Annotated in this window: 45 protein-coding genes, 2 tRNA genes, 1 rRNA gene, 4 pseudogenes and 1 riboswitch (1 of these 53 running past the window's edge); of the genes and pseudogenes, 28 read left to right on the top strand and 24 right to left on the bottom strand. The window is 46.6% G+C overall.

What is annotated here, in order from left to right:
• From BR62_RS0108200 to BR62_RS0108180, 5 genes are all read right to left on the bottom strand, one after another.
• Positions 1–260, bottom strand: a 16S ribosomal RNA gene (locus BR62_RS0108200); the annotation flags it as partial.
• A 98-nt stretch (positions 261–358) separates the two neighbouring features.
• A tRNA-Gly gene (locus BR62_RS0108195) sits at positions 359–432 on the bottom strand.
• A gap of 8 nt (positions 433–440) precedes the next feature.
• Positions 441–517: transfer RNA gene (locus tag BR62_RS0108190), tRNA-Arg, on the bottom strand.
• A 301-nt stretch (positions 518–818) separates the two neighbouring features.
• Positions 819–2,237, bottom strand: a complete 1,419-nt coding sequence (locus tag BR62_RS0108185; protein WP_032870444.1) for a sugar porter family MFS transporter — start codon at positions 2,235–2,237, stop codon at positions 819–821.
• 427 nt (positions 2,238–2,664) lie between these two features.
• A complete protein-coding gene (locus tag BR62_RS0108180) occupies positions 2,665–3,666 on the bottom strand; it encodes an NADPH:quinone oxidoreductase family protein (RefSeq protein WP_020955415.1) in 1,002 nt (333 codons plus the stop codon).
• Positions 3,667–3,793: 127 nt separating this feature from the next.
• Between BR62_RS0108180 and BR62_RS0108175 the strand changes: the two genes are divergently transcribed.
• The 6 genes from BR62_RS0108175 (at position 3,794) to BR62_RS0108150 (ending at position 8,438) form a co-directional block, all read left to right on the top strand.
• On the top strand, positions 3,794–4,258 hold the full coding sequence (locus tag BR62_RS0108175; protein ID WP_003156017.1) for an SRPBCC family protein: 465 nt from the start codon (positions 3,794–3,796) through the stop codon (positions 4,256–4,258).
• Positions 4,259–4,369: 111 nt separating this feature from the next.
• Complete coding sequence (locus tag BR62_RS0108170; protein WP_020955413.1) at positions 4,370–5,224, top strand: manganese catalase family protein; 855 nt, start codon at positions 4,370–4,372, stop codon at positions 5,222–5,224.
• A gap of 237 nt (positions 5,225–5,461) precedes the next feature.
• Positions 5,462–7,024 carry an APC family permease gene (locus BR62_RS0108165; RefSeq protein ID WP_007409293.1) on the top strand — a complete coding sequence of 521 codons (1,563 nt, stop codon included), beginning with the start codon at positions 5,462–5,464 and terminating at the stop codon, positions 7,022–7,024.
• A gap of 116 nt (positions 7,025–7,140) precedes the next feature.
• On the top strand, positions 7,141–7,722 hold the full coding sequence (locus tag BR62_RS0108160) for a TetR/AcrR family transcriptional regulator (RefSeq protein ID WP_007409294.1): 582 nt from the start codon (positions 7,141–7,143) through the stop codon (positions 7,720–7,722).
• 72 nt (positions 7,723–7,794) lie between these two features.
• Complete coding sequence (locus BR62_RS0108155) at positions 7,795–8,124, top strand: DMT family transporter (protein WP_003156023.1); 330 nt, start codon at positions 7,795–7,797, stop codon at positions 8,122–8,124.
• Positions 8,124–8,438 carry a DMT family transporter gene (locus BR62_RS0108150; RefSeq protein WP_003156024.1) on the top strand — a complete coding sequence of 105 codons (315 nt, stop codon included), beginning with the start codon at positions 8,124–8,126 and terminating at the stop codon, positions 8,436–8,438. The genes BR62_RS0108155 and BR62_RS0108150 overlap by 1 nt, the downstream gene beginning before the upstream one ends.
• 59 nt (positions 8,439–8,497) lie before the next feature.
• Here BR62_RS0108150 and BR62_RS0108145 read toward each other — a convergent pair whose 3' ends face one another.
• The 3 genes from BR62_RS0108145 to BR62_RS0108135 all read right to left on the bottom strand — a co-directional run bounded on the left by BR62_RS0108145 (position 8,498) and on the right by BR62_RS0108135 (position 11,226).
• Positions 8,498–9,712 (bottom strand): CynX/NimT family MFS transporter, encoded by a 1,215-nt coding sequence (locus BR62_RS0108145; RefSeq protein ID WP_007409296.1) that lies wholly within the window; start codon positions 9,710–9,712, stop codon positions 8,498–8,500.
• Positions 9,702–10,388, bottom strand: coding sequence for a FadR/GntR family transcriptional regulator (locus tag BR62_RS0108140; RefSeq protein ID WP_007609773.1), 687 nt, complete (start codon positions 10,386–10,388; stop codon positions 9,702–9,704). Before BR62_RS0108140 ends, BR62_RS0108145 begins: the two co-directional genes overlap by 11 nt.
• Before the next feature lie 121 nt (positions 10,389–10,509).
• Complete coding sequence (locus tag BR62_RS0108135) at positions 10,510–11,226, bottom strand: GntR family transcriptional regulator (RefSeq protein WP_007409298.1); 717 nt, start codon at positions 11,224–11,226, stop codon at positions 10,510–10,512.
• A 177-nt stretch (positions 11,227–11,403) separates the two neighbouring features.
• Positions 11,404–11,503, top strand: a riboswitch (purine riboswitch).
• Between the two features lie 54 nt (positions 11,504–11,557).
• On the opposite strand from BR62_RS0108135, the gene BR62_RS0108130 reads away from it, so the two are divergent.
• A complete protein-coding gene (locus BR62_RS0108130) occupies positions 11,558–12,718 on the top strand; it encodes an MFS transporter (RefSeq protein ID WP_007409299.1) in 1,161 nt (386 codons plus the stop codon).
• A 51-nt stretch (positions 12,719–12,769) separates the two neighbouring features.
• On the opposite strand, the gene BR62_RS0108125 is transcribed toward BR62_RS0108130, so the two are convergent.
• A complete protein-coding gene (locus tag BR62_RS0108125) occupies positions 12,770–13,336 on the bottom strand; it encodes a YdhK family protein (protein WP_032870442.1) in 567 nt (188 codons plus the stop codon).
• Positions 13,337–13,532: 196 nt separating this feature from the next.
• Here BR62_RS0108125 and BR62_RS19695 point away from each other — a divergent pair, with 196 nt between their 5' ends.
• Positions 13,533–13,706 (top strand): hypothetical protein, encoded by a 174-nt coding sequence (locus BR62_RS19695; protein ID WP_007409301.1) that lies wholly within the window; start codon positions 13,533–13,535, stop codon positions 13,704–13,706.
• A 52-nt stretch (positions 13,707–13,758) separates the two neighbouring features.
• Here BR62_RS19695 and BR62_RS0108120 read toward each other — a convergent pair whose 3' ends face one another.
• Together BR62_RS0108120 and BR62_RS0108115 are read right to left on the bottom strand one after the other, a co-directional pair.
• On the bottom strand, positions 13,759–15,117 hold the full coding sequence (locus BR62_RS0108120) for a serine hydrolase (protein WP_032870440.1): 1,359 nt from the start codon (positions 15,115–15,117) through the stop codon (positions 13,759–13,761).
• 135 nt (positions 15,118–15,252) lie between these two features.
• On the bottom strand, positions 15,253–15,522 hold the full coding sequence (locus BR62_RS0108115) for a hypothetical protein (RefSeq protein WP_007409303.1): 270 nt from the start codon (positions 15,520–15,522) through the stop codon (positions 15,253–15,255).
• A 229-nt stretch (positions 15,523–15,751) separates the two neighbouring features.
• On the opposite strand from BR62_RS0108115, the gene BR62_RS0108110 reads away from it, so the two are divergent.
• The gene (locus BR62_RS0108110; RefSeq protein ID WP_007409304.1) at positions 15,752–16,006 is read left to right on the top strand and encodes a hypothetical protein; all 255 of its coding nucleotides are present in this window, start codon (positions 15,752–15,754) and stop codon (positions 16,004–16,006) included.
• 57 nt (positions 16,007–16,063) lie between these two features.
• On the opposite strand, the gene BR62_RS0108105 is transcribed toward BR62_RS0108110, so the two are convergent.
• Together BR62_RS0108105 and BR62_RS0108100 are read right to left on the bottom strand one after the other, a co-directional pair.
• Positions 16,064–17,257, bottom strand: coding sequence for a macrolide family glycosyltransferase (locus BR62_RS0108105; RefSeq protein WP_007409305.1), 1,194 nt, complete (start codon positions 17,255–17,257; stop codon positions 16,064–16,066).
• 141 nt (positions 17,258–17,398) lie between these two features.
• A complete protein-coding gene (locus BR62_RS0108100) occupies positions 17,399–18,085 on the bottom strand; it encodes a GntR family transcriptional regulator (protein ID WP_032870438.1) in 687 nt (228 codons plus the stop codon).
• Positions 18,086–18,267: 182 nt separating this feature from the next.
• Here BR62_RS0108100 and BR62_RS0108095 point away from each other — a divergent pair.
• From BR62_RS0108095 to BR62_RS0108085, 3 genes and pseudogenes are all read left to right on the top strand, one after another.
• Positions 18,268–18,768, top strand: a pseudogene (locus tag BR62_RS0108095) (isocitrate/isopropylmalate family dehydrogenase); the annotation flags it as partial.
• Positions 18,769–19,195: 427 nt separating this feature from the next.
• A complete protein-coding gene (locus tag BR62_RS0108090) occupies positions 19,196–19,621 on the top strand; it encodes a hypothetical protein (protein WP_020955408.1) in 426 nt (141 codons plus the stop codon).
• A 217-nt stretch (positions 19,622–19,838) separates the two neighbouring features.
• A pseudogene (locus BR62_RS0108085) lies at positions 19,839–20,366 on the top strand (isocitrate/isopropylmalate family dehydrogenase); the annotation flags it as partial.
• 48 nt (positions 20,367–20,414) lie between these two features.
• Here BR62_RS0108085 and BR62_RS0108080 read toward each other — a convergent pair.
• The 4 genes and pseudogenes from BR62_RS0108080 to BR62_RS0108065 form a co-directional block, all read right to left on the bottom strand.
• Entirely contained in the window at positions 20,415–21,197 is a 783-nt protein-coding gene (locus BR62_RS0108080) for a class I SAM-dependent methyltransferase (protein ID WP_032870435.1), read from the bottom strand.
• Positions 21,198–21,232: 35 nt separating this feature from the next.
• Positions 21,233–21,850 (bottom strand): NUDIX hydrolase, encoded by a 618-nt coding sequence (locus BR62_RS0108075; RefSeq protein ID WP_007409309.1) that lies wholly within the window; start codon positions 21,848–21,850, stop codon positions 21,233–21,235.
• Between the two features lie 175 nt (positions 21,851–22,025).
• Positions 22,026–22,898, bottom strand: coding sequence for a DMT family transporter (locus BR62_RS0108070; RefSeq protein WP_015239274.1), 873 nt, complete (start codon positions 22,896–22,898; stop codon positions 22,026–22,028).
• 215 nt (positions 22,899–23,113) lie between these two features.
• A pseudogene (locus BR62_RS0108065) lies at positions 23,114–23,935 on the bottom strand (MerR family transcriptional regulator).
• A gap of 131 nt (positions 23,936–24,066) precedes the next feature.
• Between BR62_RS0108065 and BR62_RS0108060 the strand changes: the two are divergent.
• Both BR62_RS0108060 and BR62_RS0108055 read left to right on the top strand, forming a co-directional pair.
• Positions 24,067–24,525 carry a GNAT family N-acetyltransferase gene (locus BR62_RS0108060; RefSeq protein WP_007409312.1) on the top strand — a complete coding sequence of 153 codons (459 nt, stop codon included), beginning with the start codon at positions 24,067–24,069 and terminating at the stop codon, positions 24,523–24,525.
• 157 nt (positions 24,526–24,682) lie between these two features.
• Positions 24,683–25,426, top strand: coding sequence for a sulfite exporter TauE/SafE family protein (locus tag BR62_RS0108055; protein ID WP_007409313.1), 744 nt, complete (start codon positions 24,683–24,685; stop codon positions 25,424–25,426).
• Positions 25,427–25,467: 41 nt separating this feature from the next.
• On the opposite strand, the gene BR62_RS0108050 is transcribed toward BR62_RS0108055, so the two are convergent.
• Complete coding sequence (locus BR62_RS0108050) at positions 25,468–26,307, bottom strand: helix-turn-helix transcriptional regulator (RefSeq protein WP_007409314.1); 840 nt, start codon at positions 26,305–26,307, stop codon at positions 25,468–25,470.
• A gap of 108 nt (positions 26,308–26,415) precedes the next feature.
• Here BR62_RS0108050 and fabF point away from each other — a divergent pair, with 108 nt between their 5' ends.
• Entirely contained in the window at positions 26,416–27,651 is a 1,236-nt protein-coding gene (gene fabF, locus BR62_RS0108045) for a beta-ketoacyl-ACP synthase II (protein ID WP_015239270.1), read from the top strand.
• Positions 27,652–27,679: 28 nt separating this feature from the next.
• Here fabF and BR62_RS0108040 read toward each other — a convergent pair whose 3' ends face one another.
• A complete protein-coding gene (locus BR62_RS0108040; RefSeq protein WP_015239269.1) occupies positions 27,680–28,891 on the bottom strand; it encodes a Bcr/CflA family efflux MFS transporter in 1,212 nt (403 codons plus the stop codon).
• A 145-nt stretch (positions 28,892–29,036) separates the two neighbouring features.
• Complete coding sequence (locus BR62_RS0108035; protein ID WP_014304447.1) at positions 29,037–30,170, bottom strand: glycerol dehydrogenase; 1,134 nt, start codon at positions 30,168–30,170, stop codon at positions 29,037–29,039.
• 282 nt (positions 30,171–30,452) lie between these two features.
• Between BR62_RS0108035 and BR62_RS0108030 the strand changes: the two genes are divergently transcribed.
• From BR62_RS0108030 to BR62_RS0108005, 7 genes and pseudogenes are all read left to right on the top strand, one after another.
• The gene (locus BR62_RS0108030; protein ID WP_003156057.1) at positions 30,453–31,310 is read left to right on the top strand and encodes a YitT family protein; all 858 of its coding nucleotides are present in this window, start codon (positions 30,453–30,455) and stop codon (positions 31,308–31,310) included.
• Positions 31,311–31,427: 117 nt separating this feature from the next.
• Positions 31,428–31,955: a GNAT family N-acetyltransferase gene (locus BR62_RS0108025; RefSeq protein WP_015239267.1), complete on the top strand. Its 528-nt coding sequence runs from the start codon at positions 31,428–31,430 to the stop codon at positions 31,953–31,955.
• A 277-nt stretch (positions 31,956–32,232) separates the two neighbouring features.
• A complete protein-coding gene (gene abc-f / locus BR62_RS0108020; protein WP_032870433.1) occupies positions 32,233–33,864 on the top strand; it encodes a ribosomal protection-like ABC-F family protein in 1,632 nt (543 codons plus the stop codon).
• A 222-nt stretch (positions 33,865–34,086) separates the two neighbouring features.
• Entirely contained in the window at positions 34,087–34,557 is a 471-nt protein-coding gene (locus BR62_RS0108015; RefSeq protein ID WP_032870431.1) for an Rrf2 family transcriptional regulator, read from the top strand.
• Positions 34,557–35,966 carry an MFS transporter gene (locus BR62_RS0108010; RefSeq protein ID WP_032870428.1) on the top strand — a complete coding sequence of 470 codons (1,410 nt, stop codon included), beginning with the start codon at positions 34,557–34,559 and terminating at the stop codon, positions 35,964–35,966. The genes BR62_RS0108015 and BR62_RS0108010 overlap by 1 nt, the downstream gene beginning before the upstream one ends.
• A gap of 47 nt (positions 35,967–36,013) precedes the next feature.
• A pseudogene (locus BR62_RS20045) lies at positions 36,014–36,087 on the top strand (hypothetical protein); the annotation flags it as partial.
• A 265-nt stretch (positions 36,088–36,352) separates the two neighbouring features.
• Positions 36,353–37,075 (top strand): gamma-glutamyl-gamma-aminobutyrate hydrolase family protein, encoded by a 723-nt coding sequence (locus BR62_RS0108005; RefSeq protein ID WP_032870425.1) that lies wholly within the window; start codon positions 36,353–36,355, stop codon positions 37,073–37,075.
• Positions 37,076–37,108: 33 nt separating this feature from the next.
• Here the strand turns inward: BR62_RS0108005 and BR62_RS0108000 are convergent, their stop codons facing one another.
• From BR62_RS0108000 to BR62_RS0107990, 3 genes are all read right to left on the bottom strand, one after another.
• Positions 37,109–39,262, bottom strand: coding sequence for an MMPL family transporter (locus BR62_RS0108000; RefSeq protein ID WP_032870423.1), 2,154 nt, complete (start codon positions 39,260–39,262; stop codon positions 37,109–37,111).
• A gap of 97 nt (positions 39,263–39,359) precedes the next feature.
• Positions 39,360–39,995, bottom strand: a complete 636-nt coding sequence (locus tag BR62_RS0107995) for a two-component system response regulator YdfI (RefSeq protein ID WP_032870419.1) — start codon at positions 39,993–39,995, stop codon at positions 39,360–39,362.
• The gene (locus BR62_RS0107990; RefSeq protein WP_050498178.1) at positions 39,988–41,148 is read right to left on the bottom strand and encodes a sensor histidine kinase; all 1,161 of its coding nucleotides are present in this window, start codon (positions 41,146–41,148) and stop codon (positions 39,988–39,990) included. Before BR62_RS0107990 ends, BR62_RS0107995 begins: the two co-directional genes overlap by 8 nt.
• Before the next feature lie 457 nt (positions 41,149–41,605).
• On the opposite strand from BR62_RS0107990, the gene BR62_RS0107985 reads away from it, so the two are divergent.
• Genes BR62_RS0107985 through BR62_RS0107965 form a run of 5 tightly spaced genes read left to right on the top strand, consistent with a single transcriptional unit; the run spans position 41,606 to position 43,923 of the window.
• On the top strand, positions 41,606–41,851 hold the full coding sequence (locus BR62_RS0107985) for a hypothetical protein (RefSeq protein ID WP_007409324.1): 246 nt from the start codon (positions 41,606–41,608) through the stop codon (positions 41,849–41,851).
• Between the two features lie 17 nt (positions 41,852–41,868).
• A complete protein-coding gene (locus tag BR62_RS0107980) occupies positions 41,869–42,237 on the top strand; it encodes a spore coat protein (protein WP_003156070.1) in 369 nt (122 codons plus the stop codon).
• A gap of 18 nt (positions 42,238–42,255) precedes the next feature.
• On the top strand, positions 42,256–43,392 hold the full coding sequence (locus BR62_RS0107975; protein ID WP_032870411.1) for a zinc-dependent alcohol dehydrogenase: 1,137 nt from the start codon (positions 42,256–42,258) through the stop codon (positions 43,390–43,392).
• A gap of 18 nt (positions 43,393–43,410) precedes the next feature.
• A complete protein-coding gene (locus BR62_RS0107970) occupies positions 43,411–43,608 on the top strand; it encodes a hypothetical protein (RefSeq protein ID WP_007409327.1) in 198 nt (65 codons plus the stop codon).
• 15 nt (positions 43,609–43,623) lie between these two features.
• Positions 43,624–43,923 carry a spore coat protein gene (locus tag BR62_RS0107965; protein ID WP_012116933.1) on the top strand — a complete coding sequence of 100 codons (300 nt, stop codon included), beginning with the start codon at positions 43,624–43,626 and terminating at the stop codon, positions 43,921–43,923.
• 65 nt (positions 43,924–43,988) lie between these two features.
• Here the strand turns inward: BR62_RS0107965 and pdxR are convergent, their stop codons facing one another.
• Complete coding sequence (pdxR, locus tag BR62_RS0107960; RefSeq protein WP_032870410.1) at positions 43,989–45,377, bottom strand: MocR-like pyridoxine biosynthesis transcription factor PdxR; 1,389 nt, start codon at positions 45,375–45,377, stop codon at positions 43,989–43,991.
• 126 nt (positions 45,378–45,503) lie between these two features.
• On the opposite strand from pdxR, the gene BR62_RS0107955 reads away from it, so the two are divergent.
• Positions 45,504–46,028, top strand: partial view of a DMT family transporter gene (locus BR62_RS0107955; protein ID WP_032870408.1) — the 5' portion only. It continues 360 nt past the right edge of the window; the window shows 525 of its 885 coding nt (coding positions 1–525); it begins with the start codon at positions 45,504–45,506; its stop codon lies beyond the right edge, outside the window.

Genomic DNA, 46,028 nt, shown 5'->3' with positions numbered 1-46,028 from the left:
CAACTAGCTAATGCGCCGCGGGTCCATCTGTAAGTGGTAGCCGAAGCCACCTTTTATGTCTGAACCATGCGGTTCAGACAACCATCCGGTATTAGCCCCGGTTTCCCGGAGTTATCCCAGTCTTACAGGCAGGTTACCCACGTGTTACTCACCCGTCCGCCGCTAACATCAGGGAGCAAGCTCCCATCTGTCCGCTCGACTTGCATGTATTAGGCACGCCGCCAGCGTTCGTCCTGAGCCAGGATCAAACTCTCCGATAAAGTAGTTTGACTGACTACGCACATCGCTGTGCGATTTATTTAAAACTTTGAATTAACAGGTACGTTTTGTCTTGTTTAGTTTTCAAAGATCATTATAATGGAGCGGGTGATGAGAATCGAACTCACGACATCAGCTTGGAAGGCTGAGGTTTTACCACTAAACTACACCCGCGTTTGAATTGGCGCGCCCGAGAGGAGTCGAACCCCTAACCTTTTGATCCGTAGTCAAACGCTCTATCCAATTGAGCTACGGGCGCTTATCAGGCGACTTAACTATCATACTGCCAATCAGTTATGATGTCAAGTGTTTTTTATTTCTTTTCGAAGTCTTTTTCTTGACCTCATTTATTATACACGCTTTTGAGAATTTGTAAAGTCTTTTTTTAAAAGATCATTTTCTCATTTGTCGTTTTCGCTTTGTTCATCAGCGACGTTTAATAATATACCATGCACTTCAAATTAGGTCAACACTTTTACGAAACTTTTTTCTCACTTATTATTCCCTTCTATATAATAAATAAAAAAGCAGGATTCCTAGGAACCCCGCGTCTATTCAGATTACCCGCTCACCTCGGCTTCTGCGCTATTACGATCTGTTTTTTCATAAGTACGGAAGTTTTGTTCAAGCTGTTCGAGCGACAGACCTTTCGTTTCCGGAAGGAACCTTTTTACAAAAATAACGGACGCTATCCCTAACAAGACAAAAATGAAGAAGGTTGCAGACAATCCGATGTTTGCGAGCAGGACCGGAAAAGTGAAACCAACAAGGAAGTTCACGATCCAGAGGCAGAAGACAGTGACCCCCATACCAAGTCCCCGCAATCGAAGCGGGAATATCTCCGACAGCATCAGCCAGGTCACCGGAGAGACAGCCCCCTGCTGAAACGCAAGGAAAGTGACTGTTAATGAAAGAACCACATAAGGAAGAGCAGGCGATCCTTTCAGCACGACAGACAGAACTCCGATCAAAAGCAGCACCGCAGTCGTTCCGATCAGCCCCGTCATCAGCATCGGGCGGCGGCCGACTTTGCCGAGAAGCCATATTCCTACAAAAGTCGCGAGCACCGAAATCACACCGTTAGCGATATTGCCGATTAATGCGGCTTTTGTCTCGAAACCGGCATCTTTTAAAATTTGAGTTCCATAATACATAATTGAATTCACGCCGGTGAGCTGCTGCACTACCGCAATTCCGATCCCGATAAACACAATGCGGCGCACCCACGGAACGGCAAGATCCTTAAAGGCGGCCTGCTCCATCTCAGCTTCCTTATGAAAGGCAGATTCAATCTCAGCGAGCTCAGACTTCGCTTTCTCTTCACTCCTTATTCGCCGGAGAACGTGCAGAGCATCTTCTTTTCTTCCTTTAGAAACCAGCCAGCGCGGACTTTCAGGAACTTTCAGCATACCGAAAAACAAGAATACCGCCGGAAGGGCTGCGATAACGAGCATATAGCGCCAGGCGTGAGAGGTATCACCAAGCACATTGCCGATGATAGCATTACACGTGAAGGCAAGCAGCTGGCCTGTTACAATCATCAATTCATTTTGAGTAACCATTCTCCCTCGGCTTTCCGCCGGCGACATTTCAGCCAAATACGCCGGAACGGTTACGGATGCTCCCCCGACGGCAAGCCCCAGCAGAAAACGGGAGATGACCATAACAGATACGTTAGGCGCCAGTGTACATCCAAGCGTCGCTGCAAAGAACAAAACGGCAAGGATAAGGATATTTTTACGTCTGCCGTTATAGTCCGACAATCTCCCTCCGAAAACTGCTCCGATCGCAGCACCCAAGAGCAGGGAGCTCGCCACCATCCCTTCAGTCAAAGCGGTAAGATTAAGCTGGTCAGCTTCCGCCATGAACGGCAGCGCCCCATTAATTACACCTGTATCGTAGCCGAAAAGTAGACCCCCGAACGTCGATACTAAAATGATGGTTCTCAAAAATGAATGCTGGCTGCTATTTTTATTCATCTTCAAATCCTCCTAGTTTTACACAGAGATAATATCGGAATATTCAGTTATCAATATTTGCACCCATAACGTCTGCATACAAGTTCTGACCGTCCAAAACAGTTATATAAGAAGAAAATAATCCGAAAGCGTTATCATTTATAGTGATTATCCGCTCTCCCCTCTCGTCAAATTGTTATTTTATAGTTACTTTATAGTGAAGTTATAATGATATTATTGGCATTTATGTTATTATCATAATTTTAAAAGCGCTTTCAGTCAATAAATATTTCAGAAAATTTTATAACTCATCTTTATATTACCTACATGTAATCAATTTATGTTTTTAATCAACTAATTTTCACTATATGATCAATAGTTAATCTCTTTTTGATAAATAATTGATTATATAGTGAAAACCCCCAATCAGCAGTTGGGGGTTTTTGATTTATTCTTCGTTTATTGTAACGATCGTTCTTCCTCTCGCTTCTCCTTTTAAAAGAGCAGGAAGCGTATCCGGCAGCTCTTCAAGTGTAATTTCCTTTTGAATAAAGGCCTCCAGATCTGCAGGCTTGAAGTCATCAGCTAAACGCTGCCATGTTTTCTTTCTTGTCTCCATCGGACAGAATACGGAATCGATTCCCAAGAGACTGACGCCGCGCAATATAAACGGAAAGACTGTAGCCGGGAGTTTCGTTCCCGCTGTCAGTCCGCTCACAGCAACTGATCCGCCGTACTGAATCTGGCTGAGAACTGAAGCAAGCGGCTCACCTCCGACCGGATCGACGGCCGCTGCCCATTTTTGTTTTTGCATTGGTTTTAACGTGCCGTTATACACTTCGTCACGGTGAATGACCGTCTTTGCTCCGAGGCTCTTCAAATAGCCGCTTTCGTCTTCTTTTCCCGTACTGGCCTCGACCTCGTAACCTAAGGTTGAAAGAATGGAGACAGCAAAGCTTCCGACGCCGCCTGTCGCTCCTGTCACCAGCACCTTCCCTTTTTCAGGAGCGGCATGGTTTTCTTCAAGACGCTGGACGGACAATGCGGCAGTGAAGCCGGCGGTTCCGATCGTCATGGCTTCTTTAAGTGTCAGACCTTCAGGCAGCGGCACGATCCAATCTGCCGGAATGCGGGCCATCCCGCTATAACCGCCAAAGCGGGAAACACCTATGCCGTAGCTTGTCGCAATGACCCTATCCCCCTCTTTGAAACGGGCGTCATCTGAGGAAACGACAATTCCCGCTAAATCAATTCCCGGCACGAAAGGATACGACGTTACGATCTTGCCGTCAGGAATGGCAGCCAAGCTGTCTTTATAATTCACCCCTGAGTAGCAAACCTTAATCAGCACTTCACCCTCGGGAAGGTCCTGAACCGCCAGCTCCCGTACGCTGACTGAAAACCGGTCTTCACGTTGATCGACTACTAACGCTTTAAATTGATCTGTCATCACTACGTCTCCTTAAAATGAATTGAATGGCTTTGGAAAAGCATAAAATAAGTTTGATTTGTTTTCAAATGTCCTGCCCCGTGTAGTATGATCAAAAGTAAAAACAGCGAAAGAGTGGTTACGCATCATGTCTGATAAACAAAACAAAGATAACAAAAACAACAACAGCAATCAGCCATTACCGGACATTATTCATACCGCCGTTTTCAAGGCGCCGATACAAGTTGTCTGGGATACGGTCTCCACTGCGGACGGCCTGTCTCTCTGGTTTATGCCGAATGATTTCACACCTCAAGAAGACAGTGAGTTTCAGCTGGAATCTCCGTTCGGTCCGTCTCCGTGCAAGCTGCTGGATATTGAAGCGCCGTACCGCCTTTCTTTTTCGTGGGATACGGAAGGCTGGATCGTTTCTTTTGTCTTAAAGGAAACGGAAAGCGGAGATACGGAATTCACTCTCATTCACGGCGGATGGAAAGAGCCGGAAGCCGTCATCAATAAAGTCAATCGGAAAAGCTCCGAGATTCACAGTACGATGGATCAAGGATGGAACGGGCTTGTCAACACGAAACTTCGCGGGGCGGTTGAGGCTTAACACAAAAGGACGGACACGCTTCCCGTCCTTTTTTTGATGCCGATACATAAAAACTGACTTTGCAAAGACACTAACAGAAGAACCGAAAACTTCTTTCAGGGGGCGCTGTTTATGTATTATTACAAAGAAGAGCTGATCAATATCATTAAACCGGACAAGCCGGACCCGGCCGCGGCCAAGGTGCTTCAGGAAATTTTAGGCGGGCACTACGGAGAAATGCGGACGATGATGCAATACTTTTTCCAAAGCTCTAATTTCAGAGGAAAAGAAAAACAGTTCCGTGACCTGCTTCGCGGTGTATTTTTAGAAGAGATCGCACACGTTGAGCTTGTCCAGCATACGATTAATGCGCTGCTCGACGAAAGCGGCGCTGAGGGCCCCGGAAATCAGGCAGCAGATCAGGCGCCGCTTGACGAAGCAGTTAAACACGCCAATCCGCACCATTTTATCATCGGAGCGCAAAGTTCTCTTCCTGTAGACGCCGGCGGCAATCCATGGAACGGGTCTTGGGTATACAACCACGGGAATCTGATTTCCGATTTATTGGACAATGTCGTGCTGGAATCAACCGGCGTGCTGCAAAAGACACGCATTTATGAAATGAGTTCAAATCAGACGTTCAGAGAAACACTCGGTTTTCTGATCGTCCGTGACAACGCCCATCAAAATGCATTTACAAAAGCGTTGGAAACACTGGGTGTCGAATGGGGCAAATTATTTCCCGTGCCGAATTATGATATTGAAAAATACCCGGAATGCCGGAAATTCGTTGAGATGGGTTATCATAATACCCAATTTAATTTCAGACTGGATCCGACACGGATCGGAGAAATTCTGCAGGGAACGACGCCGAGCCGAAACGGCGGAGACTTAAGTGTGTCCGAGCCTCCTAAAGGTTTCCCCGTGCCGGAACTTCCTGAACTTCCGAATGAGCACAGCCCCGGACTGAAAGATATGAACTTGTAACAAAAAACGCCTGTTTCGGGCGTTTTTTGTTTTTCTGAATATGAGGTTTGAATGTGTTTAAAACGGGGAATATAAGCCGGGAGATCTTGCCATACGGCCGTTATTATAATGTGAGCACATTGCTGTACATACTTCGTTTCGAAAGTTGTCCTAATTTTCCAGCCGGCCGGCTGGGTATGTTTGAATGATAATGGGAATTATGTAAAGAGAACAATGTCTTTTCTAAGGAGGCAGCGAATGTCTAAGCAAGGAAACTTCCAGAAAACTATGTCACTTTTTGATCTTATTTTAATCGGCATGGGAGCCATATTCGGTTCGGCATGGCTGTTTGCCGTCAGTAACGTCGCCTCTAAAGCGGGTCCATCAGGCGTTTTTTCCTGGCTGATCGGCGGGGGAATCATCTTATTGATCGGCTTGGTTTATGCGGAACTGGGCGCTGCGCTGCCGCGGACCGGGGGAATTATCCGGTATCCCGTATATTCACACGGACACCTCGTCGGATATTTAATTTCCTTTGTCACCATTGTGGCATACACGAGTCTTATTTCTATAGAAGTCACGGCAGTCCGCCAATACGTGGCGTATTGGTTTCCCGGTTTGACCGTAAAAGGCTCCGATTCTCCGACAATTGCCGGGTGGATATTGCAATTTGCGCTGCTCTGCCTGTTCTTCCTCCTCAATTACTGGAGTGTCAAAACCTTTGCGAAAGCAAACTTCATTATTTCGATTTTTAAATATGTCGTACCGATTACGGTAATTGTAGTACTGATTTTTCATTTTCACCCGGGCAATATGACCGTTCACGGATTCGCGCCTTTTGGCTTCACCGGAATTCAGGCCGCGATTTCCACAGGCGGCGTCATGTTTGCATACCTTGGGCTGCATCCGATTGTGGCTGTCGCGAGTGAAGTGCAGAATCCGAAGCGGAACATTCCGATCGCATTGATTGTCTGTATTATCGTTTCTACTATTATTTACACCGTGCTGCAGCTCACTTTTATCGGGGCGATCCCGGCGGATACCCTGAAGCACGGATGGCCGGCTATCGGGACTGAATTCTCCCTTCCGTTCAAAGATATCGCCGTTTTACTCGGTTTGGGGTGGCTTGCGACATTGGTCATTTTAGATGCGATTTTATCACCGGGTGGTAACGGAAATATCTTTATGAATACGACTTCACGTCTCGTCTATGCCTGGGCCAGAAACGGAACATTATTCAGCATTTTTTCTAAAGTCAATAAAGAAACCGGGACACCGCGTGCCTCCCTTTGGCTTTCGTTCGGTCTGGCTGTTTTTTGGACGCTTCCGTTCCCTTCTTGGAACGCTCTTGTCAACGTATGCTCCGTCGCATTGATTCTGTCTTATGCGATTGCGCCGATTTCTTCTGCGGCGCTGAGAGTCAACGCGAAGAATATTAACAGACCGTTTTATTTAAAAGGGATGAGCATCATCGGGCCGCTGTCGTTTATTTTTACCTCTTATATTGTATATTGGTCCGGATGGCGCACCGTATCCTGGCTTCTCGGTTCTCAAATTGTCATGTTTCTGATCTATCTCTGTTTCAGTAAATATGCTCCCAAAGATGATGTCAGCATACGGCAGCAGCTGAAATCAGCATGGTGGATCGTCGGCTTTTATGTCATGATGCTGATTTTCTCCTATCTCGGCTCGTTCGGCCACGGATTGGGCATTATCAGCAATCCGCTTGACCTGATTCTGATCGCCATCGGTTCGCTCGGTATTTATTACTGGGCAAAATATACGGGACTGCCGAAGGCTATGATCGACAGTGATAAATGACGAATACCGGAAAGAAGTATGGTCTTCTTTCCGGTATTTTTATTTTAAGGGATGACAAAAAAGAGAACATGCGATAAAATGAATGACAGTCATTCATAAAAGGAGGAACTCCTCTATTGGCAAAACAAAGCTCGGGAAAATACGAAAAGATCCTGCAAGCCGCGATTGAAGTCATTTCTGAAAAAGGATTAGACAAAGCATCCATTTCAGAAATCGTCAAAAAAGCCGGAACGGCCCAAGGTACGTTTTACTTATATTTTTCTTCTAAAAACGCACTGATATCCGCGATTGCAGAAAACCTGCTCGACACTACGCTGGACAGAATAAAAGGGAAAACGGACGGTTCTGAAGATTTTTGGACGTTGCTGGACATTTTGGTAGATGAGACATTTCACATCACCCGGCTTCATAAAGATATTATCGTTCTCTGTTATTCCGGTCTTGCCATCGATCATTCAATGGAGAAATGGGAAGCCATTTATCAGCCTTATTATTCCTGGCTGGAAGGCGTGATCAATACGGCCATTGAACAGGGTGAGGTCCACAGCGGCATTCATGTCAGATGGACGGCCAGAACGATTATCAACGTTGTCGAGAACGCGGCTGAACGGTTTTATATCGGCTGTGAACAGGATGTCGATCTCGAAGTATATAAAAAAGAAATATTCAGCTTTCTCAAAAGAAGCTTGCAGAAATGATTGGCGGAGACCGATCATTTTTGACCGCCGTAAAAATGACTGACATTCATTCATAACTGAGGTGACTGTATCATGTATTGGCTGCTTGTATTGATAGCCGGACTGTTAGAAGTAGTTTGGGCGTCCGCCCTGAAGCATGCGGATTCGCTCTTTGATTGGATTGGTATTTTCCTTCTGATTGCCGTCAGCTTTCTGATGCTGATCCGCTCTTATAAAAAAATTCCGATGGCTGCCGCATATACCGTTTTTGTCGGAATAGGCACCGTCGGCACATATGTAACGGGCGTCATTTTAGGCGAATCGTTTTCAATCGGGCAAATATTCTTTTTGGCTTTGCTGTTGTCCGGCATTTTAGGAATGAAGGTATTTACGAAAGAAACTGAAACAAGGGGTGAACATTAATGGCATGGCTGCTGTTATTTATTGCCGGAGCGGAGGAAGTTGTAGCAGCCGTTGCCATGAAACATATTGACGGTTTTAAAAAAAAGTGGCCGCTGATTGTCATGGTAACAGGCTTTATGCTTTCATTCTTTTGCCTTTCCGGAGCGATGCAGGTTCTTCCCACAGGTGTCGCGTATGCGGCTTGGACCGGCATGGGAAGCATCGGCGTTTCGGCCGTGGGCATACTTTGGTTTAAAGAAAAATTCAATCTGTCACAATTGGTGTCTCTGGGGCTTATCCTCATCGGTGTCATCGGCTTAAAACTGACAGCGTGACGGCCTGAGACAGCTTTTCAAATAAAAAACAAAGGACCCTAAACGGGCCCTTTGTTTTTTTATGCTGTTTTGATCTGTTCTGCTTTTCCCGCTCCGACTCCGAAAATAAAAATCAGAACGGAGACTGCGATCAGCATGAATAACGGAACCGTCCAGCCGTGCGTGATGTCATGCAGCAAACCGAATACGAGCGGCCCGAACGCGGCAAGCAGGTATCCGAATGACTGGGCCATGCCGGAAAGCGCCGCGGCTTCATGGACATGCCGGGTCCGCAGGCTGAAGAACATCATCGCCAAGCTGAACGCACAGCCTCCCGCAATTCCGATTAAAATGACCCATAGCGGAGTGAGAGCCGGGCTTCCGAAAAGAACGCCGGCAATGCCGATAAGGAAAAATAAAGCCGTCAGTCCGGCGAGTGCGCGCTGATTTTTCATTTTAGCGGCAGCGATCGGCACGATAAAAGTAATCGGCAGGACTGAGAATTGCATTAATGAAAGCATCCATCCCGCCTTACTTGAGCTGAGTCCATTCTGCTGAAGAATTTCCGGCAGCCAAGCGATGACGGTGTAAAAAATAAGGGATTGCAGCCCCATGAACATCGTCACCTTCCAAGCCAGCGGAGACCGCAGCAGACTGCTTTTCTTCTCTCCGTTTGTCCCAGTCGTGCGGACGGGCAGTTCGCGTCCTCGCATTTGCGGAATCCACATGACAAACGCAATGAAAGAAAGGATAGCCCAGCAGCCGAGCGCGCCTTTCCAGCCTAACCCCGCTGAAGAGGCGATCGGCACGCTGATGCCGGATGCAATCGCGCCGCACAGATTCATAGAAACCGAGTAGACGCCGGTCATGATGCCTAAATTTCCGGGAAACTTATGTTTAATGAGACTCGGCAGCAGGACATTGCATACGGCGATCGACAATCCCAACAGGATGGTTCCGAAAAAGAGAGTGCCGATTCCGGCGATGGAGCGCAGCAGAGTTCCGGCTGTCAGGACAATTAATGATGACAGTAACACAATCTCGGTCCCGAAGCGCCGGGACAATAAAGGAACAAACGGCGACAGACATGCAAAGGCCAAAAGCGGCACTGTCGTAATGGTGCCGGCAGCCGCATTGGTCATGCCGAGGCTGTCCCGAATTGAGGAAACGAGCGGCCCGACCGATGTCAGAGGCGCTCTGAGGTTGGCTCCTATCAATATGACTCCGATGACCAGCAATATCAGTTTTTTACGCTGATTTGCTTGCAGAATTTGATGTTCGTCTTTAATTTTCATGTTCATCCTCCATGTGTATTGTATCTTTAAATACTGTGATGTATTGGTTGACGGCCTCCATGGCCTGATCCGGTTTCTGTCCGATAATCGCGGCGGCAAGCTGGGTGTGGATCCGTATAGCAGGGGTGATTTCCAACAGGTTATGGACTGACGCACAAAGCGCCTCCGTCATATGCTCGTAAAGATCAGAAAGCATGTTGTTATGGGCCGCCTGTACAATGGTTTTGTGCAGTTTAATGTCAGCCTCGGCATACCGTTTTCGATCTTCATTTTGCAAGGCCGCTTCACATTCATCCAAGCATGCCTTCAGTGCTTTCAGGTCTTCGTCATTACGCCTTTCCGCCGCCAATCGCGCAGCTTCTCTTTCGAGTGCGTATCTGACTTCTAATGTTTCAAGCAAATTTGATTTTTTAATATGGCGGTAAAATGCCGCGCCGAGAACACTGGATGAGCTGACATACGTACCGCTCCCCTGCCTTGTCTGAAGCAGGCCGGCATGTACGAGCGCCCGAATGGCCTCACGCAATGTGTTTCGGCTCACATCAAATTGCTTCATTAAATCCAGCTCAGGGGGAATGCGCGTCCCGACCGGCCATTTATCCGATTGAATTAACGATTCAATTTGCGTCACCACTTGTTCTACGAGCGACAGTCTGCTTGTTTTGGATATCTCCATCAAAACACCTCTGAAATTTGTAGGATGATTCTATCATTGGGTAATATAACATAAAAGAAGCGAAGATGTAAATCAGCGGCAACAAAAAAAGAGTGAGTTTTTCTCTCACTCTTCGGCGCTTTTATGAACGTTTTATATTGACTGAGGTCACGACAAACTTGTCATGACGGTGGCGGGAAAATGAATATTCAAAGGGAGTGCCGTTGTCCAAAAAGCCTACATGCTCGACTTCAAGTATCGGGTCATCCGGCCGGCAGCCGAGATATTGCTGATCCATATCATCCGACTTGCACGCTCTGATCTTTCTGTGTGAGCCTGCGATTTTGAGCTGGAGTTCCCGCGTAATATGATCGTAGATGGAATGGTTGAGCACCTCGTCATTAATGCCGGGTATAAGGCTCGCCGGCATGTACGTTTTTTCAAGAACGTACGGTTCGCCTTCAACAATTCTGAGCCTCACAACATAATAGACGGGAGTCTTTTCATCGATGGCCAAATGTGCGGCGACATCTTGAGACGGAAACTGCACTTCAAACCGGATGACCTTGCTCTTGATATTTTTTCCTTTTAACAAATTGCTCAGGCCGAGAATTTCGTTGCTGACTACGTGAACGTGCTCATCCTGCATGGCTGATTGAATGATAAACGTGCCGTGCCCTCTTTTTCTGAAAAGCATCCCTTCAGCCGCAAGTGTATCAAGCGCCCGCTTCATCGTCATCCGGCTGCACCCGAACTCCGCAGCGAGCGTCTTTTCATCCGGGATCGGCTGATCTATGTCATATACACTGCTTTTAATCCTCTTTCTCATTTCGTTGGCGATTTTTTCGTACTTATTCATCGGTTTCCTCCGGCTGTATAATGTTTGATCTGTATAGACTCCTTACGGTTATCATAAATTTTTTTCCCTGCTTCATCAATGACGTTACAGCCGCCGATATTGAAAATGAAAGGATTTCCTTGAATTTTCTATGGAATCTCCCTCACTATTATGGTAGAATTTTTTGCAGAAACGGACACAACCGAATATTGCATACATTGTATAACCTCAATGATATGGTTTGAGGGTGTCTACCAGGAACCGTAAAATCCTGATTACAAAAATTGTCCCGTACACTTTTTGTAATCAGGATTTTTTATTTTCTAAAAAATAAAAAAAGGAGTATCTGTACATGAATTTCAAAGTATTTCTGCTTGCAGCATCTACCATCGCAGTCGGATTGGTTGAATTAATTGTGGGCGGTATTCTTCCGCAAATCGCTTCCGACTTAGATATATCTATCGTCAGCGCGGGGCAGCTGATCAGCGTGTTTGCGCTCGGTTACGCGGTATCCGGCCCGCTGCTTTTGGCGGTGACGGCAAAGGCTGAACGAAAGCGGCTTTATTTAATCGCACTGTTTATTTTCTTCCTAAGTAATCTGGTGGCTTATTTCAGTCCCAATTTCGCCGTACTTATGGTGTCACGGGTGCTCGCTTCCATGAGCACAGGGCTGATTGTCGTCCTTTCTTTAACGATTGCTCCTAAAATCGTGGCGCCTGAATACAGAGCGCGGGCGATCGGCATCATTTTCATGGGGTTCAGCTCCGCAATCGCTTTAGGCGTGCCTGTCGGCATTATCATCAGCAATGCCTTCGGATGGCGCGTTCTGTTCTTGGGAATCGGCGTATTATCTCTCGTTTCCATGCTGATTATCAGCGTCTTTTTTGAAAAAATACCTGCTGAAAAAATGATTCCGTTTCGTGAGCAGATCAAGACGATCGGGACCGCCAAAATTGCCAGCGCACATCTTGTCACCTTGTTTACATTGGCGGGGCATTACACACTCTATGCCTACTTTGCGCCTTTTTTGGAAAGAACGCTTCATTTGAGTTCCGTTTGGGTCAGTGTATGCTACTTTTTGTTCGGTCTGTCAGCGGTATGCGGCGGCCCGTTCGGAGGCTGGCTGTATGACCGTTTAGGAGCATTTAAAAGCATCATGCTTGTGACCGTTTCTTTCGCTCTGATCCTGTTTATTCTTCCGCTGACAACGGTTTCTTTAATCATTTTCCTGCCTGCGATGGTGATCTGGGGATTGCTCAGCTGGAGCCTTGCGCCGGCGCAGCAAAGCTATTTAATCAAAATTGCGCCTGAGTCTTCCGATATTCAGCAAAGCTTCAACACGTCCGCTTTGCAGATCGGCATCGCGCTCGGGTCAGCCATCGGCGGCGGCGTGATCGGACAAACCGGTTCTGTCACAGCAACAGCCTGGTGCGGCGGTTTGATTGTCATTATCGCTGTCGCGTTAGCTGTATTCTCTTTAACGAGACCCGCTTTGAAAAGAAAATCCGCATAAATGTGAGACCGCAAAAAAGCCAAAGGAATTCCTTCGGCTTTTGCGGTCTTTTTATTTTGCGGCAGCAAGCTCGTCTTCTGTCACCCATTTATGATTGGTTACTTTTTGGCCGCCGTCAGTCGGTGTATAGTCGACCATATAAACGGTTGTCTTTTTGGCTGAATCAATAACCGCTTCGGCGCCCTTCATGCCATTCATATGGGATGCCTCGATCACGGTCTTGTCACCCGGTTTTAACGTTTTATCCCCGGCGCCCTTCAGCTCTTCCTGAATGACCCATTTATGACCTTCGACGCGCTTTCCTCCCGTTTCCGGAGTGTAAGATACACTGTAAACCGTTGTATCATAAGCACCTTTTACGGTTCCTTGCGCATTTTTCATGCCTTTCATATGAGAAGCTAAAATCATGACGTCACTGCCGACCTTATAAGTCGGATTTTCTGCCTTCTTTAAACCTTTCGGCACCTCGGATGAACCCGAGTGATTCATGTCTTCGTGAGAGTGCGTTTCTTTGTCTTTCGCTTTTTCGCTTCCTCCTGAAGATTGGCTGTTGCATCCGGCAAGCGCCAGAACGGGGATCAGGAGAAACATGCTGAATAAAAATAGTCTCGCTTTCATTTCAAGAACTCCTTTGCCTTTTTGATTTTTCACTTTCCCTTTCGTTTCTTCAGTAAAACAAAAAGATGGCCTGTCATTTCTCCTAATTCTTCAACTCTCTCTTTATTGCCTTTCATCAGGTGAAATTGTTCACAAAATGTACACATTAATGGAGATGCAGTATAATTCAATTATCAGATAATAGGGGGAACTCATCATGAAAACGAAGGTTTTTGCGGTGGTATTGGGCGCTGTTTTAATGATTGCGGGGTTGGTTTTGGCAGAAGTTTCGCTTTATATGGAATACATCACAATGCTCGGAGCTATGATTTTTTCTTCTATATTTATGTCAGAGCCGAAAAGAAAATTTCGCGTCATCAAAGGGGTTTGACTTTTCTATTACCGCCGTCTTCTCAGGACGGCGGTTTTGTTTTGCATGTCACTCAGTCTATCCGCACAGCCGTTTCTTCTGTGCCGTCCTGATATAAAACGAAATGCGGGGCTGTTTGTGCTTTATCACCTGCAAATTCAATTTCAAGCGGCAGCGCCCTGACAAAATAACGGGTTTCCGTCATTGGGAATAATTCGAATGGAGTCTGCCCGTCTAATGTAAGATACAATCGGTTTTCTTTTACCGCCACCGATGCATGTGTGTCATCCTGAAATGAGTAATTGCCGGTAAATCTGCTGTAAATCGCAGGATCGATATCTGCTTTTTTCTGATCTGCCGGACGCTTCGGAATCACGTATGGCTGATCAAATAAGATGTTTACAGCCGCGGCAATTACAGCTTGTTCAAATTGATACGATTGTTCCATATTGCTGAGATAAATCAGTGTTTTATTCTGGTCAATATACCGGATCATCAGAGTTGAATAGCCCGGCCAGCCTCCGTCGTGACTGATAACCTTCCCTTTTTGGGGGCTGTTTTGAATCATCCAGCCAAATCCGTATCCGAATTGCTCTTCTTCATTCCAATAGCCCGGTGTAAACGCTTGATCTTTAGACTCTTTGCCGATGATTTCTTCCGTATAAAGAGCCTGATCAAACAGATATAAATCTCTAATAGCGGAGTTAACGGTTCCGTCACCTTGAATTCCGTCAAGAAAGACGACATAATCAGTTTCCTCAAGTTCATCCGGCAGCACATATTCTCCGGAATGAACATCATACACATAGCCATATGCATAGTTCGGAATGTTTTCTTTACTCAGCCTTCTGTTATAAATCCGCGTATCGTGCATACGAAGCGGATGAAATACGGCTTGTTTCATAAATTCAGCAAAACTCATGCCTGATACAATTTCTATAATAACCGCTAACACCACATACCCCGTATTACTGTAAAGCCACTCCTTGCCCGGCGGGAAATAAGCATCCGGCTTATGCTGCTTGAGCATATTGATCACATCTTGATTAACGGCAATTCTGTCCCGGTCCCAATGTGTTAAGAACAACTCCATATAGTCCGGCAATCCTGACGTATGATGGAGTAAATGCCGAATGGTAATGCCCGGATAAGGAAAATCAGGAAGCCACCGCTCTATCATATCGTCATAACGCAGCTTCCCTTGCTGCTCTAAAATGATAACGCCTAAAGCTGTAAACGGCTTCGATACTGAGGCCAATTCAAAGACCGATTGGTCATTCAGCATCCTCTTTGTTTTCAGTTCTGCAGCGCCGAATGAACCCTGGTATAAGATGCGGCCGTTTTCCGCTGCCAATACAGCGCCGTTTATTTCATGTCTTTCGTCTAAAGTGCTGAAAAGCTGTTCAAACGCTTGTTTTTTCTTATCGTTCATTTCACGAACCTCCATATACAAGCTGATTTACTCTTTTATACGAACGGCCGCTTTAGAAGTTTCAATATTTTCCCTTCTCGAAACACAGTCAGTATACTGCCGTTCAGGCAGCCGCGGAGGTTTGATGAATGTCTTTTATTCACACAATACTGTGCAGGCTTCAAATTCAACATGCTTCTCGTCTTTATTTGCACCGGCAATTTCCATAGTCGAAAACATCGCGCAGACGACGGCTTTGTATTCGTTCATGACGGTTTGAATTTCAATCAGGAACCGTTCGGATGAAGCCGCGTATTCCGTTACGTACTCTTTCATTTTGCCGATAATATCATCTGCCTGACGGCTGAAGCCGGCCGCCTCCAAGTCACTCTCAAACTGGTTTTTGTTGATCATATGAATATGCATTTTTCAAGGCCCCTTCAGCAGCATTTTGTGGTTATATCTACTGTAAAGGACAGACTTGGATAAACTTTTAATAAAATATGAACAAAATATGAATTGGCTCATCGGCCTGACCGGCGGGCTTTCGGCTGTGCTCCGTTTCATTTGGACTACATGAAATAATGACTTCTTTACTCTGTTAAAAACAGCTCATATATGATCTAATACCAGTAAAATGTTTAGGAGGCGGCCTATGTCAGCAGCAGGAAATCGGCAAAAATTTTGGGTCATGGCGATGCTTATAGCGGTCTTCACCGTGTTCGTTTTCTCTTTTTCTGAGAATCATTCACAAAAGAACTGGCACACGGCGGTTGACCAGGCGTCAGTGAATGTCTTCGGCCAGCAGATCTTTGAAAAAGACCGTCTGGCAAAAACACTCGACGCACGTGAGGCAGAATCTCTTTTGACTCTTGTGAAACTTGCAAATGCAGAACATCACATCATCTAAAAGCCATTATAAAAAGCCTGTTTCCCTTTGACAGAGGAAACAGGCTTTTTCCATGTATTATTGAGCATGTTTTTGTTCAATAAACCGGTCGATCCGGGCGAGAACATCCTTCATGTCCGTACATTCTTTAAAGCTTTCATTAATGGCTTGAATGCCTTGTTTGTATTTTCCGTTATGCAGCACTTCTTCCGCGGCAAGCTTTACCTTTTCAGCGCTTACTTCATCTTTTTGCACTGTATAGCCTGCATCCAATTCAGTCAGGCGGCGCGCAACCATCGGCTGGTCTTTATCGTGCGGGATGACGACCAGCGGCACTTGATAATGAATGCCTTCATTTACACTGTTCATTCCGCCATGCGTGACAAACACGTCGGCCTGCTCCAGCACTTCAAGCTGCGGCACGTACGGGGCGATGATAAAGTTTTCCGGCGCCTGTTTGATTTTCGACAGATCGGCTTTTTCCCCGGCGGCAATGACTACTTTTCCTTCAAAATCTGAGAACGCGTCTATGCACAGATTGAAAAACGCTTCCGTGTCCCCGAGCACCGTTCCCATTGAGATATAAATGACTTTTTCATTCTTTAATGCGTCAATCGGGAAGTCGACGCGCCCTTTTCTCTTCGGAAAACTCGGACCGATAAATAAATACTCATCTCCGAATGTCTCACTTTCGGGCTGAAAATATCTGCTTGTATAGACTACGTTCAATTCACCTGTGTTGTTCATAAATTGAACCATGCTGTCAGGGGCGACACCGTATTTGTCTTTCATCTCGGCCAACAGCTCTTCACATTCCCTGTCCGGCTGAAACGGCACGCCCGATTCCGGGTGGAGCGGCAGTATTTTCAGACGGTCTTCATTGAACAGGAAGGATGCTGAAGAAGAGATGCCGGGAATGTTGAGATAATCCCGCACCAGCTCTCCCGCACCGAATTTATCATAATAGACGGCGTCGAATTGAATGTCCTCTGCCAGCCGCTGCACAATATGTAAAATCTCCAGTGACGTTTTGATATGAACCTTTAAAAATGCAAGTATGCCGGACGGACTGCCGGGATCAATAGGTGTCATTCTGAGCAGATCGCTGTGAAGATGAACTTTCGCCCCTACTCCTTCCAGTCTGCTTTTGTATTTTTCCGTTGAGATATAATGAACGTGATCGCCCCGTTCGCTGAAGGCCTTTGTCATACCCAAAGTCGGGTTTACGTGTCCTTCTGCGGGAAAATTGATCATCAGAATATGTTTCGCCATTTTTCAATCTCCTTTGCCTTTTTTGCGTCTCTTCCATATCCATCATAAATGACGCGGAAAAAATCATGCAAGGAACATCCGTCAGGTCTTTATGACGGTTCGATGACATCGGCAAAAAAAAGACAAGGCATTTCGCCTTGTCTATCGTGATGATTCGTCTGTTTCTTCCGCTCTCAGCACGCCTTTCAGATGTTCTTCATCATGCTTGAGATGCTCCGTCATATATTGCACGGCTTTTGTTTTGTCGCCCTTTTTTATTTCTTCAAAGACTTTCCGGTGCTCATGCAGAATAACTTCCGCACGGTCATCTCCTTTAAAATTAAGAACTCTGCAAAAATGAATCAGCACATTGACATGCTCAAGCAGCATGGCCAGCCGGCTGTTGCGGCTGAAATCCACAAGGAGCCGATGAAACGACTCGTTTAAGGAAATAATCTCAGTCTCTTTGACGCCTTTATTGACGGCTTCTTCCGTCTCCCGCAGCTGTTTTTCAATGAGGTCAATTTCACTCTCAGCCGCTTCATCAATAACCAGTTCGACCGCCAGTGATTCAAGTGACATTCTGATTTTATAAATCTCTTCAACATCCTTAACGGACAAAGAATAAATGACAAAGCCGTTTCGATCGTCTGCCGTCAGAAGCCCGTCCTTTTCAAGGAGCCGCATGGCTTCTCTGACCGGCGACCGGCTGACTCCGAAATCCTTGGCCAGCTGAGTCTCATTCAGCCGTTCACCCGGTTTAAAAATCCCGTCAAATATCATTTTTTTCAATTGGGAATAAAATTGCAGATAATACGGGATTGGCTTATCTAATTTAAAATTATCCATCTTTCCTACCTCTTCATACAATTTAGGCCTTATTGTTACCAAGATCATATAACAGTTTATCTATGGAAGCAACATTCCCGAGCTTGTCAGCATATCGGATGTGGCGTAATATGGAATTATGATGAACGACGGTCGACGGTCTGCCGTAAACCGAAAACAATTCATTCAGAGGTGACGGAAACATGAAAACATACAAGATTGCCAGCATACCGGGGGACGGTGTGGGGAAAGAAACAGTCCCTCAAGCGGAGCGGGTGTTGAATGCGATCGCCGAATTACATGGAGGCATTGTCTTTGATTTCACTTCTTTTCCGTGGAGCTGCGAGTATTATTTGGAGCACGGGACTATGATGCCGGATGATGGATTAGAAAGGTTACAGCACTTTGATGCTTTGTTTTTGGGAGCGGTGGGGAATCAAAAACTCGTCCCCGATCATGTTTCGCTGTGGGGGCTGCTCATCAAGATACGCCGGGAATTTGAACAGGTGATTAATGTGCGGCCGGCGAAGCTCCTGCCGGGAATCACTTCCCCCCTCGTTAACCCGAAAGATTTTGATCTGATAGTCGTCCGCGAAAACAGTGAGGGCGAGTACAGCTCTGTCGGCGGCAGAATCTATCAGGGTGAGGACGAAATCGCCATACAAAATGCGGTCTTTTCCCGACGGGGTACGGACAGAGTGATCTGTTTAGGAACCGGAAGCGTTCGGCTGGGGTTTTGCCAAAGAAATGATACAATTTTTTTAAGAGATAGAGAGAGAAAATTGTATGACAAATCGCAGCAGGGGACTGCAAGGAAACGGTAACCACTCCTTTAAATGTGGTGAAAAAAGAGGATATACGTACAAGACAGGACGATTGAAGACGGTCTAATGGCATCTTCACATTAAAAGTTACATCCACAAATATGTCTTTACACAATAAAGTTAGAGAGGTAAAAAATATGAAAAAAACATTTTACTTTTTTTTGATATTATATATAATTATAGTATTATTACTTAATTCTGTATTTGACTTAAGTAATGTATTATTAACTGTTTTGTTTGCTATATTCGTTGGTGCATTAGTGATTTATAGCATTGCGAAACGGAGTAAAGGTGATGAGAGAAAAAAGTGTTAAAGAAGGTTACTAAATTATTTATAGCGGGGTGTATTCTCGCTACTGTGTTGTCTGCTTTCGCTCCAAGTTCTGAAGCAGCTTGTCGACGGACAAATCTTGGGACTCAGTGTGATAATGATGTTCTTCTTAAAAAAAGGGTAAAGGTTTATTACACAAAAAATCAGGTAAAAAAAGTTGTTTCTAGATATAACAGCATGGGGTCTAATAAAGGGCTTATTCTCGGTTATATTATTGGGTTGGTACACCCTTCTACTGGTTTAAGTGTTTTAATGTATCAAGTAGGAGCTAATAATATGATTAAGCCTTTTAAAACTGCTAATTCTAAGAAAAAGGGTTTAGAGATTTCTTACACGGTTACCGTTTATAAGTGGTCAAATGCATCTACTAAGGTATCTGGAGTAAAATATAAATATAGATAAGACTAAGTAATACATAATGAGCAGGCGATGGCCTGCTTTTTTTATTACAGGAGAAATGTGCAAAATGAAAAAGGAAAACTGAAGTGGAAATCGATCTGCATGTCAGGGAGCCTGTGTGATGATGCGTTTCTAGCGTGAGTCAACGGCATCCGGATTGCAGGGAGGATTAAGGAGTTGACTCACTCAGTCAGCATTCAAACAAACTTGTTTCAATTGGCGGAAACACGTCACAAGCGCGACGAAATCAAACGGTATTGTTCACTCGATGCCGTTCTGGGCTGACATCTTTAAAGAGGTCAGCCGGGAGTACGCCGGGATTGAGACGGATTCCCAGCACATCGATGCACTGGCGGCCTTCTTCGTCACGCAGCCGGAACGCTTTGATGTCATTGTCGCTTCGAATCTGTTCGGAGATGTGCTGACAGATATCGGTGCGGCGATTATGGGAAGCATCGGAATCGCTCCCGCAGCCAACATCAATGTAAACGGCAAATATCCTTCCATGTTTGAGCCTGTTCACGGCTCCGCCCCGGATATTGTCGGGAAAGGAATTGCCAATCCTATAGGCCAAATATGGACGGCGAAATTAATGCTCGATTCATTCGGAGAAGAGGAACTGGGTCATCTCCTCTTACAATCTATTGAAACGGTCACAAACAGCGGCATTCTGACTCCTGATGTCGGCGGAAACCATTCAACGGAAGATGTCACTTCCGCTATTATTTCTCAAATCAAGAACAGATAATACGAAAAAAACCGCGGGCAGGAAAACTGCACAGCGGTTTTTTTCGTCTCAGACGGGACGGGTCACGCAGAAACAGGCCGATTCACCTGTGAAGCCCGCAATACGGCCTGATTGATCCTTTTCTACAGAAAAAAACCGCTGTATATCACGAGGAGCATCCAGCATCTGTTTTTCCAGTAATGCGGCTTTCTCTTCAGTCAGGCCTGCCCGTTCACACCAGACGGTAAATTGAAATGGTTTCAAAAAGCAGACAGCGGATTCAATCCGGAAGCCGGCTGTCTCCAGAAAACGGAGCCATTCTGTTTTTTTCCACGCCCGAAAGTGGCTCTGATCCCGTTTCTTTTCAATGTCATTATAAAAATGGTCATATTCATCCTTTTCAGGTGCGGTATTGTCAATGAGAAGCAGTCTGCCGCCCGGTTTGACAACCCGAAACGCTTCATGAACAAAGGCTCTGACATCGGGAAAATGATGCGCTGCGATTCTGCATGTGACGATATCGAAAGCAGCATCGGAAAACGGCATCTTTTCAGCATCGCCTTTTTCGAATGACACGTTCGTCCATCCGTTTCCGGTTATAAATGCTTCAGCGGCTGCTAACATTTCTTCCGTGAGGTCATAGGCGATAACAGAGCGTACGAGAGGAGCGAGAGCGTTAGCCGTATGTCCGCCTTCCGTCGCGATATCCAGCACGTCCATATGCTTTTCGGCACCGGAGGCTGAAACGAGATACGCCAAATCCTCTCCTGCGGCGTGTCCTGGACTAGTCACATATTTCGCGGCGTTTTTGGCAAATTGCCGCTGCGCCTGCTGTTTAATTGAATCCTCCATTATACTCGGGCCCCCTTTTCTTTCTGATTGCTGCCTTAATCAAAATAAACGGGTTCGTCCGGATGTTTGAGATACGCAAACATCTTTTCAATCTGACTTTCTGTATTGCGGGCTTCAGATAGCGGCGGCAGTTCCGTTTCCGCAAAAAAACCGGCGGCGCTTGTTTCTGTTCCCTCCCTGATCCGGCCGCCGATGATCTCGCATTTGATAAACACTTTGTAAACGTGGGCGGCGGACGGCGGATGGGAATGGCATTTCTTATCCATTACAGCTAACAGTTTAACGGGCTTTACTTCGATTCCCGATTCCTCTTTTACTTCTTTGACAGCGGTCTCGCCCGGAGAAATCCCGATATCAGCCCATCCGCCCGGCAGCGCCCATCTGCCGTCGCTTTTCTCTCTTACCATTAATATGCTCTGATCTTTAAAAACTGCCGCTCTGATATCAACTTTCGGAGTGGGATAGCCCGTGTCACCGGCGAATACGTCTTTGATGATCCTTTTGTCGGTGCCGGTATGATGCGCCATGATATCCACGCTTATTTTTCTTATTTCTTCAAATCTCTCAATATCATATATGTCTTTGGAATAAGCCAGCCCCGCTTGCGCCGCGGATTGAAGCTGTTTTGCCCATTCAAGCCATTTTGGCTCCATTTTTTCACCGCCCGTTATGTTAATTGACGAAACCCCAAGAGTCAGGATATTGCACCTTGAGAGTACCGGTGCCCATGATCCGTTTCTGCTCCTTGTTTTCTGTTTATGGAGGGGCGAATCCTGCCGGAAAAACAGAAAAAAGCCATTCATTTGCTGAATGGCTTTTTTTCATTTTCTATTTTTCTTTCATGACGAGAACGACGCCTGAAACAATAAGAGCCGCCCCGATCCAGAAGGTTCCTCCGATCGTCTCTCCCAGCAGCAGCCAGCCGAGCAAAGTCCCGGAAAGCGGCTGAAAGAAGAAAAACAGACCGCCGCTTGCCGCATTCAGTAATTGCAATCCGCGATTCCAAAGCATGAACGCGCAGGCGGTTGAGATCACACCCAGATATAAAAGTCCGCCCCATATCTCAGGCCGGGCAAGCTGAGACAAAGGAATCTCCCGAAGCGGGCCCGCTGTAAACGGGGTCAGGATGACAAATGCGACGCAAATGGAATACGTTGTGACGACAAGCGGTGAGTAATGGCCGGGAACCCGTTTCATCAGCACGGACATCAAAGCCCATGTCAGCGCCGCAGCCAGAAGCGAGAGACCGCCGAGCTGGCTCGACATATTGAGATCTCCGTTCCCCACAATGAGCAATACTCCGATCGTCGCCAGCCCTGTCGATATTCCTTTTTTCAGCGTTAACCGTTCTTTCAACATCAGCCGGGCAAATACAACCATAAATGCGGGAGTGGATGCCGTAATAATCGCACCCATCTGCGCGGTTGATAATTTCGTGCCGATTTCCTGCGTGACGATCGAAACCGTGTTGCCGATCAATCCGATCGCAGCGATCAGTAATAAATCACGTTTATGAACTTTCCAGGATTGGCGTGTAAATAAACTGAGAATCAAAAGCGAAAGAAGCGCCACCGCATATCTCAGCCATACCAGTTCAAGCGGCGGAATGACCGCTACCACAACTTTTACAACGACATACATACCGCCCCAGATACTGGCGGCCAATGCCAAATAAATCGAACCGAACAATGTATTTTTCAATTTGATGCACCCTCCGTTATCATATTAGGTCACGTCATATGCCCTAACGGAGAGAAGCGCAGTCACCTTCCTCCATTAAGGGCGGAGAAGTGCTGCCGGTACATCATGTTCAAATAAGGGCGCTAGAAACATATCGTTTTTCACCTCAATTGCAATCTGATTTTTCTCATTATACAAGGTTTGTTAAAAGACGTAAATGAACGGCGGCATCGGCTTTATGGATTGCGGACTTGCAGCTGGATTCTTGTGATCTGATTGTCAAACCCGTCCGCCACAACCTCATCAAGCATATATTCTTCATATGCATAATCGCCCATTTCCAGCCCATACTCTTCAGTAAACTGCATGATGCTGCGGTAAGCCGCTTCCGCTTCATCCCCTATTTGGTACCCGACGGCATAAAGCCCTTTCGGCTTGATATGGAGGTCTCTATTCTCTATGCCTTCTTCTGTCTTCATATAAAAATGGGTGTAGTTGTAGAATTCTTTTTTCAGAATCTGCTCCCGCGCAAACAGTCCGCCGACCGGATGCCCCTGATCGAGTTCATGTACCCGCATATAGCGGATCAATTCGGAAATGGCGGCAGTATATTGCCGTTCTGGCAAATGGAGTACGGGCCGTCCTATCATAAGTGTCTCTTCATCTAATCGCTGCAATGAGACGGAGGAAAAGTCTGTCTCCAAGGCTTGTTCGGTCAGCTTCACCTTCGTCCGAATCATCCTTTGCAGGTGCTCCAGCTTTTTGATTTTGCTTTCGATTTCTGAAGATTTCTCTTTTAAAAGCGCGATGATACCCTCAGGGGTTTTGTCTGTTAAGAGCGGTTTGATCTGCTTCAAGGGCACGCCGACCTCCTTAAACAGACCGATGACCTAGAACAGTTCGAATTGATGATAGGAATAGTATCTGTATCCGTTCGCTTTTTTGATTTCCGGAGAAAGCAGGCCGATCTCGTCATAATGGAACAGGGTTTGTTTTTTTACGTGGCACAGTTTTGCAAATTCACCCGTTGTGAAGTATTTTCTGACGTCTTCGCTCATAATGCCTCCTTGACTATACGGTAACCATATCCTTTATGATGATCATTGTATCCGAGAGAAGGCTGATTCACAAATGGCTTACGCAATGAAAGCTTTACCGTCTCAAAAAAAGCGGAAGAGGAGTATCAAGTATGACGATTGAAATCAGAACAGTCACGGAAGAAAACCGTGCCGATATACTGGCGCTTCATGTAAGTGAAAGCCAGACTTCATTTATTGAAACCGCGGAAGAGTGCTTACAAGATGCTGAGGATTGCCGGCATTATCAGCCGGCCGGTCTTTATGTTAACGGGGAATTGGTCGGCTTTGCCATGTACGGATGGTTTCCGGAATATGATGAGGAAAATGAAAACGGCAGAGTGTGGCTTGACCGTTTTTTTATTGATGAACGCTATCAGGGACGGGGATTGGGCAAGCTGTTGCTTGATGCCCTTATCCGCCATCTCGTTCGAATATATGATTGCAGACGGATTTATTTAAGCCTGTTTGAAGATAACGTGCACGCATTGCGGCTTTATCAAAAATTCGGCTTCTTATTCAATGGAGAGCTGGACTTCAATGGTGAAAAAGTGATGGTGAAAGAGCTGTAAACCCTCTGTATAAAAGCAATTCGGCTTCTTGCCAATACCTTAAATTTGAGGTAACATAAAGATATTAGACGACGGTCGACGGACTACGGTCGATTATTAAAACCTGATACAGCGGAGCGGAACATGGTGATCAGGCATCTAAATGGAGGAGAAGATTGTGCTTATTATACTCGTTATGTTTCTTCTCGGGATTATTCTCGGGTTTATCGGCGCCGGGGGAGCCGGTTTTGTCATTGCACTTTTAACTATACTGTTTCACGTACCGATTCATACGGCTTTAGGCACCTCCCTTGCCGGAATGGCTTTCACAAGTTTATCGGGGGCATTCAGCCACTACCGTGAAGGCAATATTCAGATGAAAATCGGCCTCATCGTCGGCGTTTTTGCGGCATTCGGTTCGTTTTTCGGGGCAAGGCTTACTTCCCTTATCCCCGCAGATTTGCTGCATTACTTGACGGCGGGCATGCTGTTTTTATCTGCTCTGCTTATTTTAGTCCGGTTATTTATTGTAAAAGAAACACAAGAAGATTCCGGACGGCAAAGCAATCTGAATATATGGGTGAAAGCCGTTGTACTCGGTGTCATCGCAGGAATCTTGTCCGGAACGTTCGGGATCGGCTCTGCCCCTTTCATCCAAATCGGCTTAATGATTCTTTTGCGCTTATCCATCCGCCAGTCGGTCGGCACCACCATGCTTGTCATTATCCCGCTTGCGGTCGGCGGAGGACTCGGTTATGTGACGGAAGGATTTGTCGATTATATGCTGTTGGTCAAAGTGCTGATCGGAACGATGTGCGGCGCATATGTCGGAGCGAAATTCACCAACCTCGTACCGAAAGTCATTCTGAAATCAGCCATCTTTTTAACACCGGCCATCGCCGGTCTCATGCTTTTATTTTAAACTGAAACGGGAGGCGGCCGCCTCCCGTTTTGTTCTGTTCTTCATCTGTTTTCGAAGAGCTTTTTCAGCTTTGCTTCCGTTTCGGTATGATCTACCGGCGTATACACACTGCAGCGCAGATCACTGTTGCCCTGAACCTGAAATGAAGTCAGGTTAAAGACCATTTTTCCCGCCTTCGCGTGGCGGAACTCAATTAATACTTCGGGTGCCGAGCTGACTTCGCTCTCATTCCACAGCGTATGAAATTCCGAATACGTTTTCTCCATTTCTTCTATAAACTGAGAATACCACGTATCAGCTACATACTGGCCGTAATACGTTCTGAAAATGGCGATGAATCCTTTCACAAAGTGCTCCCAGTTCACGGCTAAACTTCTTAATTCTTTTCTGGAAAACAATAGCTCTATGAGATTCCGCTTTTCAGGAGGAATTTGTTCAAAATCTAAAAACACGTGCGCCGCAGCCTGGTTCCACCCTACGATATGACACCGCCTGTCCGAGATAATGGTGGGACAATAACGGAGCTCCTGCAGGATTTTTGAAAGGGACGGGCTGATAACCGCTTCTTCCTCCGCAGCAAACGGCTGCTTCACGCCCTCCTCAATGGCAAGCGCGTATAAATAATTTCTCTCATCTTTGTTCAGCTGCAGCGCATCGGAAACGGCGTCCAATACGGCTGCGGACACTTTAATGTCTCTGCCCTGCTCCAGCCACGTATACCACGTGGTGCTTACGCCGGCTAATTGCGCGACCTCTTCTCTTCGGAGTCCGGGCGTTCTTCTCCTTGTGCCCATCGGCAGCCCGGCCATCTGCGGAGAAATTTTGGCCCGCTGCGTTTTTAAAAACTCTGAGAGCGCCTGCAATCTTCCTTCTGGTATCATACCGAATCTCTCCTCTCTTACCCTGGTATTTATTATACTAGGATAATCAACAACTTGTAATAGGATAATTGCGAGTTACAATAAATACATACCGAAGGAGGAATGACCATGAAAAGAGTTGTGATCACCGGAATGGGAGTGATTTCACCTCTCGGCAATGATGTGCATACATTTTGGAAACACCTGACGGAAGGAAAATCGGGAATCTCTTTCATCGATTCGTTTGATGTCTCCGGCTCCAAGACAAAAATAGCCGGCACCGTCCGTGATTTTGACGCAGAAGAAAGATGGGGCAGAAAAGAAGCGAGACGGCTTGACCGTTTCAGCCAGTTTGCTTTAGCGGCAGCGGAACAGGCACTTGAAAGCTCCGGGATTCAGCTCGATCAGATTGACCGTGAACGCCTCGGCGTGTACGTCGGCTCGGGAATCGGCGGCATCACGACTTTGATTGATAACGTTCATACTTTAAATGAACGGGGAGCGCGAAAAGTGAGCCCAAGCCTTGTCCCCATGATGATCTCAAATGCGGCCGCCGCTCAAATCAGCATCAGATTAGGCGCGCTCGGCCCCTCACTTTCTCCCGTCACCGCGTGTTCCATCGGCAATACGTCGATCGGGGAAGCATTCAACGCCATTCGGAATGATGACGCAGATATCATGTTTGCCGGGGGAGCGGAAGCGGCGATTACGAATTTGTCATTAGCCAGCTTCGGCAATGCCCACGCGCTGTCAGCGAGAAACGAAGACCCCGCCGCGGCAAGCCGGCCGTTTGACGCGGATCGCGATGGATTTGTCATGAGTGAAGGCGCGGGCATCTTAGTATTGGAATCATTGGATAGCGCAATCGGCAGAAATGCCCCGATCCTTTGTGAGGTGCTCGGCTACGGTGCGAGCTCTGACGCCTATCATATGGTGGCCTCCCATCCGGAAGGAACGGGCGCATACCTGGCGATGAAAAACGCTTTGAAAAAGGCGAACGTTTCAGCGGAAGACATTGATGTCGTAAGCGCTCATGCGACAAGCACAAAAGCCGGAGATCTTTCTGAAACATTGGCCATCAAGACATTATTCGGGGAGCTTGCGTATGATATTCCGGTTACGGCCAACAAATCAATGCTCGGCCACATGCTTGGCGCGGCAGGCGGCGTTGAAGCCATCGCTCTGACAGAAAGCCTGAGACACGGCATCATCCCGCCGACGATCAATCTGCAGCACCCTGATTCGGCATGTGATTTGGACTATGTAGCAGACGGGCCCCGCCATCAATCGTTAACGATCGGCCTTTCCAACTCATTCGGCTTTGGCGGGCATAATTCGGCGATCGTGCTGAAGAAATATGAATAACGGGCATCAAAAAAAGGAGTGAATCATTTCACTCCTTTTTTGCTTTCTCCGGTTTTGTTGTTAAGGCGAAAAAAGCGATGGAACCGATAACGGATGTCGTGAACATAATTGCCCCCATCGGGACGGCCGTCGCTTCATTCATCCCCACAAGCGGCGACACGATGGAACCGAGAAGAAGCGGAAGCATGCCAAGCAGTGCGCTTGCGCTTCCCGCGCGGTGTCCCTGCTTTTCCATCGCCAATGTAAAGGTGCTTGTCAGCGTCATGCCGATCGTAATCATATAAATAAAAATTGAAATCACCAGTGCCGCCAGCGGTCCGTGAATGATCGTCATGACGAGCAGAACGGCAGTCGCCGTCATCGCTGTAATCACGCCGATTCTCAACAGGCTTTTTTCGTGAATGATTCCGCCGAAACGCCCGATGATAAAGCTTCCGGTAATGATCGCCAGACCGTTTATGCCGAATAAAACACTGAATACCTGAGGCGATACTCCGTAAATATCCTGATACACGAAAGGCGTTCCGGAGACATACGCAAAGCTCCCGCCGTGAATAAAACCGACCGTCAGCGCATAACCGATAAATGACCGATCCTTCAGCAGGCTTCCCATTGTCCGCACGGAATTTCCGATGGAGCTCGGAATCCGCTTTTCCGGCGGCAGGGTTTCTGTCAGCTTGAGCGCAATGATAAGAACAAGCAAAAACCCGATAAAGGTTAAAAAGAGAAAAATCGTATGCCATGATGCAAACGGAAGCAGTAAAATCGCGCCTCCCGTCATCGGCGCCACCATCGGCGCGACGGCGGTAATGACCATCAGCAGCGAGAAAAATTTAGAAAGCTCTCTTCCCGAAAACACATCTCTGACGATTGCACGGGATAAAACGAGTCCTGCCGAAGCGGTGAATCCTTGAAGAAAACGGGCAATCACTAATGTAGTAATGTTCGGTGCAAGTGCGCAAAACAGAGAAAACAACGCAAATAAAAAAATACATAGTAATAACGGTTTTCTTCTTCCCTTCGCGTCACTTAACGGGCCGACAACAACCTGTCCGATTGTCAGTCCGATCAGACATGCGGTTAAACTGAGCTGGACAAGCGATGCGCGGGCGCTTAAATCTTCAGCGATTTCAGGGAAACTCGGCAGATACATATCTATATTGAGCGGCCCCAGTATCGCAAGCATTCCGAGAAGAAAAGCCAGCGCAAGCCGCTCCTTACCGGTCGGATTATGCAGCATATCGTTCCCACCTTTCCTTTGTCAATCTCTCAAAACATTTGTATATTGTATCATAATTTTTTCTTTATTTTTAAAAGTTTTCAAAGGGCATAAAAAAACCAAGGGCTGTAACAGCCCTTGGGTCCGGGTCACACGGTAAAAGGTTTTACGCGTGTTTTTCTTTAAATGCTTTTGCGTATTGATCAGCCGCTATAATGGCATCCGCCACGTCGTCAGCCGTCACGTCAAAAGCGGCATGAATTGTTTCTTCTTCAATCGTCGCGGCTTCTGCCACTTTCATAATGTCCTCTTTAGATGCGTCTTTCAATTTGATGTCTTCAAGTGTGACAGGCAGCCCCAAGCTGATATAAAACGCGATATACCGCTCAATTTCCTCAAGCGAACGTTTTTCCAGCGCCAATTGAACGAGCGTGCCGAATGCCACTTTTTCACCGTGGGTCAAGTGATGGATTTCACCTTCAAGCGCGGTAAATCCGTTATGAATGGCATGTGCCGCAGCTAAGCCGCCGCTTTCAAATCCCAGTCCGCTCAAAAGTGTATTGGCTTCAACCACCGCTTCCAATGCGGGCGTAACGGCTTTCGCTTTCACAGACTCATAAGCGAGACGGCCGTATTTGAATAATACCGCTTCACATTTTTCCGCGATAGCCTCTCCGGCGATTGTCGGAATTCCGCCTGCCATCGTTTTACCGCCATTGGCGATGACACTGCGCGCCTCTATCCACGTCGCCATCGCATCGGCAATCCCTGATGCTAAAAAGCGCGGCGGGGCTTCCGCGACGATTTTCGTATCGACCAGAACCAAGTCAGGATTCTTATGATAGAAACGATAGTTTTCGAACGCGCCTTGTTCAGAATACACGACAGACAGCCCGCTTGTCGGAGCATCAGTTGAAGCGGCCGTCGGCACGATAACGGTATAGCCGTTTATTTCATCTGATACGGCTTTGGCCGTATCAAGCGTTTTACCGCCGCCGACTCCGATGACAATAGTCGCGCCTGCTTTTTCTGCGATGCCGGCAATTCTTTTCATTTCTTCCTGGGAGGCTTCGCCGTTGAAAACCGCCTCTTCAGAAGAGATATTGCTTTTCTTTAATTCAGCCGTCACCTTGTGGCCCGCGATATCCCATACGGTTTTGTCCGCGATGACGACGGCTTTTTCACCAACGCCCTCCAGATGTCCGCCGATCGTTTCAATGGCGTTTTTTCCCTGCACGTATTTGGCCGGACTGATAAAAATTCGTTCCAATGTCATCATCCCTTCTTCGTTGTCTCTCATTACATTTCTCTTATTGATAGAGCAGAAATGAAAACTCTTCTGATATCATTCCTCGTTTTAAATTGATTTAAACCTCATATACACTGCAGAAAAATCAATTTTCACGGCATTGACAAGATGTGAAGGTGTCTATATAATCTTCGATATTGAAGCTGATCATTCTTTACTGAATGAACAAACGAGATTGTGAATGATTCGTCTTAAAAATTATTTAGTTCTGCTGGATAATTTTTGAGGCGTTTTTGTTTTTTATATATTTTTGACTGCAGAGGAGGTTTGCACATGAAGAACATTTGCAAGGATATACTGATGATTATGGCCGGAGCCTTTCTTATTGCGGCGTCCGTGGAATTTTTCGTCATCCCGAATCATTTAGGGGACGGCAGCACCGTGGGAATCGCTCTCGTGTTATATTATCTTTTCCATATACCTGCAAGTATTACGACTCTGGTTGTAAATTTGATTTTTATCGGGCTGGCTTATAAATTTTTAACGAAAAAAACGATTTTATACACGATACTCGGTACGGGAATGACTTCTGTTTTTCTCAGCATCGTCAGCTTTATTCCGTTCGGCGTGCACGATATGGTGCTCGGGATTGTATTCGGCGCTCTGCTGATGGGAGCGGGGCTGGCATTGATCTTTATCGCTGACGGATCTACCGGCGGGACCACGCTGTTGGCGTATTTATTAAATTACACAAAGGGCTTTAACATCTCGAAAAGCATGTTTTATATGGATTGTGTCATCATTTTCGCATCCGTTTTAGCGATCGGCATCAATCATATGCTGTATACGTTTATATTCGTATATCTGTGCGCCAAAATCGTCGATATTGTCATTGAGGGTTTCCATAATAAAAAAGCTCTCACCATTATGTCTGACCAATACGAAGAAATCGCCAAAGCCATCACCTCCGAGTACGGCAACGCGGCGACGATTTTTTACGGATACGGGTATTACGGCAGCAAAGACAAGCGCATTATCTATGTTGTCATTAAAAAGAACGAATTGCTGAAAATCAAAAAACATGTTCAAAAAATTGATCCGAAATCATTTATCGTTATTCATGAAGTAAAAGAAGCTGTCGGAGGGCAATTCGGGTTTACAAACCTGCCCGCCGCCGCAAATGAAAAATAACCGCCTGCAGTGTATAGCTGCAGGCTTTTTTTATTCGGCTCTTCCCCGCTCAAAGGTTTTTTACATCTTTCAATCGAAGTAGTAAATGAAACCTTTTTTGATGGAGGAACATAAAAAATGAATATCAAAACTGAAAGGCTCGTAATTCGGACGTTTGAACCGGAAGATTGGCAGGATGTCTATGCGTACACCTCAAATCCAAATGTCATGAAATATATACCAGAGGGTGCCTTTACTGAAGAAGATGCCAGGAAATTCGTTACTGAAAACAGCGGTGAACATGCCGGGAAGTTTCCCGTTTTATTGAAGGATGAGAAAACGGTCATTGGCCACATTGCTTTTTTTCAGTATTTTGGCGATCATACGTATGAAATCGGCTGGGTGTTTCACCCGGAATACCAGGGCAAAGGATATGCTTCAGAGGCGGCGCGCGCCGTGCTGGCATTCGGGTTTAACAAGATGAAATTACACCGGATCATTGCGACATGTCAGCCGGAAAACATGGCTTCGCACCGGGTGATGGAAAAGATCGGGATGAGACTGGAAGGATTTTTTAAAAAATGCATCCCCCATGATAATGAATGGTGGGACGAATATTATTATGCCGTTTTAGAAGAAGAGTGGGAAGTCTCCAATCTGGAATAAAAAGGCTTATACCCTTTGCTTTTACAGATAAGTGTGTGCTACACTGTTTGTAACAAATACGAAGGGATGATGGGTGGACAATGATTAACTAATCTTATTTTGACCGTTTGAAATCAAATATTTCAAATCAGAAAAAATAGGATTAGTCTGCCCATTTTCTATACGATACGAAAGCTATGTGAAAATAGCTTATTTGATCATGCACAGGTACGGCTAATCCTTCCAAATCAATTGGGAGGATTTTTTTGGTCCTCCCTTTAAAGCGAGGGATTGACATATGAAAGAAATGTTAAAAATAAGCGGCATCAGTTATGAAATCAACAGCGTTCCCCTTTTTGAACAAATCAGCGCGAGCGTTCAGCAAGGTGACATCATCGGAGTTATCGGTAAAAACGGCGCCGGCAAATCGTTATTGCTGCAATTGATCTGCAATCAAAAAGCGCCGGCACAAGGACAGATCCAGATGATGCAAGATGTGAACATATATATGGTGGAACAAGAAACGGAAGCTTATGATTCCGGCCATCCGGAGCCTGCGGAGGCAGCCTTGTTAGAAAAGTGGAACGTGCCCGCACGCGCCTTTTCGCAATTGAGCGGCGGAGAAAAATTGAAAGCCCGTCTTGCCAAAGGTTTCTCCTCCTCAAGCAGCCTTTTGTTATTAGATGAGCCGACGAACCACCTCGATCAGCACAGTTTAGAAATACTGCTAAATCAGATCAAGAATTACAAAGGCACCATTATTTTTGTTTCGCATGATCGTGCTTTTATAGATGCAGCGGCGACAAAAATCTGGGCCATCGAAGGAAAGAAACTCATTGAACATAAAGGGAATTATTCAAGCTATATGGAGGTCCGCAAACAGAGAAGGCTGACACAGCAGCGGGAATATGAGAATCAGCAGCATATGATCAGACGGATTGAAGCTCAAATGAACGAGCTGAGCGCCTGGTCAAAAAAAGCCCACGCCCAATCAACGAAAATAGAAGGCTTTAAAGAATACCATCGCGTCAAAGCAAAACGCACGGACGCCCAGATTAAATCAAAGCAGAAGCGTCTTGAAAAAGAGCTTGAAAAAGCGAAAGCAGAACCGGTTGAAGCGGAGTATGAAGTCCGTTTTTCCATTGAGCACCGCAAAAAAGCGGGAAAGCGTTTTTTAGAAGTAAGGGATGCCGCAAAGTCATATGACGGACGAACGCTTTTTAAAAACGTGAATTTCACTGTGATGCACGGTGAAAAGATCGCGATTACAGGCCCGAACGGCAGCGGGAAAACAACATTATTGAAGGTCATCCTCGGTCAGGAAAAAGCACAGGACGGCAGCATATGGATTTCTCCGTCTGCAAACGTCGGATATTTAACGCAGGAAGTATTCGACCTCCCGCTTGATAAAACCCCCGAACAGCTTTTTTACAAAGAAACGTTCGAGGAAAGAGGAAATGTTCAATCCCTCATGAAGCATTTAGGATTTACCGCAGCGCAATGGACGGAACCCATCGGCAAGATGAGCATGGGAGAGCGGGTCAAATGCAAACTGATGGCGTTTATTCTGGAGGAGAAAGATGTGCTGATTCTGGATGAGCCGACAAACCACCTTGATCTGCCGTCACGCGAGCAGCTTGAAGACACTTTGGCCCGATACGACGGAACGCTCATCATCGTATCTCATGATCGTTACTTTGTCGAAAAGACGACGGACATCCGGCTTGATATCTCAAACGGCAGCGTCCGAAAACAATGGAAAGAATCTCCCTCCGTCAGGGACGATGCTGAAGAACTGCGATTGAAGCTTGAGACCGAACGGCAGGAAGTCCTCGGAAAACTCAGCTTCATGACTCCGGCTGATAAACAATATCGTGAGCTTGATCAAAAATTCAAAGAGCTGACGGAAGAAATCAAGAAATTGAAATAAATGTAAAAATCCGTGATTGTCACGGGTTTTTTGAGTTTTTGTTCCCAAGATTTATTGTTTCAATAGATGACTTATGGTGACGAAGCGCTTCAACACAAGCAGATTTGTTAACCGTACCAAGCAAAAGAAATGATCCGTTTCTTTTGCTTTTTTTATTGACAAAAGCTGCTAAGGGATCTATTGTGGATAATAGTTATCCATAATAAATCGGGAGTGAATAGGATGAAAATGAAATCAGGGATGGAGCAGGCGGTTTCTGTGCTGCTGTTATTGTCACGGCTGCCCGTACAGTCTTCTTTAACATCAGAAGCAATCAGCCAGCGTTTACGCGTGTCTCCGTCTTATTTGAAGAAGCTGATGAGAACATTGGTACAGGCCGATTTGGCAGAATCCATACCGGGGACCAAGGGCGGTTTTACCCTGACGAAGCCTTTGACGGACATTACGCTCTATGATGTTTATCAGGCGGTCGAAGGCAGAGGTTCGATGTATCAGGGGAAGGGCCTGCTGCAATCCGTATTCGAGGATGAAAGCAACTGTGTGCTGGAGACAGTCATGGGGGAAATCGAGGATAAATGGGCCAATCTCATGAGAGAAGAATCCTTGCAGCATGTCATGAACAGAGTCGGGGAACTGTATGATCTTGAAAAAATAGATGATTGGGTAAACAAGCAAGTGAAAGGGCATTTGTAATGACAAACAGCGGGTCTTTACAAAATTCAAAATCATCAACAGGCCTATCCGTGCTGATCGTGCTCGCACTTGGTTTCCTCATGGCAACTCTTGATGTAACCGTCGTGAATGTGGCGATGGCTGATATGAAAAACACCCTTTCAATGTCACTTTCAGGTGTGACGTGGGTTGTGGACGGGTACATCCTTACGTTTGCGTCACTTCTGCTGGCGGGCGGAGCCTTGGCAGACCGTTTTGGCTCGAAGGCGATATACATACTGGGCTTGGCCGTTTTTGTCCTGGCCTCTTGCCTATGCGCCGTATCTATTAATGGCCAGATGCTGATTGCCGGACGTCTCATGCAAGGGATTGGCGCGGCTTTGTTTATGCCGAGCTCACTCAGTCTTTTGGCGGCCTCTTACCCGGATGAGCGGGTGCGGGCGCGAATGTTTGGACTGTGGGCCGCTCTTGTTTCTGCCGCTTCTGGCCTTGGGCCCTTTATTGGCGGCGTGCTGGTACAGGCGGCAGGCTGGCAGAGTATTTTTCTGATCAATGTGCCGTTAGGGGTTGCTGCGCTCATTTCTGCTTACCGAGTACTCGGCCGCGTGCCGCGAAAAAGCAGCTGCATGAACATTACAGGGCATCTGCTTGGAATGGCTGCTCTCGGCTTTCTTTCGTTTGCCTTGATACAGGGGCCTTCAGCGGGCTGGCGCTCACCCATAATTCTTGGTGCATTCGCGGCGGCGCTTTTGGCATTTGTGCTGTTTTTGCTGCGGGAAATCTCTGCGGAAACGTCGATTCTGCCGGCGTCCTTATATCAAAACGGCCGATTCTCAGCTGCTCAATTCGTCGGGTTTTTACTGAATTTTGCTCTTTTCGGCGGCATGTTTATGCTAAGCCTTTTTTTGCAGGAAGCAAGAGGCGCAAGCTCCTTTATGGCCGGTGTTGAGCTGCTGCCGATGATGGCGGTCTTCGTGATTGGCAATCTGCTGTTTGCCCGTCTGGCGAATCGGTTTGAAGCCGGATTGCTTATGTTTGTGTCAATGGCGGTCAGCTGTATCATTGCATTGCTGTTGTTTGTGCTTGTTTCTCCTGATTTTCCTTATTGGCAGCTGGCGGTTTTGATGTCTGTTATGAACCTTGGCACCGGCATTACAGTTCCTGCCATGACAACTGTGATCATGCAGGCTGCCGGACAACAGCATGCGAATATCGCCGGTGCGGCTTTAAATGCCAACAGGCAAATTGGAGCCTTGGTCGGCGTAGCGGTTTCCGGTGTGATCATTCATCTGTCCGCCACTTGGTACGCCGGTGCCGGCTTTACGTTTTTGATGATGGGAGCGGCGTACAGCCTCGCCGCATTGCTTGTATGGCTGTTTCTGGCGGCCCATAACGGCAATGCCGCGACAGAAAAAAATGCAAATCACTGATTGCGCTGTGTGGAAATATATCGAAATCAACAGGCGCTGATAAGGACATTTCAAGAGAGGGAAGAACAGCTGAGACCTTCTTAACGAGGGAAAGCAGCTTACCGCCATTGAGCCGTATCGGTGAAATCAAGTATCCGATACCGTCATGCTGCGTTACAGCATCGACCGATAAATAGCGTTTATTTCACACACTCGTCCCTTCAACGGACCGATGTGTTTTTTATAAACAAAAATCAAATGAAGACTCATCCTAACTGAAACCCTTACATTAGTACGGTCAATCTTTTTTCTAAAACAATGATTCCGTAATTAAGAAGAATAATTTCAAACTGATTTGTACAACCTACGTTCAGATTAATTATGAGCATGGTTCAGGGGGGCGAAGAATGGCCAAACGCATTGGAATTACGGGAAACATTATGGCTGATCAATACGGCCCTTTCCCGGGTTATAATCGGGCATATGTCAATAATGATTATATTCAGTCTGTTTCTGAGGCCGGCGGTGTGCCGTTTATATTGCCGGTGATTCAAGAGACGGCGCTTTTAAAGGAACAGGTCTCTCATGTTGACGGGATCATTCTGTCCGGCGGTCAGGATATAGACCCGCTGTTTTACGGCGAAGAACCTTTACAGGCTTTAAGAAAGACCTTTCCTGATCGGGACGCCTACGAGAAGGAGCTGATTCTCACGGCGGTTGCTTTAGAAAAGCCGATTCTGGCCATCTGCCGGGGGATGCATATGTTAAACGTCACTTACGGGGGAACTTTATATCAAGACCTGACACACGCTTCGTTTGCTGACATTAAGCATGATCAAGAAAAAGATCCGCCGCTAAAAACCCATCATGTTTCTTTTGAAAAAGGGACACGTCTCCATACCTTGTTTGGCGATTCAGCGCGGGTGAATTCATTCCATCACCAGATCATAAAAGAGACGGCGCCTTCGTTTAAAGCCTCGGCTTATGCGAAAGACGGGGCCATTGAAGCAATTGAACGGACGGGTGAATTATTTGTCGTCGGCGTGCAATGGCATCCCGAAATGCTGACAAAAAAACATGAAGACATGAAAAAGCTTTTTTCTCTTTTCATGGATGCGGTCAGCACATAAAAAAAGCAGATCATAACGATCTGCTTTTTCATTTTATTCTTCCGGTTTCTCCGGTGTTTTGCCTTGTGACAGCTTATAGCCTTCGATATCCACGTTCGGAATGATCTTATCCAGCCACTTCGGCAAGTACCAGGCCGCATGTCCCATCAGCTTCATGACACTCGGAATAATGGTCATTCTTACAATGAACGCATCAAAAAGCACACCGAAGGTCATTGCCAAGCCCATGGATTTGATCGTAGCTTCTCCCGCAAAGATGAATCCCGCAAAGACGAAAATCATGATCAGTCCCGCCGCTGTTACGACAGGTCCGCTATGTTTCAATCCGGCATGAATGGCTTGTACCGGATTTTTTGTTTTGACATATTCTTCTCTCATTCTGCTGACAAGGAATACTTGATAATCCATCGCCAGCCCGAAAAGAATACCGATCGCCAAAATAGGCAGGAAGGCGAGAATCGGGCCTTTTTCCGGAATGCTGAGCAAGCCGGTGAAATTCCCATCCTGCAATATGAATACCGATAAGCCGAGTGTAGCGGTCATCGTCAGCAAAAAGCCGACGACGGCGGCAAGCGGCACGAGAAGCGAGCGGAAAACAACGGTCAGCAATACAAACGCAAACCCGACAATGAGAATGGCGAATTCCGGAATCGCATCGTTTAACCGGTCTGAAATATCAATGTTCACCGCGGTTGACCCGGTGACGAGCAGGCGGATGCCGTTTTTGTCTGATCGTTTCCGTATATCCTGCACTAACTCTTTCGTTGCCTTATCATTCGGCCCGGTTTCAGGCACTGCCGTAATGATGGCATAGTCCCCTTTTTCGTTCGGCATGGCAGGGGTGACGCTCGCCACATTGTGCAAGTCCTTCATTTCTTTCACGGCGTCTTGAAATGCTTCACTTTTGTTCCCCTTGACCCCTTTTGCATCGGCAACAATTGTCAGCTTGCCGTTAAAGCCTTCTCCGAATCCTTTAGACAACAGATCATAGGCGCGGCGATCCGAGCTGTCTTTCGCTTTCATTCCCGCATCAGGCAGCCCCAGCTCTAAATGCATGGCCGGCAGACTGATGACGGCTAAAAGAATGATGCTGAAAATGCTTAACAGAATAGGCTTCTTTGTAACGAAGCGCCCCCAGGCATTCGTGTCGGCGCTTTTCTTTTCTTTCTTCTTGTATGATTTCGGAATCATCCGTTTTCCCGCGATTGACAACACCGCAGGCACCAGCGTTACTGATGCCAATACAGCCATCAACACACTGAGTGCCGCAGTCAATCCCATGGCAGACATGAACGGAATGCCGACAACAGTCAATCCGCAAAGCGCGACGATCACGGTCAGTCCCGCAAAAACGACGGCGCTGCCTGCCGTTCCCGCGGCTTTCGCGATCGATTCATTTTTTTGTACACCTTCGCCCAAAAACTGACGATGCTTCGTAAAGATGAACAGCGCATAATCAATTCCGACGGCCAGTCCGATCATTCCGGATAATGAGAGACTGACCGAGGCTATCGTAAAGAACTGTGTCCCAATTAACGTCAGCGCGACGCTTACACCTAACCCAATCAGGGCGGTGACAATCGGAAGCCCCGCGATGACTAATGAACCAAACGTAATGGCCAGAACGACGAATGCCAGCACAACGCCGACAATTTCAGATACACCGCCGATTTCAACACCGGCCCCCGGCACATCGCCGCTGAGCTCCGTCTGCAGACCCTTGTCTCCTGCGGCGGACAGACTGTGTTTAATATGTGAAACAGACGCATCCGTAATGTCATCCGCCGCTTTTTTGTACGTAATATCGGCATATGCCACTGATCCGTCTTTAGAAATGGTTCCTGTCTCAAAAGGACTTGCAATCGAAGCGACTGAATGATCTGTTTTGATCTTCTTTAATGTCTCTTCAATCGCTTGTTTTTCCGGTTTTGACGTCAATTTCTTTCCGTCTTCAGCTCCGAAAATAACCCGTATGCTTCCTTTATCGGGACCCTTTGAAAATTCTTTTTGAATGATATCCATCGCCTTTTCAGAAGGTGTGTCGGGAATTGACATATCCTCAGAAAAAGCAGGTTTTAACGAGATGGCGATCACAATCGAAGCGATCAGTATCACGAGCCACGCACTGATCATTTTTAATCGGTTGCGTGCAGACCATCCCCCTAATTTATATAAAAAACCAGACATCGAATACTCCTCTCCAATCATTACTTTCTGCCTAATTGTAGTTCACATTCACATAAAAAAACGTACATAGGGGCATGTACGTTTGGGCAGTTTTTCATTATATATTCAGTTTCAGAATGCCTTTTTGCATGGCAATGGTGACGGCTTCCGTCCGCGAATCAGCGCCTAATTTGTTATAAATCGATGTTAATCTCGCTTTTACCGTCCGCTCTGAGATTCCTAAATCGAAGGCGATCGCTTTGCTTTTATGTCCTTGCGCAACGGCTTCTAGAACTATGATTTCCTTGTCCGTCAGCTGTGTTTCATTGGCATTTGCCCGTTCCATTTTCATTTCCCGGAAACGCCGCAAGATATCCGGCTGCAGAAGCACTTCTCCCCTGACCGCCGCATCCATCGTATGAAATAAGGTTTCTGAGCTTGTGTCTTTCAGCAGATAACCGTTCGCGCCTGATTCAATGCCTTCTATCATCAGATGATCTTCATTATAGGTCGTCAAAATAATGATCGGCACATCAGAATGCTCTTTTATCTGTTTAATGGCTTCCAGCCCGCTCAATTCCGGCATGTACAGATCCATGAGAATGACATCGGGCTTTAGTTCCTCTGCGAGGCGGACGGCGGTTTTCCCGTTTTCCGCCTCTCCCGTTATAGTGTAATGGTCATTTGTTTCTATCAAAAGCTTCAGACCTTCTCTGACGACAAGATGGTCATCTGCTATTAACACTTTATACATGTTCCGCCTCTCCTTGAATTGGTATGATGATCTCAATTTGAGTTCCCGCTGATCTGGCGCTTGTTATACGGAAAGTGCCGTTCATCATATTGACGCGTTCTTGTATCCCAAGCAGCCCGTAATGTCCGCTTTTTCTCATTTCTGTCCCGGCATCAAAGCCTTTCCCGTCATCTTTAACGGTTATGCGGATCTGTCCCTCTTCTTCTTGAACGGATACCCAGACATTCTTTGCTTCTGCATGCTTGGCGGCGTTTGTCAGGCCTTCTCCGATCATGTAATGGCAATTCTCCGCCTTATGAACGTCAAGCACATGATGCACGCTGTAATCTAAAAAACAAGACAGCCCGGAGGCTTCTGTAAAATGGTTGATTTGTTCAGTGATGCTTTCTTTTAAGAACCCGATCTTTTCTGATGTGCTGCGAAGGTTGTCAATGGCCGAGCGCGCATCAGCCAATGTGCCTTTCACTCTGTCCATTGACTGGCTGATGATGTCTTTCGCTCTGTCAGTGTTACCCTTTGAAAGATGAACATGCACCGCTTCAAGCTGCATATGCAAGCTGACCAATCCTTGAGCAAGCGTATCGTGCAAGTCTCTCGCCATCCGCTGTCTTTCATTCTGAAGCGTCAGCTGTTTCACTTGACGGTGAGCGAGCTCTAATTTTTCAAGCGTCATCTGTGTTTTTATTTTTTCATCAACTTGCGCGAAAAATGTGGCCGCATACGTGATAATCACGATCATGATGGGAGCGGCGATAACGATGAAACGTAGCAGATGATGCGGATGCTCCTGGTGCAGGGCTGTTATGGACATTAAAATGAAAAGATAGAGTATGAGCAGCGTTTTTCCCTTATCCGCCATTCCGATAATCTGCCCGATTAAAAAGGCATAGAGACCGACGACAACCGCGATATAGCCGCCGGTCATCAAGTTAGCCGATGTATATATGATAAATCCCTGTATGATGAAATAAAGAAACGTCTTTTTCTTCACCCAGCAATGGGAATGCCAGTGCAGCACGGTAAAAATGACGATCAATATCGTGAATAACAGCAGCAAAAAAACCGTCCAGCTTTCATAAATGTACTGCAAAGAGACTGATGCGGCATATACCATAAAAATAAACGCCAGACCGGGCACCCGAAGCGCAAGCATATGCAATGAGCGTCTGTCACGGGAGACATAGTCTTCTTGATGTTTTGTACCAAACAATCTCTGTCCACTTCCTTTTAGCCGACCGGCCTCACGAGGTTTTATTCTATTTGTCATCATACCATAAGTGCCTTCTTCTCACCTTCCCCTTCTGTTCCTGCATGACGGGTGAAAGAAAAAACAGCCTGCGGGATTGTTCGCAAGCTGCTTTTTTGTTCATATCTTTTTTATGACCTTTCCCGGGTTTCAGCGGTCTCGTCTCCCGCGCGGCAAAACCGCCCGCGTATCAGAAAAACGTTCATGACACCAACAGCCATTCCATGTGAACAAGAGGAAGCGATTGTGCTTCCTCTTTTTTTTGACTCTCCGCTTTTTCTGATAAACAAAATTTGTAAGACTAGAGCTCTTTTCTCAGGGGAAATTAATTACGTAATTGAGAAGAGGAGGTTTAAAGATAATTATGGAAAAGCGTGAATTAGCGGCTCACGAGTCGCTGGACTTACATGAAATCATTAACTTCAAGACGCTTTGTGTCGCGAAATCCAAGCTCATGCAAGGGCTTGTGTTTGATCAGGACCTGAAAACGTTAATGGAGAAAGATGTTCAGCAAGCCTCACAAGACCTGGCTGATCTGCAGGCGGTTTATGAACGGGCAACGTTTCAGGCTCCCGTTCCTCAAAACCGGCCGACTTCGATCATCAATTGAAAGGAAGGTAAGCATCATTGAATCATGACCATTTAGATCCGATCAATTCATTACATGTCCCTGAACTTGCAGACATGACATTCGCAATGGATTTTCTCATACGCGCCAAAGAAGGCGTCAGAAATACCGCCGTCGCTTTAACAGAAACCGCTTCACCTGATGTAAGAGCTTTGCTGCGCAAACAGCTCATGCAGGGAATCGCGATGCATCAGGAGATAACAGACTTGATGGTCAGCAAAAAGTGGTTTCACCCGCATGATCTGAGCGAACAGTATAAATTGGATCAGCTCTCTGCGAAAAATACCCTCATGGTCGGAAATATGAATCTGTTTCCCGTTGAAACAAACAGAAAAGGGATGTTTGACCGCACACCTGATGAACACTAACACTGGAGGTATTACAGCATGAAGGCCGTAACGTATCAAGGAGTGAAAAACGTCGTTGTCAAAGACGTGCCTGATCCGAAGATTGAAAAACACGATGACATGATTATAAAAGTCACAAGTACGGCAATTTGCGGGTCTGATTTACATTTAATCCACGGACTCATCCCGAACTTGCAGGAAGACTACATCATCGGGCATGAACCGATGGGCATCGTGGAAGAAGTCGGCCCCGGCGTGACGAAAGTCAAAAAAGGGGACCGTGTCATTATTCCTTTTAATATCGCCTGCGGAGAATGCACTTATTGTAAAAATCACCTGGAAAGCCAATGTGACCAATCAAATGAAAACGGCGATATGGGCGCTTATTTCGGCTATTCAGGGAGTACCGGCGGCTATCCGGGCGGCCAGGCCGAATATTTACGCGTCCCTTTTGCGAACTTTACTCATTTTAAAGTCCCCGAAACATGTGAAGAACCGGATGAGAAATTGAGTGTTATTGCCGATGCGATGACAACCGGCTTTTGGAGCGTTGACAATGCCGGCGTAAAAGAAGGCGATACAGTTATCGTTCTCGGCTGCGGGCCCGTGGGCCTTTTCGCTCAAAAATTCTGCTGGTTAAAGGGAGCAAAACGCGTAATAGCCGTAGACTATGTCAACTACCGTCTCCAGCATGCGAAACGGACGAATAAAGTGGAACTCGTGAACTTCGAAGACCACGAAAATACGGGCAGCTACCTGAAGGAAATCACTAAAGGCGGCGCCGACGTGGTTATTGACGCCGTCGGCATGGACGGAAAAATGACGGACCTGGAATTCCTCGCCAGCGGATTAAAACTTCAAGGCGGAGCGATGAGCGCATTGGTCATCGCGTCCCAAGCGGTGCGAAAAGGCGGAACGATCCAGATTACGGGTGTGTACGGCGGCAGATACAACGGGTTTCCCCTTGGCGATATCATGCAGCGAAACGTCAATATCCGATCAGGACAAGCTCCCGTCATCCACTATATGCCGTATATGTTTGAACTGGTGTCAACCGGCAAAATTGATCCGGGCGATGTTGTAAGCCATGTCATTCCGCTTAGTGAAGCGAAGCACGGCTATGAGATGTTTGACACGAAAACAGATGATTGCATAAAAGTTGTACTCAAACCTTAGAGAACGGAGGCTACAGAAATGGCCAGCGCCTTACATGAATTACTCGAAATTCAGGAGATGGCTTCTTTTAAGTCACTTTGTCTGACGAAATCCAAAACCATGAAAGCGCTCGTATCCGATCCGCAGCTGAAAGAAATCATGCAGCAGGATGCGGATACATCAACAAGGCAATTGCAGGAATTTGCCTCAATTTTATCTGATGCACAGCATGAATGAGGAGATGAATGACGAATGAATCCGATTATGGAATACTTGACGGGAATGAATGCACTGACAGACCAAATTGTCGCTATGGATTTATTGAATTCGGCAAAAAGCGGTGTCAGAAACTATGCGATGGCGGCGACGGAAGCCGGAACGCCTGAAGTGAAAGCGATCCTCACCCGTCACTTAGAAGAAGCCATCGACATGCATGAGCAAATCTCACGCTATATGATGGAAAAAGGCTGGTATCACCCGTGGAACACAAATGAACAAGTCCGGCTCAATTTGCAAAATATTGATACGGCGCTCCGCCTGCCCGTCCTATAAATCGTTTTGCTGCTGAGACTGCACCCCTGACTCAAGCTTCAGTATTTTAAACTGTGAGCTGCCTTTTACAGCGCCCAGGCGGCTCTCAGTTTTTTTATGCCTTCTTGTATATCGGTTTCAGAAACCCCCGCGAAACCGAGAGAAACTGTTTTTTCAGGGAGCTGTTTTTGATAGGTGAGAGACACGGGATAGATTTTGACGCCTTGTTCCTCCGCCTTTTCAATCAGCTCTTTTTCGCTGAAAGGCAGCTGAACGTCAAGTAAAATCCGCAGCCCGGAATTTTCTCCGCGAATCCTGACGTATTGTCCCAGCTCGCGCCGCACGGCCTCTAATAATACCGCTCTTTTTTTCCGGTACAGCTTTCTCATTCTGTTAATATGTTTCTGCCACTCTCCGCTTTTGATAAATTGAGCCAGCGTCAGCTGACTGTGGCAGGAGACGGTCTGTTTATATAAAGAAGCGATTTCCCTGCCTTTTTCGATAAGCGGCAAAGGAAGAATCATATAGCTGATGCGCAGCGAAGGAAGCAGAGATTGGGAAAACGTTCCCATATAAATGACACGGTGATGCTGATCAAGCCCCTGCAATGATGGGATCGGCTGGCCGTTGTATCTGAATTCTCCGTCATAATCATCTTCTATAATGAACGATTGATGTTCCTTCGCCCATTTCAGCAGCTGAATCCTTCTGTTTACCGACATAATCGTTCCTAACGTAAATTGATGAGAAGGTGTGACATATACAAGACGCGGCCGCTCTTCATTCAGCTTTCGGATACAGACTCCTTCATCGTCGACGGGTATCGGAATGATCTTCATGTGATTGGCTTTAAAAATCTCCCTCGCTCTCGGATAACCCGGATCTTCATATCCGATGGATAGATTTGCTTCAAATATTTTGCACAGCATTTGCAAAAGAGCAGGGTTCCCGGCGCCGACTATCACTTGTTCGGGAAGGCAATTCACCCCGCGCGACTGATATAAGTACTCCGAAATGAGCGTTCTCAATTCAAGCTCGCCCAAATCATCCCCGGGCCGATACAGCTCATGCCCGTATTGATCTAAGCTTGCAACCATACTTTTGCGCCATGCCGAAAACGGAAAATGAGCGGCATCCACAGTGCCGTAGTGAAAATCAATCCATTGGCGGTCTTCCTTCGCCTTTGTTTGAACAGGCGAAGCGCCCGGCTTTTTCACATAGACGGCGTCCGAGTCATAATCGGCAAACCATCCGCTTCTCGGCTTACTGACAATATAGCCTTCGGCGGCAAGCTGTTCATAGGCCCGCTCCACAGTCGTCTGACTAATGGAAAGCTGACTTGACAAAAGCCTTTTTGAAGGAAGCTTCAGTCCTTTAGGAAGACGGCCCTGATGCATATTTTCCTTAAAATGCCGATAAAGCTGCTGATAAAGCGGAATATCCAGATCTCTATTTAAAAATGGCGTGATATCCATTTTTGCTCCCTCCAAACTGGCATTCTTCTTTTTATAAAAACTGGCCATTTGTATAAGGCCAATTTCAGTTTATAGTCATTATAAACTTTGAAAATGGGTTTAGAAATATATATTGGAGTGATTGGAATGAAGAAAGCCGCAAACGGCTGGATTAACGGATTTATCGGCGTGCTCATTTTCAGCGGCTCGCTTCCTGCGACCCGCTTGGCTGTAGCGGACTTTGACCCGGTATTTCTCACCGTATGCCGCGCCGCGATAGCCGGTATATTGGCAGGCGCTCTGCTCCTCATTTTTCAGGAGAAACGCCCTGCCAAAAGCGACATCATTTCACTAATAACAGTAGCGCTCGGCGTCGTGATCGGTTTCCCGCTGCTTACAGCCTTAGCGCTTCATCATGTCACATCCGCTCATGCCATTGTCTACATCGGGCTTCTCCCGCTTGCGACGGCGATCTTCGGCGTACTGCGAGGAGGCGAACGGCCCAGGCCGGTCTTTTGGATTTTCTCGGCTGCCGGCAGCATCCTCGTAGCCGGATATGCTCTGCTGCAAGGAGGAGAATCCTCTCCGCTCGGTGATACGTACATGATCGCTTCGATTATCGTGTGCGGTCTCGGTTATGCCGAAGGCGCCCGCCTCTCCCGGCGGCTTGGC

This window comes from Bacillus sp. UNC69MF (assembly GCF_000746035.1).
In the GTDB taxonomy this organism is placed as follows: domain Bacteria; phylum Bacillota; class Bacilli; order Bacillales; family Bacillaceae; genus Bacillus; species Bacillus velezensis.
Note: the sequence above shows the minus strand (reverse complement) of the source record. Positions and strands in the feature narration are given on the sequence as shown.

Coding starts and splice junctions, on each gene's coding strand:
- BR62_RS0108185 (WP_032870444.1), bottom strand. CDS start 2,237: ATGAATAAAAATAGCAGCCAGCATTCATTTTTGAGAACCATCATTTTA.
- BR62_RS0108180 (WP_020955415.1), bottom strand. CDS start 3,666: ATGACAGATCAATTTAAAGCGTTAGTAGTCGATCAACGTGAAGACCGG.
- BR62_RS0108175 (WP_003156017.1), top strand. CDS start 3,794: ATGTCTGATAAACAAAACAAAGATAACAAAAACAACAACAGCAATCAG.
- BR62_RS0108170 (WP_020955413.1), top strand. CDS start 4,370: ATGTATTATTACAAAGAAGAGCTGATCAATATCATTAAACCGGACAAG.
- BR62_RS0108165 (WP_007409293.1), top strand. CDS start 5,462: ATGTCTAAGCAAGGAAACTTCCAGAAAACTATGTCACTTTTTGATCTT.
- BR62_RS0108155 (WP_003156023.1), top strand. CDS start 7,795: ATGTATTGGCTGCTTGTATTGATAGCCGGACTGTTAGAAGTAGTTTGG.
- BR62_RS0108150 (WP_003156024.1), top strand. CDS start 8,124: ATGGCATGGCTGCTGTTATTTATTGCCGGAGCGGAGGAAGTTGTAGCA.
- BR62_RS0108145 (WP_007409296.1), bottom strand. CDS start 9,712: ATGAAAATTAAAGACGAACATCAAATTCTGCAAGCAAATCAGCGTAAA.
- BR62_RS0108140 (WP_007609773.1), bottom strand. CDS start 10,388: ATGGAGATATCCAAAACAAGCAGACTGTCGCTCGTAGAACAAGTGGTG.
- BR62_RS0108135 (WP_007409298.1), bottom strand. CDS start 11,226: ATGAATAAGTACGAAAAAATCGCCAACGAAATGAGAAAGAGGATTAAA.
- BR62_RS0108130 (WP_007409299.1), top strand. CDS start 11,558: ATGAATTTCAAAGTATTTCTGCTTGCAGCATCTACCATCGCAGTCGGA.
- BR62_RS0108125 (WP_032870442.1), bottom strand. CDS start 13,336: ATGAAAGCGAGACTATTTTTATTCAGCATGTTTCTCCTGATCCCCGTT.
- BR62_RS19695 (WP_007409301.1), top strand. CDS start 13,533: ATGAAAACGAAGGTTTTTGCGGTGGTATTGGGCGCTGTTTTAATGATT.
- BR62_RS0108120 (WP_032870440.1), bottom strand. CDS start 15,117: ATGAACGATAAGAAAAAACAAGCGTTTGAACAGCTTTTCAGCACTTTA.
- BR62_RS0108115 (WP_007409303.1), bottom strand. CDS start 15,522: ATGCATATTCATATGATCAACAAAAACCAGTTTGAGAGTGACTTGGAG.
- BR62_RS0108110 (WP_007409304.1), top strand. CDS start 15,752: ATGTCAGCAGCAGGAAATCGGCAAAAATTTTGGGTCATGGCGATGCTT.
- BR62_RS0108105 (WP_007409305.1), bottom strand. CDS start 17,257: ATGGCGAAACATATTCTGATGATCAATTTTCCCGCAGAAGGACACGTA.
- BR62_RS0108100 (WP_032870438.1), bottom strand. CDS start 18,085: ATGGATAATTTTAAATTAGATAAGCCAATCCCGTATTATCTGCAATTT.
- BR62_RS0108080 (WP_032870435.1), bottom strand. CDS start 21,197: ATGGAGGATTCAATTAAACAGCAGGCGCAGCGGCAATTTGCCAAAAAC.
- BR62_RS0108075 (WP_007409309.1), bottom strand. CDS start 21,850: ATGGAGCCAAAATGGCTTGAATGGGCAAAACAGCTTCAATCCGCGGCG.
- BR62_RS0108060 (WP_007409312.1), top strand. CDS start 24,067: ATGACGATTGAAATCAGAACAGTCACGGAAGAAAACCGTGCCGATATA.
- BR62_RS0108050 (WP_007409314.1), bottom strand. CDS start 26,307: ATGATACCAGAAGGAAGATTGCAGGCGCTCTCAGAGTTTTTAAAAACG.
- fabF (WP_015239270.1), top strand. CDS start 26,416: ATGAAAAGAGTTGTGATCACCGGAATGGGAGTGATTTCACCTCTCGGC.
- BR62_RS0108040 (WP_015239269.1), bottom strand. CDS start 28,891: ATGCTGCATAATCCGACCGGTAAGGAGCGGCTTGCGCTGGCTTTTCTT.
- BR62_RS0108035 (WP_014304447.1), bottom strand. CDS start 30,170: ATGAGAGACAACGAAGAAGGGATGATGACATTGGAACGAATTTTTATC.
- BR62_RS0108030 (WP_003156057.1), top strand. CDS start 30,453: ATGAAGAACATTTGCAAGGATATACTGATGATTATGGCCGGAGCCTTT.
- BR62_RS0108025 (WP_015239267.1), top strand. CDS start 31,428: ATGAATATCAAAACTGAAAGGCTCGTAATTCGGACGTTTGAACCGGAA.
- abc-f (WP_032870433.1), top strand. CDS start 32,233: ATGAAAGAAATGTTAAAAATAAGCGGCATCAGTTATGAAATCAACAGC.
- BR62_RS0108015 (WP_032870431.1), top strand. CDS start 34,087: ATGAAAATGAAATCAGGGATGGAGCAGGCGGTTTCTGTGCTGCTGTTA.
- BR62_RS0108010 (WP_032870428.1), top strand. CDS start 34,557: ATGACAAACAGCGGGTCTTTACAAAATTCAAAATCATCAACAGGCCTA.
- BR62_RS0108005 (WP_032870425.1), top strand. CDS start 36,353: ATGGCCAAACGCATTGGAATTACGGGAAACATTATGGCTGATCAATAC.
- BR62_RS0108000 (WP_032870423.1), bottom strand. CDS start 39,262: ATGTCTGGTTTTTTATATAAATTAGGGGGATGGTCTGCACGCAACCGA.
- BR62_RS0107995 (WP_032870419.1), bottom strand. CDS start 39,995: ATGTATAAAGTGTTAATAGCAGATGACCATCTTGTCGTCAGAGAAGGT.
- BR62_RS0107990 (WP_050498178.1), bottom strand. CDS start 41,148: ATGCTTGCGCTTCGGGTGCCCGGTCTGGCGTTTATTTTTATGGTATAT.
- BR62_RS0107985 (WP_007409324.1), top strand. CDS start 41,606: ATGGAAAAGCGTGAATTAGCGGCTCACGAGTCGCTGGACTTACATGAA.
- BR62_RS0107975 (WP_032870411.1), top strand. CDS start 42,256: ATGAAGGCCGTAACGTATCAAGGAGTGAAAAACGTCGTTGTCAAAGAC.
- BR62_RS0107970 (WP_007409327.1), top strand. CDS start 43,411: ATGGCCAGCGCCTTACATGAATTACTCGAAATTCAGGAGATGGCTTCT.
- BR62_RS0107965 (WP_012116933.1), top strand. CDS start 43,624: ATGAATCCGATTATGGAATACTTGACGGGAATGAATGCACTGACAGAC.
- pdxR (WP_032870410.1), bottom strand. CDS start 45,377: ATGGATATCACGCCATTTTTAAATAGAGATCTGGATATTCCGCTTTAT.